Annotated in this window: 49 protein-coding genes and 1 pseudogene (1 of these 50 running past the window's edge); 14 read left to right on the top strand and 36 right to left on the bottom strand. The window is 73.7% G+C overall.

What is annotated here, in order from left to right; all coding sequences use genetic code 11:
• On the bottom strand, window positions 1-3,368 hold the 5' portion of the coding sequence (locus ACFUUZ_RS05995; protein ID WP_378693000.1) for a TIR domain-containing protein. It extends 2,311 nt beyond the left edge of the window; the window shows 3,368 of its 5,679 coding nt (coding positions 1-3,368); its start codon is at window positions 3,366-3,368; the stop codon falls past the left edge of the window.
• A 62-nt stretch (window positions 3,369-3,430) separates the two neighbouring features.
• Between ACFUUZ_RS05995 and ACFUUZ_RS05990 the strand changes: the two genes are divergently transcribed.
• Entirely contained in the window at window positions 3,431-4,648 is a 1,218-nt protein-coding gene (locus ACFUUZ_RS05990) for an SLC13 family permease (protein WP_378692998.1), read from the top strand.
• Between the two features lie 164 nt (window positions 4,649-4,812).
• On the opposite strand, the gene ACFUUZ_RS05985 is transcribed toward ACFUUZ_RS05990, so the two are convergent.
• From ACFUUZ_RS05985 to ACFUUZ_RS05960, 6 genes are all read right to left on the bottom strand, one after another.
• Window positions 4,813-5,709 carry an inositol monophosphatase family protein gene (locus ACFUUZ_RS05985; protein WP_378692996.1) on the bottom strand — a complete coding sequence of 299 codons (897 nt, stop codon included), beginning with the start codon at window positions 5,707-5,709 and terminating at the stop codon, window positions 4,813-4,815.
• A gap of 50 nt (window positions 5,710-5,759) precedes the next feature.
• Window positions 5,760-6,452, bottom strand: a complete 693-nt coding sequence (locus ACFUUZ_RS05980) for a hypothetical protein (RefSeq protein WP_378692994.1) — start codon at window positions 6,450-6,452, stop codon at window positions 5,760-5,762.
• A 34-nt stretch (window positions 6,453-6,486) separates the two neighbouring features.
• Window positions 6,487-7,377: a hypothetical protein gene (locus ACFUUZ_RS05975; RefSeq protein WP_378692993.1), complete on the bottom strand. Its 891-nt coding sequence runs from the start codon at window positions 7,375-7,377 to the stop codon at window positions 6,487-6,489.
• Between the two features lie 228 nt (window positions 7,378-7,605).
• Entirely contained in the window at window positions 7,606-8,115 is a 510-nt protein-coding gene (gene nusB, locus ACFUUZ_RS05970; protein ID WP_378692992.1) for a transcription antitermination factor NusB, read from the bottom strand.
• Window positions 8,116-8,135: 20 nt separating this feature from the next.
• A complete protein-coding gene (efp, locus tag ACFUUZ_RS05965) occupies window positions 8,136-8,699 on the bottom strand; it encodes an elongation factor P (protein ID WP_378692991.1) in 564 nt (187 codons plus the stop codon).
• 50 nt (window positions 8,700-8,749) lie between these two features.
• Window positions 8,750-9,907, bottom strand: coding sequence for a M24 family metallopeptidase (locus ACFUUZ_RS05960; RefSeq protein ID WP_378692989.1), 1,158 nt, complete (start codon window positions 9,905-9,907; stop codon window positions 8,750-8,752).
• Between the two features lie 129 nt (window positions 9,908-10,036).
• On the opposite strand from ACFUUZ_RS05960, the gene ACFUUZ_RS05955 reads away from it, so the two are divergent.
• The 4 genes and pseudogenes from ACFUUZ_RS05955 (at window position 10,037) to aroB (ending at window position 14,239) form a co-directional block, all read left to right on the top strand.
• Window positions 10,037-10,507, top strand: a complete 471-nt coding sequence (locus tag ACFUUZ_RS05955) for a prepilin peptidase (RefSeq protein WP_378692987.1) — start codon at window positions 10,037-10,039, stop codon at window positions 10,505-10,507.
• 59 nt (window positions 10,508-10,566) lie between these two features.
• On the top strand, window positions 10,567-11,775 hold the full coding sequence (aroC, locus tag ACFUUZ_RS05950) for a chorismate synthase (RefSeq protein ID WP_378692985.1): 1,209 nt from the start codon (window positions 10,567-10,569) through the stop codon (window positions 11,773-11,775).
• Window positions 11,772-12,290: pseudogene (locus tag ACFUUZ_RS05945) on the top strand (shikimate kinase); the annotation flags it as partial. The gene aroC and the pseudogene ACFUUZ_RS05945, both read left to right, overlap by 4 nt.
• A gap of 830 nt (window positions 12,291-13,120) precedes the next feature.
• Window positions 13,121-14,239, top strand: a complete 1,119-nt coding sequence (aroB, locus tag ACFUUZ_RS05940; RefSeq protein ID WP_378692983.1) for a 3-dehydroquinate synthase — start codon at window positions 13,121-13,123, stop codon at window positions 14,237-14,239.
• Window positions 14,240-14,299: 60 nt separating this feature from the next.
• Here aroB and ACFUUZ_RS05935 read toward each other — a convergent pair whose 3' ends face one another.
• The 7 genes from ACFUUZ_RS05935 to ACFUUZ_RS05905 form a co-directional block, all read right to left on the bottom strand.
• Window positions 14,300-14,755, bottom strand: coding sequence for a B-4DMT family transporter (locus ACFUUZ_RS05935; protein WP_378692982.1), 456 nt, complete (start codon window positions 14,753-14,755; stop codon window positions 14,300-14,302).
• A gap of 103 nt (window positions 14,756-14,858) precedes the next feature.
• Entirely contained in the window at window positions 14,859-15,695 is an 837-nt protein-coding gene (locus ACFUUZ_RS05930) for a shikimate dehydrogenase (RefSeq protein WP_378693139.1), read from the bottom strand.
• 85 nt (window positions 15,696-15,780) lie between these two features.
• Window positions 15,781-17,337 (bottom strand): endolytic transglycosylase MltG, encoded by a 1,557-nt coding sequence (mltG, locus tag ACFUUZ_RS05925; protein WP_378692980.1) that lies wholly within the window; start codon window positions 17,335-17,337, stop codon window positions 15,781-15,783.
• A gap of 29 nt (window positions 17,338-17,366) precedes the next feature.
• Window positions 17,367-17,942 (bottom strand): Holliday junction resolvase RuvX, encoded by a 576-nt coding sequence (gene ruvX, locus ACFUUZ_RS05920; RefSeq protein WP_378692978.1) that lies wholly within the window; start codon window positions 17,940-17,942, stop codon window positions 17,367-17,369.
• Complete coding sequence (gene alaS / locus ACFUUZ_RS05915; RefSeq protein WP_378692977.1) at window positions 17,942-20,608, bottom strand: alanine--tRNA ligase; 2,667 nt, start codon at window positions 20,606-20,608, stop codon at window positions 17,942-17,944. The genes ruvX and alaS overlap by 1 nt, the downstream gene beginning before the upstream one ends.
• An 11-nt stretch (window positions 20,609-20,619) precedes the next feature.
• The gene (locus ACFUUZ_RS05910) at window positions 20,620-22,011 is read right to left on the bottom strand and encodes a replication-associated recombination protein A (protein WP_378692976.1); all 1,392 of its coding nucleotides are present in this window, start codon (window positions 22,009-22,011) and stop codon (window positions 20,620-20,622) included.
• 40 nt (window positions 22,012-22,051) lie between these two features.
• The gene (locus tag ACFUUZ_RS05905) at window positions 22,052-23,221 is read right to left on the bottom strand and encodes a phosphotransferase family protein (protein ID WP_378692975.1); all 1,170 of its coding nucleotides are present in this window, start codon (window positions 23,219-23,221) and stop codon (window positions 22,052-22,054) included.
• Window positions 23,222-23,637: 416 nt separating this feature from the next.
• Here ACFUUZ_RS05905 and ACFUUZ_RS05900 point away from each other — a divergent pair, with 416 nt between their 5' ends.
• On the top strand, window positions 23,638-24,330 hold the full coding sequence (locus ACFUUZ_RS05900; RefSeq protein WP_378692974.1) for a hypothetical protein: 693 nt from the start codon (window positions 23,638-23,640) through the stop codon (window positions 24,328-24,330).
• A 111-nt stretch (window positions 24,331-24,441) separates the two neighbouring features.
• Here the strand turns inward: ACFUUZ_RS05900 and aspS are convergent, their stop codons facing one another.
• Complete coding sequence (aspS, locus tag ACFUUZ_RS05895; protein ID WP_378692972.1) at window positions 24,442-26,244, bottom strand: aspartate--tRNA ligase; 1,803 nt, start codon at window positions 26,242-26,244, stop codon at window positions 24,442-24,444.
• A 166-nt stretch (window positions 26,245-26,410) separates the two neighbouring features.
• On the opposite strand from aspS, the gene ACFUUZ_RS05890 reads away from it, so the two are divergent.
• Both ACFUUZ_RS05890 and ACFUUZ_RS05885 read left to right on the top strand, forming a co-directional pair.
• The gene (locus ACFUUZ_RS05890) at window positions 26,411-27,328 is read left to right on the top strand and encodes a neutral zinc metallopeptidase (protein ID WP_378692970.1); all 918 of its coding nucleotides are present in this window, start codon (window positions 26,411-26,413) and stop codon (window positions 27,326-27,328) included.
• A gap of 54 nt (window positions 27,329-27,382) precedes the next feature.
• Complete coding sequence (locus tag ACFUUZ_RS05885; RefSeq protein WP_378692968.1) at window positions 27,383-27,910, top strand: hypothetical protein; 528 nt, start codon at window positions 27,383-27,385, stop codon at window positions 27,908-27,910.
• Between the two features lie 33 nt (window positions 27,911-27,943).
• Here ACFUUZ_RS05885 and ACFUUZ_RS05880 read toward each other — a convergent pair whose 3' ends face one another.
• On the bottom strand, window positions 27,944-29,569 hold the full coding sequence (locus tag ACFUUZ_RS05880; protein WP_378692967.1) for a hypothetical protein: 1,626 nt from the start codon (window positions 29,567-29,569) through the stop codon (window positions 27,944-27,946).
• Entirely contained in the window at window positions 29,566-29,874 is a 309-nt protein-coding gene (locus ACFUUZ_RS05875; protein ID WP_378692966.1) for a type VII secretion target, read from the bottom strand. The genes ACFUUZ_RS05880 and ACFUUZ_RS05875 overlap by 4 nt, the downstream gene beginning before the upstream one ends.
• 136 nt (window positions 29,875-30,010) lie before the next feature.
• On the opposite strand from ACFUUZ_RS05875, the gene ACFUUZ_RS05870 reads away from it, so the two are divergent.
• From ACFUUZ_RS05870 to ACFUUZ_RS05855, 4 genes are all read left to right on the top strand, one after another.
• Window positions 30,011-31,024: an NAD-dependent epimerase/dehydratase family protein gene (locus ACFUUZ_RS05870; RefSeq protein ID WP_378692965.1), complete on the top strand. Its 1,014-nt coding sequence runs from the start codon at window positions 30,011-30,013 to the stop codon at window positions 31,022-31,024.
• 21 nt (window positions 31,025-31,045) lie between these two features.
• Window positions 31,046-32,059 (top strand): Rv2578c family radical SAM protein, encoded by a 1,014-nt coding sequence (locus tag ACFUUZ_RS05865; RefSeq protein ID WP_378692964.1) that lies wholly within the window; start codon window positions 31,046-31,048, stop codon window positions 32,057-32,059.
• A gap of 98 nt (window positions 32,060-32,157) precedes the next feature.
• Window positions 32,158-34,095, top strand: coding sequence for a 2-oxoacid:acceptor oxidoreductase subunit alpha (locus ACFUUZ_RS05860; protein ID WP_378692962.1), 1,938 nt, complete (start codon window positions 32,158-32,160; stop codon window positions 34,093-34,095).
• Entirely contained in the window at window positions 34,092-35,150 is a 1,059-nt protein-coding gene (locus ACFUUZ_RS05855) for a 2-oxoacid:ferredoxin oxidoreductase subunit beta (RefSeq protein WP_378692960.1), read from the top strand. The genes ACFUUZ_RS05860 and ACFUUZ_RS05855 overlap by 4 nt, the downstream gene beginning before the upstream one ends.
• Before the next feature lie 82 nt (window positions 35,151-35,232).
• On the opposite strand, the gene ACFUUZ_RS05850 is transcribed toward ACFUUZ_RS05855, so the two are convergent.
• The 3 genes from ACFUUZ_RS05850 to hisS form a co-directional block, all read right to left on the bottom strand.
• On the bottom strand, window positions 35,233-36,243 hold the full coding sequence (locus tag ACFUUZ_RS05850; RefSeq protein ID WP_378692958.1) for a malate dehydrogenase: 1,011 nt from the start codon (window positions 36,241-36,243) through the stop codon (window positions 35,233-35,235).
• 89 nt (window positions 36,244-36,332) lie between these two features.
• Window positions 36,333-37,028, bottom strand: coding sequence for a hypothetical protein (locus tag ACFUUZ_RS05845; protein ID WP_378692956.1), 696 nt, complete (start codon window positions 37,026-37,028; stop codon window positions 36,333-36,335).
• A gap of 18 nt (window positions 37,029-37,046) precedes the next feature.
• A complete protein-coding gene (gene hisS, locus ACFUUZ_RS05840) occupies window positions 37,047-38,315 on the bottom strand; it encodes a histidine--tRNA ligase (protein ID WP_378692954.1) in 1,269 nt (422 codons plus the stop codon).
• Between the two features lie 122 nt (window positions 38,316-38,437).
• On the opposite strand from hisS, the gene ACFUUZ_RS05835 reads away from it, so the two are divergent.
• Together ACFUUZ_RS05835 and ACFUUZ_RS05830 are read left to right on the top strand one after the other, a co-directional pair.
• Complete coding sequence (locus tag ACFUUZ_RS05835) at window positions 38,438-39,310, top strand: peptidylprolyl isomerase (protein WP_378692952.1); 873 nt, start codon at window positions 38,438-38,440, stop codon at window positions 39,308-39,310.
• Window positions 39,311-39,497: 187 nt separating this feature from the next.
• On the top strand, window positions 39,498-40,055 hold the full coding sequence (locus ACFUUZ_RS05830; protein ID WP_378692950.1) for a hypothetical protein: 558 nt from the start codon (window positions 39,498-39,500) through the stop codon (window positions 40,053-40,055).
• A gap of 43 nt (window positions 40,056-40,098) precedes the next feature.
• Here ACFUUZ_RS05830 and ACFUUZ_RS05825 read toward each other — a convergent pair whose 3' ends face one another.
• From ACFUUZ_RS05825 to ACFUUZ_RS05750, 16 genes are all read right to left on the bottom strand, one after another.
• Entirely contained in the window at window positions 40,099-40,488 is a 390-nt protein-coding gene (locus ACFUUZ_RS05825; protein WP_378692948.1) for a DUF4913 domain-containing protein, read from the bottom strand.
• A complete protein-coding gene (locus ACFUUZ_RS05820) occupies window positions 40,485-42,323 on the bottom strand; it encodes a type IV secretory system conjugative DNA transfer family protein (protein ID WP_378692946.1) in 1,839 nt (612 codons plus the stop codon). The genes ACFUUZ_RS05825 and ACFUUZ_RS05820 overlap by 4 nt, the downstream gene beginning before the upstream one ends.
• A 29-nt stretch (window positions 42,324-42,352) precedes the next feature.
• The gene (locus tag ACFUUZ_RS05815; protein WP_378692944.1) at window positions 42,353-42,913 is read right to left on the bottom strand and encodes a hypothetical protein; all 561 of its coding nucleotides are present in this window, start codon (window positions 42,911-42,913) and stop codon (window positions 42,353-42,355) included.
• A 32-nt stretch (window positions 42,914-42,945) separates the two neighbouring features.
• Window positions 42,946-44,631: a peptidoglycan DD-metalloendopeptidase family protein gene (locus ACFUUZ_RS05810; protein ID WP_378692942.1), complete on the bottom strand. Its 1,686-nt coding sequence runs from the start codon at window positions 44,629-44,631 to the stop codon at window positions 42,946-42,948.
• A gap of 7 nt (window positions 44,632-44,638) precedes the next feature.
• Entirely contained in the window at window positions 44,639-44,947 is a 309-nt protein-coding gene (locus ACFUUZ_RS05805; protein WP_378692940.1) for a transposase, read from the bottom strand.
• A gap of 28 nt (window positions 44,948-44,975) precedes the next feature.
• Complete coding sequence (locus tag ACFUUZ_RS05800) at window positions 44,976-47,633, bottom strand: hypothetical protein (protein ID WP_378692938.1); 2,658 nt, start codon at window positions 47,631-47,633, stop codon at window positions 44,976-44,978.
• 7 nt (window positions 47,634-47,640) lie between these two features.
• Window positions 47,641-49,131 (bottom strand): SCO6880 family protein, encoded by a 1,491-nt coding sequence (locus ACFUUZ_RS05795; protein WP_378692936.1) that lies wholly within the window; start codon window positions 49,129-49,131, stop codon window positions 47,641-47,643.
• Window positions 49,128-50,609 (bottom strand): hypothetical protein, encoded by a 1,482-nt coding sequence (locus ACFUUZ_RS05790; RefSeq protein WP_378692934.1) that lies wholly within the window; start codon window positions 50,607-50,609, stop codon window positions 49,128-49,130. The genes ACFUUZ_RS05795 and ACFUUZ_RS05790 overlap by 4 nt, the downstream gene beginning before the upstream one ends.
• Before the next feature lie 28 nt (window positions 50,610-50,637).
• The gene (locus tag ACFUUZ_RS05785; protein WP_378692932.1) at window positions 50,638-51,456 is read right to left on the bottom strand and encodes a hypothetical protein; all 819 of its coding nucleotides are present in this window, start codon (window positions 51,454-51,456) and stop codon (window positions 50,638-50,640) included.
• Between the two features lie 22 nt (window positions 51,457-51,478).
• On the bottom strand, window positions 51,479-52,096 hold the full coding sequence (locus tag ACFUUZ_RS05780) for a hypothetical protein (protein ID WP_378692930.1): 618 nt from the start codon (window positions 52,094-52,096) through the stop codon (window positions 51,479-51,481).
• 29 nt (window positions 52,097-52,125) lie between these two features.
• Window positions 52,126-52,383, bottom strand: coding sequence for a hypothetical protein (locus ACFUUZ_RS05775; RefSeq protein ID WP_378612749.1), 258 nt, complete (start codon window positions 52,381-52,383; stop codon window positions 52,126-52,128).
• Entirely contained in the window at window positions 52,380-52,673 is a 294-nt protein-coding gene (locus ACFUUZ_RS05770; protein WP_378692928.1) for a hypothetical protein, read from the bottom strand. Before ACFUUZ_RS05770 ends, ACFUUZ_RS05775 begins: the two co-directional genes overlap by 4 nt.
• Before the next feature lie 46 nt (window positions 52,674-52,719).
• Complete coding sequence (locus tag ACFUUZ_RS05765) at window positions 52,720-53,193, bottom strand: hypothetical protein (RefSeq protein WP_233019333.1); 474 nt, start codon at window positions 53,191-53,193, stop codon at window positions 52,720-52,722.
• A gap of 179 nt (window positions 53,194-53,372) precedes the next feature.
• A complete protein-coding gene (locus ACFUUZ_RS05760; RefSeq protein ID WP_378692926.1) occupies window positions 53,373-54,146 on the bottom strand; it encodes a hypothetical protein in 774 nt (257 codons plus the stop codon).
• Between the two features lie 15 nt (window positions 54,147-54,161).
• Window positions 54,162-55,571: a hypothetical protein gene (locus ACFUUZ_RS05755; RefSeq protein WP_378692924.1), complete on the bottom strand. Its 1,410-nt coding sequence runs from the start codon at window positions 55,569-55,571 to the stop codon at window positions 54,162-54,164.
• A gap of 58 nt (window positions 55,572-55,629) precedes the next feature.
• A complete protein-coding gene (locus tag ACFUUZ_RS05750) occupies window positions 55,630-57,234 on the bottom strand; it encodes a cutinase family protein (protein ID WP_378692922.1) in 1,605 nt (534 codons plus the stop codon).
• Window positions 57,235-57,671: the final 437 nt, after the last annotated feature.

The raw sequence follows: 57,671 nt of genomic DNA, 5'->3' as shown, positions 1-57,671 counted from the left end.
AGCCGGGCATCCCGCAGCACCGCGCCGCGCAGGTCGGCGCCGACCAGCCGGGCACCGGTCAGGTCGGCGCCGGTGAGGTCGACCTCGCGCAGGTCGCGGTAGGAGAGGTCCTCCCCCGCCAGCACCGCGCCGCGCAGGTCGGCCGAGCGCGCGGTGCGCAGCCGGGTGGTGATCCGGACGGCGTTGGTGCGCAGCACCTCGTCGGCGTCCGGCGCGGCGAGCACCACCTCGGCCCACTCGCGCAGCGAGCGCGCGTCGGTGAGGTCGCAGAGGAAGTCCACCGAGAGCGGGGAGAGCAGCGCCTGCGCCAGCTGCGGCGGGGTGCGGTCGCCGCCGCGGAACCGGTCCGCGATGTGATCGGCCACCAGCCACTCCGCGACCGAGGCGTGGATGAAGCCGAAGAGGTCGTCCTCGGTGCGCACCAGCAGGCTGCCCGAGCCGATGGCGTGCGCGGACTGCGGGATGGAGAGCCGCTGCGGCCCGACCAACTCCACCAGCTCGCGCGCCACGTCGGTGAGCTCGGCGCGGCGCAGGTAGGGCTCGCCGGTCTCCCAGACCCGCAGCGCGAACGCGGTGATCGCCTGCCACATCTCGGCCAGCCGCAGCCCCGGCTGCGCACCCGGCCCGCCGCCCGCCCGCTCGGCCTCGTAGGAGAGCCAGAACTCCAGGATCTCCCGGTACAGCCCGGCCGCGCCGACCGCCTGCCGCGCCCCCGCCGCCGCCCGCAACCGGCGGTCGTCCAGATCGGCGATGAAGCTGAGCATGCGCGGGTTGCGGGCCAGCCCGAGCAGGTCCTCGATGCCGGTGAGCAGCCGCATCCTGGCCTCGGCGCGCGCGGTGTCGCCGCCGTACCGGTTGGCCAGGAAGGCCTGGATCTGCGCCGGGCCGAACTCCTCGATGCCGAGGATGCGCCGCTCGCGCAGCGCCCCGACCCGCTCGCCGAGCGCGGTCAGCACCTGCGCGCGCGAGGCGAAGTGCTGGGTGCGCGCCGCCACCACGATCTTGGCCTTGCCCTCGGCGGCGCGCAGCAGCGTCTCCAGGTGATCGGCGGCGAACTCGTAGCTGATCCGGTTCACCAGCTCGTCGAAGCCGTCGAAGAGCAGCACCACCCGGCCCTCGGCGAGCATGTAGCGCAGCGCCTTCAGGTCGATCCGGTCCTCGCCGTGGTTGGCCAGGTGCGCGGCGACCAGGGCGTCCACCGAGTGCGTCTTGTCCAGGTGTCGCAGCTCGACCAGGATCGGCACCAGCGCGGGCATGGTCTCGGTGATCCGGCGCGCCAGCTCGCGCAGCGCGAAGGTCTTGCCGCGCCCGAAATCGCCGAGGACAAGCACGAACCGTCCCTGGTCCGCGGCGACCACCCGGAGCAGCTCGCCGACCAGGTCGTCCTCGACCCGCTGGTCGCCGTGGTCGAGGACCCGGAAGCGCTGCGGCACGTACAGCTCCGGCGGGTAGCGCTGGTCGGTGCGCAGCCGCGCGGCCTGCCCGGCCAGGTAGTCGTCCAGGTCGAGCAGCCCCTGGAACTCGCTGAAGCTGCGCACCCGCAGCCCGTACCCGGCCGCCGCCTCGCGCAGTGAGCGCGGCGGGGGCGCGCCGCGGTACACCAGCTCCGAGCCGAACCCCGGCTCGTGCGCGAGCACCGCGTCGACCACCTCCCTGGTCACCTCGCCGACGTGCACCGCGACCCGCGACTGCACGGTGACGCCGTCCGCGTCCCTGGTGACGAGCAGGTGCGGCGGCGCCGCGGCCACCCGGCGCACGGTGGCGCCGGGGTACCTGGCCTCGACCACCTCGGCCACCCTGGCCAGCAGCCGGTCGTGCGGGTCGAGCGCCGGGTCGTCGGCGGGCGGCGCGGGCAGCGCGGGGACCTCGGCGGCCGCGGTGAGCGCCGCCGCGGCTCGCGTGAACTCGACCCGGACCAGCGCCGCGGGCTCGGTGGCGCCCGCCGGGTAGCGGGCGACCCCGTCCGCGGTGACGTGCAGGATCTCCGCGGCCCCCGGCGCGGCGGCGGGCAGCACCGGCAGCACGCCGTCCAGCCGGTCGGCGAGCACGCCGCCCGGGCCCGGGCCGTGCAGCAGCAGGTTGAGCCGGTTGCCGAGCAGCCTGCTCAGCACCGGCACGTCGTGCAGCAGCGCGGGGTCGCGCGGGTCGCCGCCGGGGCCGGGCACCGGGTCGTGCCGGAGCAGCCCGATCCGCAGCCAGCCGTCGTTCTCGAAGGCGCGCAGCCGCTCCGCGAACCACGCCGCCTGCACCTCGCCGATCAGCCCGTGGTCGTCCTCGGGCAGGTGGGTGGCGGCCATGGTGGAGTCGAGCCCGGCCACCACCACCCGCAGCGCCGGGACGGGGAACAGCGTCCACGGCTGCCCGACGTCGAACACCAGGTGCTCCAGCCCCTGGTACAGCTCGCCGAAGAGCCGGGTGAACTGCTCCAGCTTCGGGAAGTAGGGCGGCTGCGGGGTGCGGTCGCGGGCCTCGCAGTTCAGGAAGTAGGCGTGGCAGGCGGCCCTGGAGACGTCGTGGTTGCCCGGCACGACGGCGATCCGGTCCGGCTCCAGGCCGAGCAGCACGCGCAGCCCGGTGAGGAAGGCCAGCGCCTCGTCCGCCTCCTTCGGCTTGCCGGACTCGGTGAGGTCGCCGGAGACCACGAGCAGCTCCGGCGCGGGGACACCGGCGTCGACCGCGTGCGTGACGTTCGCCCAGATCCGGGACTGCAGGTCGCGGGCGGTGCCCGGTTCGGCGCCGAGCAGGCCGCGGCCGAAGCGCGGGCCCGCGACGTGCAGCACGCTCACCCCGGGCTGCCGCGGCGCCGCGTCCTTGCCGCCGGGGAACCCCGGCTCGGCGACCGGGACGTGCCGGTTGGCGCGCTCGGCGGCCGCCGCCGCGACCCGCTCCAGCTCGGGGAAGTGCCGGTCGTCGTAGCGGCCGACCGGGAAGCCGGGCGCGGCGGCGGGCTTGTTCCGCCCGGCCAGCACCTGCCGCACCCGGTCGAAGAGCACCGCGCGGGCCCGCTCGGCGTCGGTGACGCCGAGCAGGTCGATCCAGGTGAGCGTGGCGAGCAGCCCCTCCGGCGCGCACTCGCCGATCCGGACCGGGATGAGCTTGCCCGGGTCGGTGCGCATGGCGGCCTGCCACTCCATGGTCCCGTACCGGGAGGCGAGGTAGTTCTCCGAGAGCAGCGCCAGCATCACCGACGAATCCCGCACGCCGCGGTCCATGAAGTCGATGAAGTTGGTGCCCGGCACGAAATCCCAGGCCTGGATGAGCGTGCTGTACCCGGCCGTCTCCAGCTGCCAGGCCAGCCAGGTGGCCCAGCGCTCGTCCGCGGGGGAATAGCTGACGAAGAAGTCCCGTGCCCGCCCCTGATCCGTCACACCCGACAGTATGGCGCAGCCGATGGACATGTCCCGCAGGCGATTACTGCCATGATGGGGTCGTGCCCGAGCCGGTCGACACCCCCGCGCCACGCCGGACCGCCACCCTGGATCGCCTGCGGATCGGGCTGCTGGTGGCGGGTGTGCTCTGCGTCGTCACCGGGCTGCTCCCGCGCGCCGAGGCGGTGGCCAACATGCGCCGGATCGGCCCGCTGCTGCTCTTCCTCGGCAGCGTCATCGTGCTGGCCGAGCTGACCAGGCGGGCCAAGGTCTTCGACGTCATCGCGCACCGGCTCGCCATCGCCGGGCGCGGGCGCTACCCCGCGCTCTTCGCGCTCTGCGTGGTGTTCGCGGCGGGCACCACCATCCTGCTGAACCTGGACACCACCGCGGTGCTGCTCACCCCGGTCATGCTGGCGCTGGCCGGTCCGGCCCGGATTCCGCCGCTGCCGCTGGCCATGACGACGCTCTGGCTGGCCAATACCGCCAGCCTGCTGCTCCCGGTCTCCAACCTGACCAACCTGCTCGCCGCCGAGCGGATCGACCTCAGCGCCGTCGAGTTCGCCGCCGTCATGGCGCTGCCGCAGCTGGTCGCGCTGGCGGCGACGGCGCTCTGCCTGTGGTGGTTCTACTGGCGGCGGCCGCACCGCGGTGCCGACACCTACCTGCCGCCGGAGCCGGTCCGGCTGGACGGCCCGCGGGACCGCGCCCTGCTGCTCGCGACCTCCGCCGCCTGCCTGCTCTTCGTGGCCGCGATCCCGCTGCTCGGCGAGCGGATCGGGATCGCCGCGGTGCTGGCGGCGGCGCTCGCGGTGGCCGCCTTCGCGGTCTGGGACCGCACCGCGCTGCGCTGGTCGCTGCTGCCGTGGCGGCTGCTGGTCTTCGTGGTGGGGCTGTTCCTGGTGGTGCCGACGCTCAGCCGGCTCGGCCTCGGCGAGCTCATGGGCGCGCTGATCGGCACCGATTCCGGTGCGGTCGGCGCCTTCCGGGCCGCGGCGGCGGGCGCCGGGCTGTCCAATATCGCCAACAACCTGCCCGCCTACACCGCGGGCGAGGCGGTGGTGCCGGTGGAGAACCGCACCCAGCTGCTCGCGCTGCTGATCGGCACCAACGTGGCCCCGATCGTGACGCCGTGGGGCTCGCTGGCCACGCTGCTCTGCCTGGAGTACTGCCGGGCGCACGGGGTCGCGGTACCCATGCGCCGCTTCGTGCTCACCGGCCTGGTGCTTGCGCTGCTCGCCACCGGCGGCGCCGTCACCGCCCTCGTGCTGACCACCTGACGGCCCGGTCCTGGTCTCCGTCGCCGCCTGCGTTCAGCCGCTCCTGTCCCGACCGCTCCGGGCCCTGACCGCCACGGTTCCGACCGCTCCCGGCCCCGACCGCCCCGGTCGTCCGATGGGCCCGCCCGGGCGCGGCCGCCGCCATGGTCTCGGCCGCAGGCCGCTCAGCCGGGCAACCCGCTCACCCGCACGGCGGCCGCCGACTCCACGAGTTCGGCCAGCGCGGGCAGCACCTCGGGGCGGGCCGCCACGAAGTCGACGGCGCCCCCGGCGGGAGTGATGTGCTCGGTGAGCGGCGCGCCGTCGAAGCCGACGATCCGCACTCCCGCCTCGCGCGCGATGAGCGTGCCCGCGGGCAGGTCGATCTGGCCCGCGCCGTACCCGACGAAGCCGTCGATGTCGCCGCGGCTCAGCATGATCCAGCAGAGCAGCGGCGACCAGAGCTGGATCAGCCTGCGCGCACCGGCCTCCAGGCTCAGCCGCAGCGCCCGCGCGGCGGGGTCGCTACGCCGGACGGGGTAGCCCTGCAACCAGGCCAGCACCGGGCCCGAGCCCCCCGCGGGCCCCCCGCCGCAGCGCAGCGGGCCGTCCGGGCCGCGCGCTCCGCGCCCCCGGATCGCCGACCAGGTGTGGCCCGCCACCGGCTCGTGCACGACGCCGAGGACCGGGGTGCCGCGGTGGCAGAGCGCGATGCCGACGGTGCAGACCGGGAGCCCGATGGCGATGTTGTTGGTTCCGTCCAGCGGGTCGACCACCCAGGTCCAGTCGGCGTCGAGGCCGTCGAGCAGCCCGGATTCCTCGGCCAGCACCCGGTGGCCGGGGAAGGCGCCGCGGATGCGGTCCAGGATAATCTGCTCGGCGCGCAGGTCGAGCTCGGTCACCAGGTCGCCGCCCGCGTCCTTGACGCTGATGCCGAGCGCGCCGTGCAGCCCGGCGGCGATCACCGCGCCCGCCTCCTCGGCGGCCGCGATCGCGACCGGGGCGGCGGCGAGCGCGACGGTGCTCACCGTCGGCGCGGCGAACCCGCCCGCCCCGACCGGGGCCGCTTCACGTGTGCGCATGGGTGTGCCTCCGCTCGCCCGGCCCGGTCCGGTCGGCCGTCGCACCAGTGTCATTCATCGGGCCTCCGGTCGCTGGTGGCGTCGTCGCGCAGCCGGGCCAGAACGAGTCCGGCCACCCGACGGGTCTCCTCGGGGGTGCACGCGGTCCGGCGCACCCGGTGGTCGTCGACGTGCGGCGGGGCGAGCGACAGGTCCGGCCTGCCCTGCCGATCTCGGCCGAGCGCGACCGTGGCGGCCTCGCCGCCCACCTCCGATACGTGGAATACACCGTGCGGCAGGTCGTACACGTCGCCACGCCGGAAGAACTCCCGTGACCTGCGGCGATACGAAACCATGCGGTCCGTGCCGCGCACCTGGTCACCGTCGCGTCCGCTGTGGATCTCGTAGAGCCGGTGGGTCGGTGCCCCACCGGCCGCCTCGATCTCCACCACTTCGTTCCCCACCTCACCGTAGAGCACCGTGCTCACCAGGTCCCAGCTGTGCGCGTGGATCGCCGAGGTGGTCGAGGAGGAGCGGATCCCCGCGGTCCAGACGTGCAGGCAGACCCCGTGCCCGCCCTCCCGGAACACCGGGAAGCAGACGAAGCCGAGCGGGTGCCGCACCGCGTGCGCCTGCCGGTCGCCGGTCAGCACGGCGGCCAGGTACCCGGCCGCCCAGCTCCGCACGGCCTGCGGGCGCCCGCCCTGCAGCAGCCGCTGCAGCCTGCGGTAGTCGGAATCGGGGTGCGGGGCGATGCTCTCCATGGCGGGACTCACGAACGGGTTCGGGCGGTATCGGTCAGTACGGGTTCCTCGGCTGCAGGGCGCGGCGCACGATGTCGGCGACGTCGCGGTCGGTGAAGGTGGTCGGCAGCGGCAGCGCGAGCGCGTCGAAGAGCCTGCGCACCTGGTCCACCGGCGGCTCGTCGGCCAGCGGAACGGCGTCGGCCCGGCCCAGCTCCAGCTCCCTGGTCTGCTTGAAGCTGGCCACCAGCTCCCGGCTCATGTCCCGGTAGTAGGGCTTCTCCCGCTCGAACATGAGCGCGGGCGAGTTGGTGCTCTCCTGGGTGACGATCACGCAGCTGGAGGAGAGGTCCCAGCGGAAGGTCGTCATCACCTTGGAGAGCCCGACGGTGATGGTGAGGAAGGTGAAGCGCTGCCGGTACCAGCAGGCCGCGAGCACCGTCGCGTAGGCCTCGCGCCGGGTGCGGTCGGTGGTCCATGCCTCGCCGGTGCGGTCCCCCTCCGGCGTCAGCGAGGTGCGGAACTGGGCGTAGGTCTTGCACAGCTGCTCGTCGGCGGGGTCGAGGATCTCCAGCTGCATGCGCAGCGGCCGCTGCTCCCGCCTGGCGTTCTCCACGCAGGAGCGCAGGGTGACGGCGCGGATGTAGGTTCCGGTGCCGCCCTTGAAGATCCACTGCTCGGTCCCGCCGCGGGCGAGCGTGTGCGCGTGCCCGATGGCCGACCCGTACAGCAGCTGCACCGACGAAGCGTCCCGCACGGCCTGCGCGGACAGGTGCCGATCGCGCAGCAGCGTGCCCGCCAGCAGGCCGAGCACAAGCAGCACAACGGCATTGACGCTGTCCACATCGATCAGATCCAGCACCGCCAGCATGCCGACGATGAACGCCAGCACCAATGCCACGAGCCCGTCGATGTTGTTGCGCAGCCACGCCAGCGCGCGCGTCATCGGAACTCCCCTCCACGTGTGCGTCCAGCATACGGGCGGGAATGCGTGGCAGGACCGAACCCGGACCGATTGCCTCACAGCGGGGTTGAGCATCCGAGCCGCCCCACGACCGCGGCTCCGAGCAGGACCGGTCCAGCGGCGAATCGTCGACGCTCGGCTGCGGGCCCGCACCGGGACGGTCCAGCGGGACGCGGGCGCGGCGCCGGAGCCCGGCGCCGCGGCCGGGCGTCAGTTCGTGGCGTCCCCGCGCGGTGCGCGGGTGGCCGCGGCGGCGGCGCGCACCTGCTCGGCGACGAGCACCACCTTGCCGAGCACGCCGTTCACGAAGCCGGGCGAATCGTCGGTGGAGAGCTCCTTGGCCAGCTCGACGGCCTCGTCCACCGCGACGACCGGCGGCACGTCCGGCGCGTGGAACAGCTCCCACACCGCGATCCGCAGGATGGCCCGGTCCACGGCGGGCAGCCGGGAGAGGGTCCAGTCCTGCAGGTAGGACTCGATGGTTCCGTCCACCCGGTCGAGGTCGTCGGCTACGCCGTCGACCAGGGTCCGGGTGTAGGGGTGAACCGGTGCCACCGCCTGATCCCGACCGGCCAGGTCGACCCGCTCGTCGGCGAGCACGGCCGGGTCCACATCGCGGGCCTCGGCCTCGAAGAGCAGGTCCACCGCCCGGCGCCGGGCCTTGTGCCTGGCGCCGAGCTTCTTGTACGCGGGCTTCTTGTCCGCGGGCTGATCCGCCACGTCTCGGGTCGCCGGGGGCGTCAGGCGTTGACCCGGCCGAGGTAGCTGCCGTCGCGCGAGTCGATGCGCAGCTTGTCGCCGGTGTTGATGAACAGGGGCACCTGCACCTCGGCGTCGGTCTCCAGGGTGGCGGGCTTGGTGCCGCCGGTGGAGCGGTCGCCCTGCAGGCCGATGTCGGTGTGCTTCACCACCAGCTCGACGGTGACCGGGAGCTCGACGAAGAGCGCCTCTCCCTCGTGCGTGGCGACCTGCACCTGCATGTTCTCCAGCAGGAAGCGGGCGCCGGGGCCGACGGTGGACTCGCCGATCGAGATCTGGTCGTAGGTCTCGCCGTCCATGAAGATGTAGTCCGAGCCGTCGTGGTACAGGTAGGTCATGTCCCGCCGGTCCACCGTGGCGGTCTCCACCTTGACGCCCGCGTTGAAGGTCTTGTCGACCACCTTGCCGGACAGCACGTTCTTCAGCTTGGTGCGCACGAACGCGGGGCCCTTGCCCGGCTTGACGTGCTGGAACTCGGTGATCTGCTGAAGTTGACCGTCGATCTTCAGCACCAGGCCGTTCTTGAAGTCGCTGGTGTCCGCCACTGTGCTCGGGTCTCCTCGTTGTCTGCGTATGTGGATTCGCGGCGACCGGGTCAGCCGACCTCGGTCAGGTCCTTGCCGGTGCGGGTGAGCAGTTCCGGGCCCCCTTCGCGCACCACGAGCGTGTCCTCGATCCGGACTCCGCCGCGGCCGGGAAAGTACACACCTGGTTCGACGGTCACCGCCACGCCGGACAAGAGTGTACCGGTTGCCGTTTTCGCGATGCCCGGCGCTTCGTGGATGCGCAGCCCCACCCCGTGCCCGAGGCCGTGCACGAACAGCTCACCGTGCCCGGCGGCCTCGATCACCCCGCGCGCGGCGGCGTCGACCGCACTCGCCGAGGCGCCGGGGCGCAGCGCCTCCCGCCCGGCCCGCTGCGACTCGCGGACCAGCTCGTAGACCTCGCGCTGCCAGTCCGCGGCGGAGCCGAGGACGAAGGTCCTGGTCATGTCGGAGTGGTAGCCGTCGACGATCGCGCCGAAGTCGATCTTCACGAAGTCGCCCGCGGCCAGCACCGCGCCGGTGGGCCGGTGGTGCGGCACCGCCGAGTTGACGCCCGCCGCGACGATGGTCTCGAAGGCGACCCCGGCCGCGCCGTGCTCGAACATCGCCCACTCCAGCTCCCTGGCCACCTCGCGCTCGGTGCGGCCGGGGCGCAGCCCGCCGCGCTCCAGCAGCGCGGCGAGCCCGGCGTCGCCCGCGGCGCAGGCGGCGGCGAGCCGATCCACCTCGTACCCGTCCTTCACCATCCGCAGCTGCTCGACCAGCCCCGGCGTCGGCACCAGCTCCAGCCCGGTGCGCTGCTCCGCCAGCGCGCGGTGCTGGTCGACCGTCATCACGTGGCTCTCGTAGCCGATCCGGCCCAGCTGCCACTCCCCCGCCAGCTCCACGACCCGCGGCGCACAGGCGCGGGCGATCTCGGCGCGCAGGTCGGGGACCTGCTCGGCGACCTGGCTGCGGTACCGCCCGTCGGTGCAGAGCACCGTGCGCTCCTCGGCACCCGCGGTGTCCCACGAATGCACGAGCAGCACGCCGTTGGAGCCGGTGAAGCCGCTCAGGTAGCGGATGTTCACCAGGTCGGTGACGAGCAGGGCGTCGACCCCGTTCTCCACCAGCAGGCCGCGCAGCGCGGCGCGCCGCCCGGCGTGATCGGGAACGAGCGGGGCCCCGGCGGGCGACCCCGTTGACTGTGGCGCTGGTTCATCGGGCATGGCGTCGAAACTACTCCGCCCGCGCGCTCCGGCCACCGCCGAAAGCCGGAGTTGTGCACAGCCCCGACGTTGTCCACAGCCACCCGATCGAAGCGGTCGGCGCGGGCCGCGCGGCGGCAGGCTGAGCACATGTCCTCTCCCGTCGCCGTCCCCCTCTTCGCCGCCTGGTGCGCGCTCACCGCCGCCGTCGACCTGCGCACCCTCCGGCTGCCCGACCGGCTCACCGCGGCGGGCGCCGTCGCCGTGCTCGGGTACGCCGCGGGCAGCGGGCAGTTCGCCCGGGCGCTGCTCGGCGCGGTGCTGCTGGCGGGGGTCTACCTCGCGGCGCACCTGGCCGCCCCGGCCGGGATCGGCGCGGGTGACGTGAAGCTCGCGGTCGCGCTCGGCGCGGCGGCGGCCTGCGCGGGCGCGCGGGCCTGGGTCCTCGCGGCCCTGCTGGCGCCGCTCGCCACCGCCGCCGCGGGGCTGGTGCTGCTCGCGCTGCGGCTGCGGCGCGGGCTCCCGGTGCGCGGGCAGCCGGTGCCGCACGGCCCCGCGATGTGCGCCGCGACCCTGTTCGCCGTCGCCGCGCCGACGGTGATCGGCCAGGGCGGGCCGTGATGACCGCGCGCGCCGGACCGTGTGCCCGGGCACCCCGCCCGACATGGGAGGATGAACCCGTGTTGCGCTGGATAACTGCCGGAGAATCCCACGGTCCCGCTCTCGTCGCCCTCCTCGACGGGATGGTGGCCGGCGTCGAGGTGACGTCGGAGGAGATCTCCGCGCAGCTCGCCCGCCGCAGGCTCGGCTACGGCCGCGGCGCCAGGATGAAGTTCGAGGCCGACAAGGTGACGGTGCTCGGCGGCGTGCGGCACGGCCGCACCATGGGCGGCCCGATCGCGATCGAGATCGCCAATACCGAGTGGCCCAAGTGGACGACGGTGATGTCGGCCGACCCGGTCGACGAGGCCGAGCTCGCCGAGCTGGCCCGCAATGCCCCGCTCACCAGGCCGCGCCCCGGCCACGCCGACTTCTCCGGCATGCTCAAGTACGGCTTCGACGACGCGCGCAACGTGCTGGAGCGGGCCAGCGCGCGGGAGACCGCGGCCAGGGTGGCCGCAGGCACCGTCGCCCGCAACTTCCTGCGCCAGGCCTTCGGCGTCGAGGTGATCTCGCACGTGATCTCGATCGGCACCGCCCGCAGCACCGCCGAGCAGCTGCCCGGCCCCGGTGATCTGCCCGCCGTCGACGCCAGCCCGGTGCGCGCCTTCGACGCCGCCGCCGAGGCGGCCATGATCGCCGAGATCGAGGCGGCCAAGAAGGACGGCGACACCCTCGGCGGCGTGGTCGAGGTGATCGTGACCGGGCTGCCGATCGGGCTCGGCTCCTTCACCAGCGGCGAGAACCGGCTGGACGCCCGGCTCGCCGCCGCGCTCATGGGTATCCAGGCGATCAAGGGCGTCGAGGTCGGGGACGGTTTCGAGACCGCGCGCAGGCGCGGCAGCGCGGCGCACGACGAGATGCGGCCAGGGCCGGACGGGGTGCTGCGCTCGACCAACCGGGCCGGTGGGCTGGAGGGCGGCATGACCAACGGCGAGCCGCTGCGCGTGCGCGCCGCCATGAAGCCGATCTCCACGGTGCCGCGCGCGCTCGCCACCGTCGACATGTCGACCGGGGACGAGGCCGTCGCCATCCACCAGCGCTCCGACGTCTGTGCGGTGCCCGCCGCGGGCGTGGTCGCGGAGAGCATGGTGGCGCTGGTGGTCGCGCAGGCGGCGCTGGAGAAGTTCGGCGGGGATTCGCTCGCCGAGACCGTCGACAACATCGCTCGCTACCTGGAGCGGTTGGAGGCCCGGCCGCACGTGCCCGCGGGCAGCCGGTCGCGATGACCGCGCCGACCGGCCCGCACGCTCCCCGCGTGGTGCTGGTCGGGCCGCCCGGCGCGGGCAAGTCGACCATCGGCCGGAAGCTGGCCAGGGAGCTCGGCGTCCCGCTGTACGACACCGACGCCGGGATCGAGGAGGAGACCGGGCGCACCATCCCGGAGATCTTCGCCGCCGACGGCGAGCCGGAGTTCCGCCGGATCGAGGAGCGGGTGGTGCGCCGCGCCGTCCTCGACGAGCTCGGCGTCGTCTCGCTCGGCGGCGGTGCCGTGCTCTCCGAGCAGACCAGGGCGCTGCTGCGCGGGCGCACGGTGGTGTACCTGGAGATCAGCGTCGCCGAGGGGCTGCGCCGGACCGGGGCGAGCACCGGGCGGCCGCTGCTCAACGGCGCCGACCCCGGCGCCAAGTACCGGGAGCTCATGCGCATCCGGCGTCCGCTCTACCGCGAGGTGTCGAGCATCCGGGTGCGCACCGACGGGCGCAGCCCCGGCCGCGTGGTGCGGGCCATCCTCGCCGAGCTCGGCGTCGAGGTCGACGCGCCGGAGGTCGCCGCACCCGCTGTCGCGGCGGTGCCGCCCACCCCCGGCGGCCGGTCCAGGGCGCGCCGCAGGGCGCGGGCCCGCGCCGCCGCGCGGCGGGGTCAGGAGCAGGCCGTCCGCGGCGATGCCGACCGCGCCGCCAAGGCGGGCGGGAGTACCCGCGGCGCGCCCGAGCGCACCCCCACCGAACGCATCTCCGGCGACCGGGTCGCCGCGGAGGGCACCGCGGCCCGCGCACCCCGGCGGCGCCGCCGCAAACGCCGGGTCACCGCCACCGGGCGCCGCCCCGAGGCGATCACCGACAGCGGTACCGCGACCGGAGCCGGGCAGGTTTCGACCGGGCGGTCCGGGGCCGGGCAGGACACGGTCAGCGCGACCGGGCGGTCCGATGCCAGGCAGGACACGGTCAGCGCGACCGGGCGGTCCGGAGCCAGGCAGGACACGGCCAGCGCGACCGGGCGGTCCGGAGCCGCGGAGGGCTCCGGCGCACCCGGACGGGCCGACCCCGACGAGCGTCCCGGTGTTTCCGGGCAGTCCGGAACCACGGGACGCTCCGGCGCGACCGGCGACGGCGGGCGTCCCGGCCGTGCCGCCCAACGCGGAGGCACAATCCAACCGGGTGTGAGCGGCACCCGGACTCGCGCCGCGGGAGATCCGGGCGCTGCCCGGTCCGGCAACGCCGGAAGTTCGGGATCCACTACCGACCCCGGTACCCCGACCGCCGAGGACGGGGGCCGGGCGCGGCGCGCACGGGCCAGGCGCGCCCGCGGGCGCAACCGCCTCCAGACCACACGCACAGATACGGAGCACACGTGACAGAGCCGACCCGTCTCCAGGTGAAGACCGCCGACCCGTACGAGGTGATCGTCGGCCGCGGCCTGCTCGGTGAACTCGTCGAGTCCGTCACCGCGGGCGGCGGGGTCCGCACGGTGGCGATCTTCCACCAGCCGCCGCTGGCCGAGACCGCGGAGGCGGTGCGCGCCGCGATCGCCGAGACCGGGGTGGACGCGCACCGCGTCGAGATCCCGGACGCCGAGGCGGGCAAGGACCTCGCGGTGGCCGGGTTCTGCTGGGAGGTGCTCGGCCGGATCGGGCTGACCCGCAACGACGTCGTGGTCAGCCTCGGCGGCGGCGCCGCCACCGACCTGGCGGGCTTCGTCGCCGCCACCTGGATGCGCGGGGTGCGCATCGTGCACGTGCCGACCACGCTGCTCGCCATGGTGGACGCCGCGGTCGGCGGGAAGACCGGCATCAACACCGAGGCGGGCAAGAACCTGGTCGGCAGCTTCCACGAGCCCGCCGCCGTCCTGGTCGACCTGGTGACGCTGGAGACGGTGCCGCGCAACGAGATCGTGGCGGGCATGGCCGAGATCGTGAAGGCCGGGTTCATCGCCGACCCGGTGATCCTCGACCTCATCGAGGCCGACCCGCAGGCCGCGCTCGACCCCACCGGCGACGTGCTGCCGGAGCTGATCCGCCGCTCCATCCAGGTGAAGGCGGACGTGGTCGGCACCGACCTCAAGGAGGCCGGGCTGCGCGAGATCCTGAACTACGGCCACACCCTCGGGCACGCCATCGAGCGCCGCGAGCGCTACCGCTGGCGGCACGGCGCCGCCGTCTCGGTCGGGCTGGTCTTCGCCGCCGAACTGGGGCGGCTGGCCGGGCGGCTGGACGACGCCACCGCCGACCGGCACCGCAGCGTGCTGTCCGCGCTCGGGCTGCCCACCGGCTACGACGCCGACGCGCTGCCGCAGCTGCTGGAGGGGATGCAGACCGACAAGAAGACCCGCTCCGGGGTGCTGCGCTTCGTGGTGCTGGACGGGCTGGCCAAGCCGGGCCGCCTGGAGGGGCCGGACCCGGCGCTGCTCGCCGCCGCCTATTCCGTGGTGGCCAAGCAGCCCACGCCGGACAACGGCGCCGTCCTGCTCTGACGAAGAAGGGGCGGTCCCCGTCGGGACCGCCCCCTCGCTCGACGACGTCGACCGGGGGAGTTACGCAGGCGCGGCCTGCGGCTGCGTGCCCGCCTTGCGGCCACCGCCCGCCCGCCTGCCGATGGCGGCGCCGATCAGCGCGGGCACGAAGATCAGCAGCACGATGAAGGCGGCGCCCGCGGTCAGCTCGAAGAGCAGCCCGTTGTCCCCGAGGTCGAAGCGGGGCAGGAAGTCCAGGATCCAGGCCACCAGCCCGCTGCCGATCCCGCCCGCCAGCCCGGCCCGCAGCCAGCGCATGGTCAGGTCGGCGCCCTGGCCGCCGCGCTCGATCCGCGCCCGGTCGGCCCTGCCGTCCAGCACACCCCAGGCGACGACCGCCGCCACCAGCACCAGCAGGCACAGCAGCCGCAGCACCGCGCCGTGCGTGGGCCAGTTCACCATCGCGAAGCCGAGCGCGGCCCGCAGGAACACCACCAGCGCGCCGAGAACCACCGCGCGCAGCACCCATGTGTTCATGTCCACCTACCGTTCATGCCCATCACCATAACCACAGCACCGTACCGCTCCCGCGGAAATGCCCGGCTCGGCCGAGCGGAGCTGTCCGGGACGGCGGAACCGGTCAGCTTTGCAGCGTCGCCGCCAGCGCCGCGCGCATGGCCGCCCGCGGCGCCTGCCCGCCGGTGAACTGCTCGACCTGCCCGAAGGCCTGGTTCAGCAGCATCTCCAACCCGCTCACCACGGTGTGCCCGGCCACCGCGACGGCGCTCGCCAGCGGAGTCGGCCACGGATGGTAGAGCGCGTCCAGCACGACCGGTGCCGCGGCGACGGCAGCCGCAACGGCCCCGGCGGCCGCCGCGGGCACGGTGCTGATCACGACGTCGGCGGCGGCACAGCGCTCGCCCAGCGGACCCACAGCGAAGTCGGTGTGGTCGGCCCGCAGCCCGAGCCGCTCCGCCAGCTCGAGCGCGCCCGCGGCCCGGCCCCGGTCCCGCGCCACCACCGTGACCTCGGTGGCGCCGAGGTCACGCAGCGCCAGCAGCGCGGGGCGGGCGGTGCCGCCCGCGCCGAGCACGACGGCCCGCTCGACCCGCCGCACCCCGGCATCGCGCAGCGCACCGGCGACCCCGTCGACATCGGTGCAGTCGGCGTGCCACCCCACCCCGGTGCGCACCAGGGTGTTGGCGGAGCCGACCAGCACGGCCCGGTCGGTGCGCGAGTCGGCGACGGCGAGCGCGGCCTCCTTGCCCGGCATGGTGACCGAGAGCCCGACCCACTCCGGCCCGAGCCCGGCGACCAGCCCGGGCAGCCCGGCGGCGTCGCACTCGATCCGCTCGTAGCTCCAGTCCAGCCCGAGCTCGCGGTAGGCCGCGAGGTGCAGCTGCGGCGACCGGGAGTGCCCGATCGGACTGCCGAGCACCGCGGCGCGCCGCGCCGGCCGGGCCGCGTTGCCGCTCAGCGCGCCGTCCGCCGCGGGACGGCCATCGGCACCTACCGCGACGCCGCCGCCCGCCCCGGCGTCGGAATTCGCAGCGGAACCGCCGTCAGCGCCCACTGTCGAGGATCCCGCTCTCCAGCGCGCGGTCGATATTGCGCAGGTGTTCGGCGTAGGACTCGGTGAAGAGCGTGGTGCCCTGCATGTCGATGGTCACGAAGTACAGCCACACCCCCGGCGTCGGCTTCTCCATGGCCTTCAGCGCGTCCAGCGACGGCGAGGAGATCGGGGTGGCGGGCAGCCCGGCCATGGCGTAGGTGTTCCACGGCGTCTTCGTGGCGCGGTCCGCGTCGGTGGTGGCCACCTCGGTCTTGTCCAGCGCGTAGTTCACCGTGGAGTCGAACTGCAGCGGCTGGCCCACCTCGAGCCGGTTCACGATCACCCTGGCGACCTTGCCCATGTCCTGCGGCAGCGCCTCGCGCTCCACCAGCGAGGCCGCGATCAGCGTCTCGTACGGGGTGAGGCCGTTGGTGCTGCCGGACTCCAGCAGCCCGGCGGCCTCGTAGCTGCGCGCGCTGGTGCTCACCAGCTGCGCCAGGATCTGCTGCGGGGTGCCGCTGGGGTCGAAGTCCAGCGAGCCCGCCATGATCAGCCCCTCCAGCTGCCGCTGCCGGTCCGGGACCTCGCTCACCGCCGCCCGCGCCCACTCCGGCACGCCGAGCGCGGCCAGGTCGGCGGAGGCGCCCGCGGCGTCCAGCTCCTGGTAGGTCACGCACTTCGGGGTGGTCCCGATGCAGCTGGCCGCGGCGATCTTGGTGTAGATGCCCTCCTTGCGGGAGCCGGTGTTCACGTCGTGCTGGTCGTGCAGCTGCCTGCCCTCGGAGATCACCACGTTGCCCACCCTGGCCTCGCCGCCGACCAGTTCGGCGACGGCCGCCTTGGCCGGGCTGCGGCTGGCGATGGCGTAGAAGCCGGGCTGCACCCCGCTCATGGCGGAGTTCTGCACGGCGGCCTCGTAGAACGCGGCGCTGCTGGCGACCGCGCCGCTCTCGTACATGGCGGCGGCGATCTGGGTCGCGGTGTCGCCGGACTTCACCTCGACCACCACCGGCTCCCCGCCGGGGCCCGCGAAGTCCTCGGCCGGGGTGATGCCGCCGAACAGCTTGCTCCCGACGTAGCCGACCGCGGCGACCACGAGCACCGTGAAGACCGCGCCGATCACCCAGAAGTTGCGCCTGCGGCGCTTGCGCTCCTCGGCCTTGCGGGAGGCGATCCTGGACGACTTGCGGCCGGAGCGCCCCGGCCCGCGGCGCCCGCGCGCGGGCGGCTCGTCGTCGTCCCGGCGCCGCGGCTCGCCGCCGCGCTCGGTCGCGGGCCGCGGCCTGCGGGCGGGCCTGCGCGGTGGCTGCTCGTCCGGGTAGTGCTCCGGGTCGGCGTGGCCGGGCTCCTCGTCCGGGTAGACCCCGTCCCCCGGGTAGGCGCCCGCGCGGTACGGCTCCTCGGCGTAGCCGCCGGGCAGCTCGTCGTCGTAGCGCGGGATGACCCTGGTCTCGTCGTCGTAGCCGTCCCAGTCGGGCTCGGTGGGTGCGGGGGCCCTGCGCTTGTAGCGGCGCTCGGCCTCCTTCTGGCGGTAGCGCTCCTCGGCCCGCGCCCAGCGCTCAGACATGCCGGGGTGCCTCCCGCCTGCTCGGCCGGTCAGACATGCGGCGACACCTCTCCCTCGGGTCCCACCGTGCGTTCGACCGACTTCACCACCGAGCTCCGTTCGTCCAACCAACCCTGCAGGATCGCCACCGCCGCCGCCTGGTCGATCACCTGTCGGCTACCGCGCGCGCGAACCCCGCTGTCCCGCAATGCACGTGCAGCTGACACGGTAGTCAACCGTTCGTCGGAGAGTCGGACGGGAACCGGTTGGACCGCTTCCCGCAACCGATCCGCGAACGCGATGGCCACGGCGGCCGATGCGCCGTTCTCCCCCCGCAATGTCCTGGGCAGCCCGACGATCACCTCGACCGCCTCATACTCCCGCACAATCTCGGCTAATCGTGCGATATCCGGTGCCGTGGCGGAATCCGCACCCCGCCCCTTCGCCCGCGCCACCGTCTCCACCGGGGTCGCGAGGATGCCGTCGGGGTCGCTGGACGCCACGCCGACGCGCACGCTGCCGACATCGATACCGATCCGCCTGCCGCGACCGGGGTCGCGCGCCGGATCCGGCCGGTCGGCGGGGCGGGCGCCCGCCGACGGCCGCTGCCGCTCGGAATCAGCCATCAGCCGGCGAGTTCACCCACCCGGCCGCGCACGGCGGCCAACCCGGCCTCGATCCCCGACGGGTCGGAGCCCGAGCCCTGCGCCATCTCCGGCTTGCCGCCGCCGCGGCCCGCGATTCCCGGCCCGAAGCTGCTCACCAGGTCACCGGCCTTGAAGCCGAGCTCCTGGGCGGGCTTGTTCACCGCGACCACGAACGGCACCTTGCCGTCGGCATTGCCGAGCAGCACCACGACGCCGGGCTCGCCGCCGAGCCTGCCCTTGATGTCGGTGGCCAGGGTGCGCAGGTCGCCGCCGCCGATGCCCGCAGGCGCCGCGGCCGCGACCAGCAGCACCGAGCCGATCCGCTCGGCCCGCTCGGCGAAGGTGGCCGCGCTCGCCAGCACCGCGGCGGTGCGGTTGCGCTCCAGCTCCTTCTCCGCGACCCGGAGCCGCTCCACGAGCTGCTCGACCCGGGCGGGCACCTCCTCCGACGGCACCTTGAGCGAGGAGGCGACACCGGCCAGCAGTGCCCGCTCCTTGGCCAGGTAGCGGTAGGAGTCCAGCCCGACGAAGGCCTCGACGCGGCGCACGCCGGAGCCCACCGAGGCCTCGCCGAGCAGCGTGATCGGGCCGATCTGCGAGGAGTGCTGCACGTGCGTGCCGCCGCAGAGCTCCATCGAGAACGGGCCGCCGATCTCGACGACGCGCACCTCGGAGCCGTAGTTCTCGCCGAAGAGCGCGAGCGCGCCCATCCGCTTGGCCTCGGTCAGGTCGGTGACGAAGGTGTTCACCGGGAAGTCGGCGCCGACGCCGTCGTTGGAGACCGCCTCGATGTCGGCGCGCTGCTGCTCGGAGAGCTGCCCCTGCCAGTTGAAGTCGAAGCGCAGGTAGCCGGGCTTGTTCAGCGAGCCTGCCTGCACCGCGTTCGGGCCGAGCACCTGGCGCAGCGCGGCGTGCACCATGTGCGTGCCGGAGTGGCCCTGGGTGGCGCCGCGCCGCCAGGCCGGGTCGGCCTGGGCCAGCACCACGTCGCCCTCGGTGACGGCGCCCTGCTCGACCGTTCCCCGGTGCACCCACAGCTTCTTGGCGATCTTCTGCACGTCGTCGACGCGCAGCTTCAGCCCGGTGGCGGTGATGCTGCCGCGGTCGGCGATCTGCCCGCCGGACTCGGCGTAGAGCGGGCTGCGGTCCAGGATCACCTCGACCCGCTGCCCCTCGGAGGCGACCGGGATCCGGACCCCGTCGGCCAGCAGCGCGAGCACGGTGGCCTCGGAGGTCAGCTCGTCGAAGCCGGTGAACTCGGTGGCGCCGCGGTCGATCAGCTCCTTGTAGACGCTGAGGTCGGCGTGCGCGTGCTTGCGCGCGGCGGCGTCGTCCTTGGCGCGCTGCCGCTGCTCGGCCATGAGCGCGCGGAAGCCCGCCTCGTCCACGGTGAGCCCGGCCTCGGCGGCCATCTCCAGGGTGAGGTCGATCGGGAAGCCGTAGGTGTCGTGCAGGGTGAACGCCTCGGCGCCCGGAATCGTGCTGCCGCCCTGCGCCTTCACCTCGCCCGCCGCGGTGTCGAAGCGGGTGGAGCCGGTGCTCAGGGTCTTGAGGAAGGCGGTCTCCTCACCGACGGCGACGGTCTCGATCCGGCGGAAGTCGGTGCCGAGCTCCGGGTACGAGGGCGCCATGAGCTCGGAGACGACCTTGATCAGCTCGGCCAGCACCGGCTGCTCCGCGCCGAGCAGCCGGGCCGAGCGCACGATCCGGCGCAGCAGCCTGCGCAGCACGTAGCCGCGGCCGTCGTTGCCCGGGTTCACCCCGTCCGAGATGAGCATGGCGGAGCTGCGCGCGTGGTCGGCGATCACCCGGAAGCGCACGTCGTCGCCCGCGTCGGCGCCGTACTTCCGGCCGGTCAGCTCCTCGGCCCTCGCGATGATCGGGCGCAGCAGGTCGGTCTCGTAGACGTTCTCCACGCCCTGCAGCAGCATGGCGATCCGCTCGACGCCCATGCCGGTGTCGATGTTCTTCTTCGGCAGCGTGCCGACCGGCGGGTGGCCCTGCTTGGGGCTCAGGTCGCCGCGGATGTCCTGCATGAAGACGAGGTTCCAGATCTCGATGTAGCGGTCCTCGTCGGCGACCGGGCCGCCCTCGCGGCCGTAGGCGGGGCCGCGGTCGTAGTAGATCTCCGAGCACGGGCCGCCGGGTCCTGGCACGCCCATGTCCCAGTAGTTGTCCTTGCCGTCGCGGAACTGGATCCGCTCGGCCGGCATGCCCGCGACGCGCTGCCAGAGCTCGGCGGCCTCCGGGTCGGACTCGTAGGCGGTGACCCAGATCCGCTCCGGGTCGAAGCCGTAGCCGCCCTGGTCCTGCGGCTTGGTGATCAGCTCCCAGGCGAAGCCGATGGCCTGCTCCTTGAAGTAGTCACCGAAGGAGAAGTTGCCCGCCATCTGGAAGAAGGTGTTGTGCCTCGTGGTGATGCCGACCTCGTCGATATCGCCGGTGCGCACGCACTTCTGGACACTGGTCGCGCGCGGGTAGGGCGGCTCCTCCTGCCCCAGGAAGTACGGCTTGAACTGCACCATCCCCGCGTTCACGAACAGCAGGTTGGGGTCCGCCAGGATCAGCGAGGCGCTCGGCACCTCGGTGTGTCCGGCACGGACGAAATGGTCCAGGAAGCGCCGTCGGATGTCGTGGGTCTGCACGGAAGTCCAGCCTACCGGCCCGGTTCATCCGATTTTCCGCTGCCCGGCCCTGCCCGCAGCCCGCGCACGATCCGGCGCAGTTTTCCGACCCTGGCGGCGACCTCGCGCTCGGCGCCGTGCTCGGTCGGGGCGTAGTAGTCGACGCCGACCAGTTCGTCCGGCGGGTACTGCTGCGCGAGCACTCCGCCCTGGTGGTCGTGCGGGTAGCGGTACCCCTGCGCGTTGCCGAGCCCGGCGGCGCCCGCGTAGTGGCCGTCGCGCAGGTGCGGCGGCACCGAGCCCGCCTTGCCCGCGCTCACGTCGGAGAGCGCCGCGCCGATCGCCGCCACCACCGCACCGGATTTCGGCGCGGTCGCCAGGTGGATGGTGGCCTGGGTCAGCGCCAGTTTGGCCTCGGGCATGCCGATCAGCTGCACCGCCTGCGCGGCGGCGACCGCGGTCTGCAGCGCCATCGGGTCGGCCATGCCGATGTCCTCGCTGGCGTGCACCACCAGCCTGCGCGCGATGAACCGCGGGTCCTCGCCCGCGCTGATCATCCTGGCCAGGTAGTGCAGCGCGGCATCCACGTCGGAGCCGCGGATGGACTTGATGAACGCGCTGATCACGTCGTAGTGCTGGTCGCCCGCGCGGTCGTAGCGCACGGCGGCCTCGTCCACGCTGGCCTCGACCAGCGCCAGGTCGACGGCGCCGCCGGTGGCCGAAGAGGTGGCCGCCTCCAGCGCGGTGAGCGCGCGCCGCGCGTCGCCCGCCGCGATCCGGACCAGGTGCTCGAGCGCCTCGTCGGTGACGGTGTAGGCGCCGCCGAGGCCGCGCGGGTCGGCGAGCGCGCGGCGCAGCACCGCGCGGATGTCGTCCGGGGTGAGCGGGCGCAGCTGCAGCACCAGCGAGCGCGAGAGCAGCGGCGAGACCACGGAGAAGGACGGGTTCTCGGTGGTGGCGCCGACCAGCAGCACGATCCGGTTCTCCACCGCGGCGAGCAGCGCGTCCTGCTGGGTCCGGGAGAAGCGGTGCACCTCGTCGATGAAGAGCACGGTCTGCTCGCCCGCGGTGAGCCTGCGCCGGGCCAGCTCGATGACGCCGCGCACCTCCTTGACCCCGGCGGAGAGCGCGGAGAGCGCCTCGAAGCGGCGCCCGGTGGCGGTGGAGACCAGCGAGGCGAGCGTGGTCTTCCCGGTCCCGGGCGGGCCGTAGAGCAGCACCGACGCCGCGCCGGAGCCCTCGACCAGCCTGCGCAGCGGCGAGCCGGGGCCGAGCAGGTGCTGCTGGCCGACCACCTCGTCCAGGGTCTCCGGCCGCATCCGGACGGCGAGCGGAACGAGTTCGCCAGCGCCCCGGAATTCGACGGACGCGAATTCCGGCTCGGCCGACGCCGATCCGGGCACGTCGAACAGCCCTTCGCTCATGGGTTCGACCGTACCGGGCCTGCTCACCCGCGCCGAGCGGTCAGACCGACCAGCGCTCCTCCAGCGTCGCGGAGACCCGCTCGGCGAAGTCGCCGACGTGGTCGTCGCCGATGCAGCGGGCGTCCTCGGCGAGCGCGGCCCACCGGTTGATCAGCGCCTCGGAGCGCGGCACCGAGAGGCCGTGCTCGCGGGCGGCGGCGATCCGCAGGTGGTCGACGGGCAGGAACCAGTAGGTGCTCAGCCACACCCAGATGAGCCTGGCCTCCAGGATCCGCTCGGCCAGCAGCTCGTCGTCGGCGAGCGCGGGCCAGACCCCGACCACCTCGGAGCGCCACGCCTCGATCATCTGCTGCGCCCGGTGCCGGGGCAGCTCGACGTCGCAGAGGCAGCCGGGGAAGGAGACCAGCGCGTACGCGACATCCAGCGAGGCGTCCCGGAAACCGCCCCACTCGTAGTCGAGGAACCGCGCGCCCTCGTCGTTCAGGATCACGTTGTCCGGGCACAGGTCCGAGGGGCTGAAGGCGCGGAAGCGACCCGCGGTGAACAACCGGTTGCCGCGCACGATGCGCTCGGCGATCTCGCCGGGCACGTCGACGCCGAGTTCGCGCTCCAGCATGCCCGGCACCTCGGAGACCGCGGCCTGCGCCTGCTGGGCGATGCCGTCCATCCGGTGCACCACGTCGACCCGGCGCAGCAGCGCGACGAAATCGGCCTCCCGGCCGACGGTCGCGGCGTGCATCCGGCCGAGCGCCTGCGCGTACGCCATCAGGCTGTTGTGCGTGGCGGTCTGGGTGCCCGCGCGCAGCACGTGCGTCATCTTGGCGTTCTCGCCGAGGTCGCTGAGGATCAGCAGCCGGGCGGGCAGGTCGTAGGCGACCAGGTAGGCGCCGGGGCGGTGCTCTCGGCTCAGCGCGGTGGTGAACTGGTAGGAGACGGCTTCGCGCAGGAAGGCGGAGTCGCTGCCCGCGACCCCCGGCACCACACTGCCGGGCACACCGGGCACGCCGGAGCCGTTCACCTGCTTGACGATCAGCGTGCGGGGTAGCGAGAAGGCGTTCTCCGCGACGCGGACCCGCAGAACCGTGGTTCTGCCACTCCCGCCGAGTTCGGTCGGGTCACTCAGCTTCACCGGAGCGCCCATCCGCTTTGTGAGCAAATGTTGCGCTGCGGCCACGACTTCGGCGGCGCGTTCGGCCAATAGTGCGGTCATCGTCTCTCAAAGTACTCGCATCGGGTCACTTTCAGCGAGCGGTTCGACAACCTTTCCGCGTCGCCCGGCGTGTCCCGCACGGCGCCGGCGCAACCCGCGCCGACGTGCTCGGCCCCGCCCGTGCGACCCGGCCCGCCCGGATCTCGACCGCGGTGTGGCACACCATGATCCGACCTTCGGCGGGGGGACACCGTCCCGCGTAGGCTTGGCCTCCTGCCGCCCCGCCTCCGCGTCGAAAGGGTCAACGGACGATGACCGAAAGCCACAACCGGCCCGGCTCGCAGCCTCAGGGTACCGGCCCGAAGCACGCGGCGCCGCAACCCGCGCCGCCGGAACCCCATCCCGGACCGGACGGTTCGGGATATGGGGGTCCGGCATACGGCCCGCAAGGCACCGGCCCCACCCCCACCGAGCAGATGTACAGCGGCTCGGGGGCGAGCGCGTACCCGGACGACCAGCCGCACTACGGCTACGAGAACCGGGCGCCCGAGGCGCTCGACGTCGGGCAGGCCATCAGCTACGGCTGGGAGAAGTTCCGGGCCGATCCGCTGACCTGGATCGCGGTCTCGGCGCTCGGCGTCCTGCTCTACCTGGTCTTCGTGCTCGTGGTCCGGGTCTTCGAGCCGACCTCGCTGTTCACCGTGCTGCTGCTGTTCCTGGTGCTGCTCGTCGCCGTCTGGGTGCTGCAGGCGGCCATGATCCGCGGCGCGCTCTACGAGGCGGACGGGCACCGACCGACGTTCGGCGCCTTCTTCCAGTACCTGAACGCGGGCAACGTGGTGCTCACCGCGCTGCTCGCCTTCACCCTCACCCTGCTGGCCGCGGCGTTCTGCCTGCTGCCCGGCATCGCGGTCGGCGTGCTGTGCATGTTCGCGCTGCACTTCGTGATCGACCAGGACCTCGGGCCGTTCGCGGCGCTGAAGGCCAGCGCGGGGCTGGTGGTCGGCAACCTCTGGCCGGTCGTGCTGCTGACGCTGGCCGTCGTGGTGATCACGCTGCTCGGGTTCCTGGTGTGCGGGCTCGGGCTGCTGGTGGCGTTCCCGATCGCCACCCTCGCGGTGACCTACGCCTTCCGCACCCTGACCGGCGGCGCGCTCTCCCCGGTGTGACCCGATCGCTCGCCGCGGAACGGACCGCGCTTTGCGCGCGCACCGGCGGCGCGACCGCCCGGCGTGCCGCCGAGGTGGGCGGCGGTCCGGCCGGACCGCCGCCCCCGAGGCTCAGCTCTGCGGCGCGGCCACCGCGACACCATTGGCTTTCGCCTGCGCCGGCTTGGCGTCCAGCCCGGCCTCCCGGCGCTGCTGCGCGGTGATCGGGGCAGGCGCGTCGGTGAGCGGGTCGACGCCGTTGCCGGTCTTCGGGAAGGCGATGACCTCGCGGATCGAGTCCAGCCCGGCCAGCAGCGCGACGATCCGGTCCCAGCCGAACGCGATGCCGCCGTGCGGCGGGGCGCCGAAGGCGAACGCGTCGAGCAGGAAGCCGAACTTCTCCCGCGCCTCCTCCGGCTCGATCCCCATCACCGCGAAGACCCGCTCCTGCACGTCGCGGCGGTGGATGCGGATGCTGCCGCCGCCGATCTCGTTGCCGTTGCAGACGATGTCGTAGGCGTAGGCCAGCGCCGCGCCCGGGTCGGTGTCGAAGGTCTCCAGCGACTCCGGCTTGGGCGAGGTGAAGGCGTGGTGCACGGCGGTCCAGGCCGAGTGCCCGAGCGCGACGTCGCCGCCCGCGGTGGCGTCGGCGGCGGGCTCGAAGAGCGGCGCATCCACGATCCAGACGAAGGACCAGGCGTTCTCGTCGATAAGCCCGACCTTGCGCGCGATCTCGCCACGGGCGGCGCCGAGCAGCCCGCGCTGCGCCTTGGCGGGCCCGGCCGCGAAGAAGACGCAGTCGCCGGGCTGCGCGCCGACGTGCGCGGCCAGCCCGGCCCGCTCGTCCTCGCTCAGGTTCTTGGCCACCGGCCCGCCGAGCTCGCCGTCCTCCCCGATCAGCACGTAGGCCAGCCCCTTGGCGCCGCGCTGCTTGGCCCACTCCTGCCAGGCGTCGAGCTGGCGCCGCGGCTGGCTCGCGCCGCCGGGCATGACGACCGCGCCGACGTACGGCGCCTGGAACACCCGGAACGGGGTGTTCGCGAAGTACTCGGTGCACTCGGTGATCTCGACGCCGAAGCGCAGGTCCGGCTTGTCCGAGCCGTAGCGCCGCATGGCCTCGGCGTAGGTCATGTGCGGAATGGGAGTGGGGATCTCGTGGCCGATCAGCTTCCACAGCGCGGCCAGGATCTCCTCGGCCAGCAGGATCACGTCCTCCTGCCGGACGAAGCTCATCTCCAGGTCCAGCTGGGTGAACTCGGGCTGCCGGTCGGCGCGGAAGTCCTCGTCCCGGTAGCAGCGCGCGATCTGGTAGTACCGCTCGATGCCGCCGACCATGAGCAGCTGCTTGAACAGCTGCGGGCTCTGCGGCAGCGCGTAGAAGCTGCCCGGCTGCAGCCGCGCGGGCACCAGGAAGTCGCGCGCGCCCTCGGGGGTGGAGCGGGTCAGCGTCGGCGTCTCGACCTCGACGAACTCGTGCCCGGCCAGCACCGCGCGGGCCGCCGCGTTGGCCTTGGAGCGCAGCCGGATCGCGTGCGCCGGGGTGTCCCGCCGCAGGTCCAGGTAGCGGTGCTTGAGCCTGGCCTCCTCGCCGGGCTGCTCGTCCAGCTGGAACGGCAGCGGGGCGCTCTCGTTCAGCACCTCCAGCTCGGTCACGTCGATCTCGATCGCGCCGGTCGGCAGCTCCGGGTTCTCGTTCCCGTCCGGGCGCCGCTCCACCGTGCCGGTGATCAGCACGCAGTACTCGGCGCGCAGCCGGTGCGCCTGGTTCGCGGCGTCACCCTGCCGGAACACCGCCTGCACCACCCCGGAGGCATCGCGCAGATCGATGAAGATCACGCCACCGTGGTCTCGCCGCCTGGCCACCCATCCGGTGAGGGTGACGGTCTGGCCGGCGTGCTCGCTTCGCAGCGAGCCGGCCAAGTGGGTGCGCAGCACGGGGATCCTTTCGACGTGGTTCGAGCACCGGTAGGGCGTGACCAGTGCGGTTGCCATCGTAGTGAGACCCGCCGAGCGAGGGGAAACCGATATCCGTCCACCCCGACCGGGTATAGCCGTGCCAAGCTGTACCGGCGCGCGGGCAGTTCGAACAGAAAGCGACGACATGACCTTCAACGAGGGCCTGCAGATCGACCCGAATCGGGCCTCCGGCGGCGGGCCGGGGCGGGGCGGCAAGATCGCGCTCGGCGGCGGCGCCGGCGGAATCATCCTGGTGGTGCTGGCGCTGCTGCTCGGCGGCGACCCCGGCTCCATCCTGGGCCAGTTCACCGGCGCGGGCGGCACCGAGGGGTCGAGCAGCGAGGGCACGCCGGAGCACTGCAAGACCGGCGCCGACGCGAACCGCTACGTGGACTGTCGGGTGGTGCTCACCGCGGAGAGCCTGGACGCGGTCTGGACCGAGCAGCTGCCCGCGCAGGCGCGGGTGCAGTACCAGGAGCCGAAGCTGGTGCTCTTCACCGGCGCGGTCAGCACCGGCTGCGGCAATGCCACCAGCGAGGTCGGCCCGTTCTACTGCCCGGCCGACAACTCCGCCTACTTCGACACCTCGTTCTTCCAGGACCTGGTCGACCGCTTCGGCGCCAGCGGTGGGCCGCTGGCCCAGGAGTACGTCGTCGCGCACGAGGTCGGGCACCACATCCAGACCCAGCTCGGCGATATCGCCAGGGCGCAGAACGACCCGCAGGGCCCGGAGTCCGGGGCGGTCCGCACCGAGCTGCAGGCCGACTGCTACGCCGGGCTGTGGGCGCACTACGCCGACAAGACGCCCGCGCCGGGCAGCGACGTCCCGTTCCTGCAGCCGCTCACCGAGACCGACATCAAGGACGCGCTGTCGGCCGCGGCGGCGGTCGGCGACGACCGGATCCAGCGGGCCTCGCAGGGCCGGGTGAACCCGGAGGCGTGGACGCACGGTTCGTCGGATCAGCGGCAGAAGTGGTTCCTGGCGGGGTATCGAACCGGGCAGTTGGCTGCCTGCGACACCTATTCGGCGCGAAACCTGGACAACCCGCCCGCCCTGCGCTGACCATCGTCTGCGGCCGGGAACCCGCCCGCCGCCGTTTCCAGAGAAGGACACTCGATGCGACGAGCACTGCTGCTGCCGGTGCTGCTGATCTCCACCCTGCTGGCAGGCACCGGGGCGGCGCAGGCCGAGCCGGGGACGCCGAGCGCGCAGCCGCCCGCGGCCGCCGTCCCGCTGCTCACCCTGACCGCCATCCCGAACGGCTGGCAGACCAGGGTGGACCTCCGCCCCGAGCTGCAGGTGTACGCCGACGGCCGCGCGGTGCGGGTGCCGGACGCCGTCGCCGCCGACCGCGGGCCGGACGCCGAGCCGCGCGAGGTCGAGGGGACGGTTCCGGGTGACGTCGTCAAGGCGGCGGTGAGCGAGACGGCGGAGCTGGCGAAGCTGGACCTCGGCATGCCGTCCGTCTCCGACCAGGGCTCGCACATCATCGACGTCATGCCGGAGCGGGACGCCGACGCGGTGCACGCCATCGTCTACGCCCCCGGGTTCACCGACGGGCTGAACGACGACCAGAAGCAGGCGCGCGAGCGCTTCGACCAGCTCTACCGCAAGCTCCTCGACGCCTTCGAGGAGAAGCGCTGAGCTGATCCGGGGCGGGCGCGCGCCCGCCCCGGATCAGAACTGGTCCTGGTCGTAGTCGGTGCCGAACAGCTCGTCGGTGTGCGTCGCCCCGATCACCTCGGGCGTCGACTCCCCCAGCGGACCGGTGAGATCGTCGTTGCCGGTGCGGCTCTGGTACGGCTGGACGTTCCGCCCGTGCTCGTCGTCGCCGCGCTGGCCCGCGCCCGCCGCACCCGGCGCGCCGCCCATGAAGCCGGACGAGCCGGAGGTGGTGGTCGCCGCCGTGCTGCTCGGCGCGCCCGTGAGCGGGGTCCCCGTCATGCCTGGCATGCCGCGCAGCGGCGCGACCACCGCGTTCGGCGTCGGCACCGCCTTCGGCGTGCCGGTGCCGGTCGGCGTGCCCGGGGTGTAGCCGGGGTTGCCGGTGCGGGTGGGCGAGCCGGGCACGATGCCGGGCGTGCCGGGGGTGCCGCTCGGCGACCCGCTGGGCGTGACCGAGGCGGGGGTGGTCGAGGACGGAGTGCCCGAGGTCGGGGTGTCCAGCCCGGCGGCCGTGGTGGCCGATTCCACCTCGTCCTTGGCCTGCGACATGATCGGCTCGGCGATGTTCTGCATGACCGCCTGCGCCACCTCCTGCGGCGCGGGTCCGCCGCCGGGCGCGATCAGCTGGTTGACCGCCGCCGTCAACTCGGCCGTCTTCCCCGCCAGGTCGCCGCGGGTAGTGTTGGCGACCGTGACAGCCCGGCCCAGATGCTCGGTGGCCGTTGCCATCAGCGTCGCCTGCGCGGGCGGGGTGACGATCACCGGCGCCAGCGCGACCGCCTGGGTCGCGAGCGAGGAGGCGATGCCGAGCAGCTGGGCATTGCCCTGCTGCACCACGGCCGCGGCGCGCTGGGTGATCTCGGCGATGTCGACCCCGCGGGTGCTGGTCTCGGTGCCCTGGTTCTGCGCCTGCTGCCCCGCCACCTGCGCGTTGCGCGCCGCCTGGCCCTGCCACAGCTGGTCGACCGTGGTCAGGCTGCCCTTGGCCACCTGCATCGCGGTCTCGATGGCCTGGGAGGAGGCGCTGAGGATGGCGGTCGGGTCGAACGCGCCGAGCACGCCGGTGCCGAAGCTGCCGAGCAGCTCCAGGATCGGCTTCATGAGCAGGTCGACCCCGGGCAGCGCGGGCAGCGCGAGCCCGTTCAGCAGCGCGCCGACCGGGTCGGCGGGGAGCGCGGGCAGCGGCGCCGCGGCGGCGTCGGTCGCGCCGCTGCCGAGCAGCCCGCTGTCCCGCGCGGCCTGCTGCGCGCCGCTCGCGGCCGCGGTGAGCGCCGAGCCCGCCTGCTGCGCCAGCTGGTGCACGCCGTCCAGCGCGCCGGCGGCGGTGCCGAGCAGGGCATCGGCCCCGCTCGCGACCTCGGGCGGCAACCCGGCGAGGACATCCTGTTCGGCGCCGGGGCCCGCGAGCCCCGGCAGCCCGGCGGGCACCGTTGACGTGCTGCCCGGCTCGTCGGTGATCCGCTGCGACAGCACGAATTCGGGTGCATCGACCGGCTCCGCGTCGGCGGGCAGCTGCGGCAGCACCACGTCCTGGATCGCGTACCGCGACGGGTCGGCGGTCGCGGTGAGCACCTCGTACGCGAGCGGCTCCGGCTCCGCGGGCGGGGCGATCACGCCGCCCGCGTCCAGCGGCCTCACTGCATGCCCCCGAACACGGCGCCGCTCGCGGCCTCCTGGCCGTCGTAGGCGGCGGCCGCGTTGAAGGCGGAGTTGGAGAGATCGCCGACCTTGGCCGAGAGGTCGTTGATGTCGCGCGCCTGCAGCACCTGCGCGGCCGCGAACATGGCCAGGTAGTCGGCCCCGATCAGGCCGAAGACCGGCGTCAGCGCGGACACATTGGCCACCGCGTCGAAATTCCCCGCCCCGGCGATCTGCCCCGCCACCCCGGCATTCGTCGCGGCGAAATCCCGCACCCCGTCGGTGTCCACCGAGAGATCGGTCATCCGAGTTGCCCCCCCAACATCGTCGTACACGTTCGTGGGGTCAATATAACGCAGAGCCCTGGACCGATTCAGCTGCCGAATGTCCGGAAAAGTAGAACGTGTTGCAATCTAGAACAAGTTCTATATTGTCGTCGCCATGAAGGTCGCAGTGACCGGCGCCGCGGGGTACCTCGGCTCCAACCTCCTCCCCCTGCTCACCGACCGCGGTCACCAGGTGATCGCCGTCGACCGCGCCGCGCCCGCGGGCCCCGCCGCGGACGGCGTCACCTGGGTGAGCGCCGACGTGCTCGACCCGGACGCCGTGCGCGCCGCGATCGACGGCGCCGAGATCGTCTACCACCTGGTCGCGGTGATCACCCTGGCGGACCGGAACGACCTGGCCTGGCGGGTGAACACCAGGGGTGTGCGGGTGGTGGCCGAGGCCGCGCTCGCGGGCGGCGCCCGGCGCATGGTGCACGCCAGCTCCATCCACGCCTACGACCAGTACGCGTGCGGCGGCCGGATCGACGAGCGCTCCGGGCGCTCCACCGACGCCGGGCTGCCGGTCTACGACCGCTCCAAGTGGGCGGGCGAGCAGGAGCTGCGCGCGGTGATCGAGCAGGGGCTGGACGCGGTGCTCTGCAACCCGACCGGCGTCTACGGCCCCGCCGACCACGGCACGCCGCTCTCCCGGATCAACCGGACGCTGCGCGACGCCGCCCGCGGCCGGATCCCCGCCATGATCGACGGCGCCTTCGACCTGGTCGACGTGCGCGATGTCGCGCAGGGGCTGATCCTCGCGGGCGAGCGCGGCCGCACCGGGGAGAACTACCTGCTCGGCGGGGAGATGGTCCGGATGCCGGAGCTGTGCCGGGAGGCGGCGCGCGCGGGCGGCACCCGGGGGCCGCGCTTCACCATCCCGGCCCGCCCGATCGAGCGCGCCATCCCGCTGCTCGCCCCGGTCGGCAAGCTGTTCAAGACCGACATCGTCTCCAAGGCCGCGCTCGGCGCGCTGGTCTCCGCGCCGGAGGTCGATCACGGCAAGGCGAGCACCGAACTCGGATACGCCCCGCGCCCGATGCGAGAAACCGTCGGTGACCTGGTCCGGTTCTTCGCCGACGGCACCCTGCCGCCGCGCCAGGCGCCCGCGGACACGCTTGACACCGCCTAGAACGGGTGTTCGACTGATGGGGTGCGATGGCAGGGGCAGTCCCTCGACGCGGACGACGGCGCGCTACCCGGGCTGAGCCGGGCCGACTTCGTCCGCACCGTCCGCACGCCGGAGTTCGACGGCGTCACCTTCCACGAGGTGCTCTGCAAGAGCGCGCTGAACGAGGTGCCGGACGGCGCCAACCTGCCGTTCCGCTGGACGGTGAACCCGATCCGCGGCTGCTCGCACGCCTGCCGCTACTGCTTCGCCCGCCCGACCCACGAGTACCTCGAGCTGGACGCGGGCGCGGACTTCGACTCCCAGCTGGTGGTCAAGACCAACGTCGCGGCGGTGCTCCGGCGTGAGCTGCGCCGCAAGTCCTGGCGCCGCGAGCCGGTCGCGCTCGGCACCAACACCGACCCCTACCAGCGGGCCGAGGGCCGGTACCGGTTGATGCCCGGCATCATCCGGGCGCTCGCCGCCTCCGGCACGCCGTTCTCGGTGCTCACCAAGGGCACGCTGCTGCGCCGGGATCTGCCGCTGCTCGCCTCGGCCGCGAGCGAGGTCCCGGTGCGGCTCGCGGTCTCGCTCTCCATGCTCGACCCGGAGCTGCACCGCGGCCTGGAGCCGGGCACGCCCGCGCCAAGGGCCCGGCTGGAGCTGATCGCCGCGCTGGCCGACGCGGGCTTCGCGGTGAACGTCATGGTCGCGCCGGTGATCCCGTACCTCACCGACGGCAGCGAGCAGCTCGACGCGCTCTTCGGCGCGCTGGCAAGGGCCGGGGCGGAGTCGGCGACCGCCTTCCCCATGCACCTGCGCGGCAGCACCAAGGGGTGGTTCCTGGGCTGGCTCGCCGAGCACCACCCGGCGCTGCTGCGCCGCTACCGGCAGCTGTACGGCCGCGGCGCCCAGGTCTCCCCCGAGTACGCGGCCTGGCTGCGCGGGCGGATCGACCCGCTGCGCGAACGGCACGGGCTGGTGCGCGACAGCGCGGTCAGCGCACCGGCCCCGCGGCCGGAGCCGGGGCCCGCCCCGCAGCTCGCGCTCTTCGGCTGAGCCGATACCCGCGAGTACGCCGGACGGCGCGGGCCCGCGCGGGTACCTTGGCGGATGCGCCCCGAGCACCACTCGACGACGAGGACGGTGAGGCAGCGATGTCTGTGCCCCCCGAGCATCCGGCACCGGCCCGAGGGCCCACCCCGCTGGACCGCGTGGTGATCCGCTTCGCCGGCGATTCCGGCGACGGCATGCAGCTCACCGGGGACCGGTTCACGCACGAGGCGGCCGCCTTCGGCAACGACCTCGCCACCCAGCCCAGCTTCCCCGCCGAGATCAGGGCACCGCAGGGCACGCTGCCCGGGGTCTCCTCGTTCCAGATCCAGATCGCCGACCACGACATCCTCAGCGCGGGCGACCAGCCCGACGTGCTGGTCGCCATGAACCCGGCCGCGCTCGCCGCCAACCTGGCCGAGCTGCCGCGCGGCGCCACCGTCATCGTGGACACCGACGAGTTCACCCGGCGCAACCTGACCAAGGCCGGGTACGCCGGAAACCCCCTGGACGACGGCGCTCTCGGCGACATCGTGCTGCACCGGGTGCCGATGACCACGCTCACCGCGGGCGCGACCGAGGCGGCGGGAGCGGGAAAGAAGGACGGCAAGCGGGCGCGGAACATGTTCGCGCTCGGGCTGCTCTCCTGGATGTACGGCCGCCCGATCGGCGGCACCGAGCGCTTCCTGCGGGAGAAGTTCGCGCGGCGGCCGGAGATCGCGGAGGCGAACCTGCTCGCCTTCCGCGCCGGATTCGCCTACGGCGAGACCACGGAGAGCTTCGCCACCACCTACCACGTCGCCCCGGCCGCGCTGCCGCCGGGCACCTACCGGCAGGTCACCGGGAACACCGCGCTCGCCTACGGCGTGCTGACCGCGGGCAGGCTGGCCGGGATCCCGGTCTTCCTCGGCAGCTACCCGATCACCCCGGCCTCGGACATCCTGCACGAACTGAGCAGACACAAGGCCTTCGGCGTCACCACCTTCCAGGCCGAGGACGAGATCGCGGGCATCGGCGCGGCGCTCGGGGCCGCGCTGGGCGGCGCGCTCGGGGTGACCAGCACCTCGGGGCCCGGGCTCGCGCTGAAGAGCGAGACGATCGGGCTGGCGGTGATGACCGAGGTGCCGCTGGTCGTGATCGACGTGCAGCGCGGCGGCCCCTCCACCGGGCTGCCCACCAAGACCGAGCAGGCCGACCTGCTGCAGGCGCTGCACGGCCGGAACGGGGAGTCGCCGGTGCCGGTGCTGGCCCCGCGCTCCCCCGCGGACTGCTTCGCCACCGCCGTCGAGGCGGCCAGGATCGCGCTGGTGCACCGCACGCCGGTGCTGCTGCTCTCCGACGGCGCCATCGCGAACGGGTCGGAGCCGTGGGCGATTCCGCGGGTGGCCGAGCTGGCGCCGATCGACCCCGGCTTCGCCGCGCCCGACCCCGAGCACGAGTTCCTGCCCTACGCCCGCGACCCGGAGACGCTGGCCCGCCCCTACGCGGTGCCGGGCACGCCGGGGCTGGCGCACCGGATCGGCGGGCTGGAGAAGGCCGACGGCACCGGCGACATCTCCTACGACCCGGCCAACCACGACCTCATGGTCCGGCTGCGCCGCGCCAAGATCGACGGCATCGGCGTACCCGACCTCGAGGTGGACGACCCGGACGGCGCCGCCGAGGTGCTGCTGATCGGCTGGGGCAGCTCGTACGGCCCGATCGGCGAGGCCTGCCGCCGAGCCCGCCGCGGCGGCCGAGCGGTGGCGCACGCGCAGCTGCGCCACCTCAACCCCTTCCCGGCGAATCTCGGCGCGGTGCTCGGCCGGTACCGCACGGTGGTGGCGCCGGAGCTGAACGGCGGCCAGCTCGCGCTGCTGCTGCGCGCCCGCTACCTGGTCGACGTGGTGCCGTGGACCAGGACCACCGGCACCGCCTTCCCGACCGCCGAGCTGGTCGGGGTGATCGACGCGGCGCTGGACGGCTCGATCCGGGACCTGGAGCGGGACAAGGACTCCGCCGCCCGCGCGCGGGCGACCTACCGGACCGGGGGCACCCGATGACGATCACCGACGACCAGGCGCACTCCGGGCTCGCCCACGTGCCGCTGGCGTTGACTCCGCAGCAGGCCAGGGACTACACCACCGACCAGGAGGTGCGCTGGTGCCCCGGGTGCGGCGACTACGTCATCCTGGCCACGGTGCGCGGCTTCCTCGCCGAGCTCGGGCTGCGCCGGGAGAACCTGATGTTCGTCTCCGGGATCGGCTGCTCCAGCCGCTTCCCGTACTACCTGGACGCCTACGGCATCCACTCCATCCACGGCCGGGCGCCCGCCATCGCGACCGGGATCGCGGTGACCAGGCCGGACCTCTCGGTGTGGGTGGTGACCGGCGACGGCGACGCGCTCTCGATCGGCGGCAACCACCTGATCCACGCGCTGCGGCGCAATGTGAACCTGACCATCCTGCTCTTCAACAATCGGATCTACGGCCTCACCAAGGGGCAGTACTCGCCGACCTCGGAGCCGGGCAAGGTCACCAAGTCGACGCCGCTCGGCTCGGTCGACCACCCCTTCGACACGCTCGCGCTCGCGCTCGGCGCGGACGCGAGCTTCGCCGGGCGGGCACTGGACTCCGATCGAGCCGGGCTCTCCGAGGTGCTGCGCGCGGCGGTCGCGCACCGCGGCGCGGCCTTCGTGGAGATCCTGCAGGACTGCCCGATCTTCAACGACGGCGCCTTCGACGCGCTGCGCCGCGCGGAGGCGCCGCGGCACCTGATCCCGCTCCGGCACGGGGAGCCGCTGCGCTTCGGCGCCGAGCGCGAGTTCGCCGTCGTGCGTGCGGGGTTCGGGCTGGCGGTGGCGCGGGCGGACGAGGTCGACGCGGCGAAGGTCGTCGTGCACGACGCGCACAGCGCCGACCCCGGGTACGCGCACGCCCTGGCCCGGCTCGGCGACCAGGGGCTGGACCACGTGGTCACCGGCATTCTCCGCGACGTCCCGCGGCCGACCTACGACGACGGGGTGCGCGCCCAGCTCGCCGCCGCCGGAGCGCCGGGCGATCTCCAGGCGCTGTTGGACGGCCCCGAGACCTGGACCGTCCGCCCGGCCGAGCGCTGACCGCACCCGGCGCCCCACCACCCTGCGCCGCAGGCCCGGCCACGCGGCGTCGGACGACCGCGTTCCGGCCCGGGAGCGGGGCTCAGGCGTTCTTGGCGAAGCCGAGGTCGACCACGGCGGCGCGCTCCTGCTCGAGTTCGGCCACGCTCAGATCGATCCTGGCCCGGGAGAAGTCGTCGATCTCCAGGTCGGGCACGATCCGGTAGGCACCGTCGGCGCAGGTCACCGGGAACGAACTGATCAGCCCCTCGGGCACGCCGTAGGAGCCGTCGGAGGGCACCGCCATGGAGGTCCAGTCGCCCGGCGCGGTGCCGAGCACCCAGTCGTGGATGTGGTCGATGGCCGCGCTCGCGGCGCTGGCCGCGGAGGAGGCGCCGCGCGCCTCGATGATCGCGGTCCCGCGCTGCTGCACGGTCGGGATGAAGTCGCGCTCCACCCAGATCGGGTCGGCGAGCACCGCGCGGGCGTCCCGGCCGCCGATGGTGGCGTGCGTGATGTCCGGGTACTGGGTGGCGGAGTGGTTGCCCCAGACCGCGACGCGCGCGATCTCGGCGGCGGGCACCCCGGTCTTGCGGGCCAGCTGGGCGAGCGCGCGGTTGTGGTCCAGCCGGGTCATGGCGGTGAAGCGCTCGGCGGGGACGTCGGGGGCGTTGCTCGCGGCGATGAAGGCATTGGTGTTGGCGGGGTTGCCGACCACGAGCACCTTGACGTCGTCGGCGGCGACCGCGTTGAGCGCGGCGCCCTGCTCGGTGAAGATCGGGCCGTTGGCGGCCAGCAGGTCGGCGCGCTCCATCCCCGCGGTGCGCGGCCTGGCGCCGACCAGCAGCGCCACATTCGCCCCGGCGAAACCGGTCCACGGGTCGTCGCTGATGTCCACCGACTCCAGCAGCGGGAAGGCGCCGTCCTCCAGCTCCATCGCCACGCCCGCCAGCGAGGCGACCGCGGCCGGGATCTCCAGCAGCCGCAGCCGCACCGGGGTCCGGGCGCCGAGCATGGCGCCGGAGGCGATCCGGAAGAGCAGCCCGTAGGCGATCTGGCCCGCGCCGCCGGTCACGGCGACGGTGACGGGAGCGGGGCGCTCGGTGCTGGTCACGACGGACTCCTGTTCACCAGGGTGGACGGTCACCCCAACCCTACTGAGCCGCACCGCCGCGGGCCGCCGATGGTGAGCGAGCAGACAGCTCAGGCCAGGTCCGCGATCTCCCGGTCGCTGAGCACCACCGCGCGCCGGTGCCCGGCGTCCAGCGCGGCGCGCACCGCGCGGTAGAGCGGGCGCTGCTCCAGCGGGGCGTCGCGGGCCTCGGCGCGCAGCTGCGCCACCAGCACCGAGGAGAGCGCCAGCGCCGCCGCCAGCGGAGTGGCGGCCAGCGCGTCGGCCAGGCCGCGCAGCCCGAGCAGCGGCAGCTCCCTGCCCCTGGCCGCGCCCGCCTCGGCATCGGCGCCGCCGGTGTAGAGCGCGAGCGGGACGGTGATCGCCGGACCGCCCGCGGTGATCCGCAGCGCGACCCGGCTGATCCGGCCGGGCAGCACCAGCACCGCGACCTCGGTGGCCGCCGCGGCGTCCACCCGGCGCTCGCCGAAGGCGGTGCGGGCGTGGATCACGCCGCCGGCCAGCCACATCCGGCGGCGGCGCAGCGCCGCCACGGTGAGCACGGTCGGCGCCGCGATCACCAGGAACACCGCGAGCGCGGGCGCCGGGCCGAGCAGCGCCGCGGCCACCAGCGCCGCGACCAGCCCCGCCCCCGCCGCGATCAGCGCGAGCCTGCGCAGCATCGGGGCGTAGACCTCGGGCTCGACCAGGTCAAGCCCGACCGGCGGCCGCTCCGGGGCAGGCGCGGGCTTCGGGGCGGCGTCCTCGTGCGCGGCGTCCTCGTTCATCCTGCGCTCCTCTCCGGCTCAGCCGAGCTGATCGCGCAGCACGCCCGCGACCTCGGCCAGCGGCACCTGCCGCTGCTCCCCGTCGGCCAGGTTCTTCACCCCGATCGTGCCATCGGCGAGGTCACGGTCGCCGAGGACCAGCGCGAAGCGCGCGCCGGAGCGGTCGGCGGCCTTCATGGCGCCCTTCACCCCGCGCCCGCCGTAGGCCAGGTCGACCCGCAGCCCGGCGCCGCGCAGCTCCCCGGCCAGCACGACGAGCCGCTGCTTGGCGGCATCGCCGAGCGGCACCCCGTAGACGTCGCAGCGGGCCGGGTTGCCCGCCTCCCTGCCCTCCGCCCGCAGCGCGAGCACGGTGCGGTCGACCCCGAGGCCGAAGCCGATCCCGGAGAGCTCGAGGCCGCCGAGCTGCCCCATCAGCCCGTCGTAGCGGCCGCCGCCGCCGATCCCGGACTGGGCGCCGAGGCCGTCGTGCACGAACTCGAAGGTGGTCTTGGTGTAGTAGTCCAGGCCGCGGACCATGCGCGGGTTCACCACGTACGGCACGCCGAGCGCGTCCAGGTACCCGAGCACCTGCTCGAAGTGCGCCTTGGCCGATTCGGACAGGTGGTCGAGCATGAGCGGGGCGTTCGCGGTCAGCGCGCGGACCTCGGGGCGCTTGTCGTCCAGCACGCGCAGCGGGTTGAGCTGGGCGCGGCGCCTGGTCTCCTCGTCCAACGGCAGCCCGAGCAGGAACTCCTGCAGCAGCTCGCGGTACTGCGGGCGGCAGGTGTCGTCACCGAGCGAGGTGAGCTCCAGTCGGAAGTCGGTGAGCCCGAGCCCGCGGAACCCGGCGTCGGCGACGGCGATCACCTCGGCGTCCAGCGCCGGGTCGTCCACCCCGATCGCCTCGACGCCGACCTGCTGCAGCTGCCGGTACCGCCCGGCCTGCGGCTGCTCGTAACGGAAGAAGGGGCCCGCGTAGCAGAGCTTGACCGGGAGCTGGCCGCGGTCGAGGCCGTGCTCGATCACCGCCCGCATGACCCCCGCGGTGCCCTCGGGGCGCAGCGTGACGCTGCGCTCGCCGCGGTCGGCGAAGGTGTACATCTCCTTGCTGACCACGTCGGTGGACTCCCCGACGCCGCGCGCGAAGAGCCCGGTGTCCTCGAAGATCGGCAGCTCCACGTGCCCGTATCCGGCCAGCCGGGCGGCGCCGACCAGCCCGTCGCGCACGGCGACGAACTCGGCCGAAGCGGGGGGCAGGTAGTCCGGGACTCCCTTGGGCGCGGAGAAGCTGCTGGTCTTGGTCACGGTGGTCCAGTTTCCTCCACCGGGTGGCGCGGAGTCCAACCGGTTCCGCACAGGCGCGAGCCGCCTCCGGGCGAGATGGCACACTCGTCTACCGGAAGTCACGGAAACGGGAGGATCTGCCAGTGCCGAGCAACGAACAGCGACGGGCCGCGGCGAAGCGGAAGCTGGAGCGCCAGCTGGCCAACCGGGCGGAGCGGGCGCGCAAGCGCAGGCAGCTGACGATCGCGGGGTCGGTACTCGGGGTCGTGCTGGTCGCCGCGGCGGGCGTCGGCGTGTACTTCCTCACCAGGGGCGAGGACAGCACCGCCGACCAGGCCGAGGCCTCGCTCTCCAGCACCCCGGTCCCGGGCGAGCTGCCCGCCGTCGCGCCCAAGCCCGCGACCGTCGACTGCACCTACCGGGACGGGCAGAAGCCCGCGGACAAGCCGGTGCAGAAGCCGACCAAGACCACCGGCATCCCGACCACCGGCGCCGACGCCACGCTGAGCATCAGCGTCGACACCAGCCAGGGCCCGCTCGGCATCACCCTGGACAACGCGGCATCGCCGTGCACCGTCAACAGCTTCGCCAGCCTGGCCAGCCAGGGCTTCTACGACGGCACCAACTGCCACCGCCTCACCGCGAGCGAGGGGCTGAAGGTGCTGCAGTGCGGCGACCCCACCGGCACCGGAAGCGGCGGCCCCGGTTACGAGTACGACAACGAGTACCCGACCGACCAGTACGACCCGATGGATCCCGCCGCCGGCGAACCGGTTCCCTACCAGCGCGGCGTGCTCGCCATGGCGAACGCGGGGCCCGGCACCAACGGCAGCCAGTTCTTCCTGGTCTACGCCGATTCCCAGCTCCCGCCGCAGTACACGATCTTCGGCCGGGTGGACGACGCGAGCATGGCCACCCTGGACCGGATCGCCGCGGTCGGCACGGACAACGCGGGCGGCCCCGGGGACGGCGCGCCGAACCAGCCCATCACGCTGAACACCGTCCAGATCGACTGAACGACACGCAGATGACCACGCACATTCGTCGGCACATCCTGTAATCTCGACTGAGGAGCATTCTCGGTCGCGGGGCCTGAAGGGAGTTCCGCCGGTAGCCATTTCCCTACCGAGTGGTCCCTGGAGGTCCCGCGACGTTCGTCTGGTGCACCACCACATCAGATAACTGCGGCATCGGGGAGCAGCCATGGCCGAGGAATTGGACGACATCGGCAAAGAGACCGCCGCGGTGATGCGGACCATGTTGCAGATCGCGACCCTGGTCGCGCTCCGCACCAGGGAACGCGGTCAGAAGGAAGCCGAGGCCCGCGTCAAGGTCACCGAGGCCAGGATGAAGGAAGCCAGGGAGCTGCAGGTTCGCGAGGCCAGGGAATCCAAGTCCAAGGACCCGCGCAATGTCGAGCTGAGCAGGCTGATGGACCGCGCGCCGACGCCGTCGAAGGGGCTGTCGCTGGAGAAGGACAAGCTCGCGGCCGAGCGCGACTCCATCGGCATGGCGGCGGCCGAGTCCGCCGTCGCGGCGACGCCGACGATCCGCTACGACTCCGCGGAGCGCCGCACCGCCATCGCGCAGCACCTCGAAAGGCTCGGCGTGGCACCGGAACTCGCGGCCGTGCGGATGCTCGTCGAGGCGGGCCACGGCAGGCCGCCGGAGGAGGCGGTCCGCACCAGGCCGGACGCGCCGTCGGTGCAGCGCGGCGGCCGCGAGCAGGACCCGCGCGGCCTGCAGCGCACCCGGAACTGAGACCGCGGCCCGCGGGCGGTCTGCCACCGCCCGCGGACCGGGATCAGATCCGGTACTCCCCCATCGAGGGATCGGCGAACATACCCTGCTGCGGCGACTTCACCGGCAGCGGGTTGAGCATGTCCTTGTGCCCGTTGCGCACGCTGCAGTACTTGAACGGCCCGCGCGGGTCGAACAGCTTCGCCATGTGCGGGTCGGCGTGGTCGAGGAACCACACGCTCATGCCGGTCGCGCTGTCCAGCCGGTAGTGCTCCCAGGCGCGCCACAGCGCGTCCAGCCGGGCCGCCGCCTCGGCGTGCTTGTACCACTCCGGGCACCAGACGGTGTCCCCCAGGTCGGTGACCTGGCGCTGGTACACCACGCTCAGGTAGTTCTCCACGAACTCCACCACGGTCGCGTAGACCATGGGTTGCTGCTGCTGCGGTTCCGTCACAGCGGCCGCACCTCCTCGATCTGCCCCTGATCCTCGCCGGCGATCTTCTTGTCGAGCGACGGCGACCCGTAGAGGTCGGTGATCTCCGTCTTGCGCTGCGGATCGTGCTGCGAGATGGAGTTCTTCACTTCGGCAGCGTACTCGCCTTCCCACCACGGCACCGTCCGAACGAGTACCGGCGGCGCGCCGGAGGCGAACACGACGATCCGGCCGCGCGGCAGCTGGGCCAGGGCCTGCACGCTGAGCGTGGTGGACGAGCCGAGCGAGCGCGAATAGCTCTTGCCGCCCGAGGATTCCGAGACCGACTGCGAGATGGCGTCGTGCGAGCCGATCGCCTCGGAGCGCTCGCGCAGGAAGTTGGTGTCGTCAACCCCGCTTCCCAGCACCTTGATGTTCGCGGCGGCCCAGAGCGCGTTCATCCCGGCCTGCCCCCAGCAGCGCACGCCCTGCGCCCAGGACTGCAGCACCGTCATGACCACGATGCCGCGCGAGCCGAAGTGGCTGTACTGCTTGGGCAGGTCCTTCCAGCGCACCACGTTCGCGGCCTCGTCGAGCACCGCGAGCAGCGGGATCGGCAGCCTGCCGCCGCGCGACCTCGACGCCTTGCGCATCGCCACGTCGATCACCGCCTCGGTGAGCGCGCTCACCAGCGGCGACGCCGAGCCGCGGCCCTCGAGCGAGAGGCTGTAGAGGGTGCCGTTGCGCTCCAGGAACTCCAGCTCGTCGAATTCGCGGCGGTCGTCGCCGCGGGAGACCCACGGGTGCACGTTGGAGAGCTTGAGGCAGCGCACCATCTTCTTGGCGGTGCCGAAGATGCCGCTCTTCGTGCGCGGGTCGGCGTTGTACTGGGAGGACAGGCCGGAGGCGGTGAAGTGGTGCCTGGCCTGGCGCAGCAGCTCGATCGGCTCGGTGTCGAGCGGGTTGGTGACCCACTCCCAGATCTGGGTGATCGGGCGCGGATTCCCCGGCCCGTCGCCGACCGCGGCGGCCAGGAAGAGCCCGGCCAGCAGATCCTCGGCCTCGGGGTCGAAGAAGGCGTCGCCCTTGGCGTCCTCGCCGTCGTCGCCGTCGGCGAAGTGCCCGGCCAGCCGGGCGGCGCGCATCTCGCAGCCCTCGTGCGCGGCATCCACCCATTTGAGCGGGTCCCAGAACCAGGTGGGCTCCTCGCCCGCCACGTTCTGCGGGTCGAAGACGAAGGTCGGGCTGCCCTTGAGCTGCCTGACGTCCCGGGTGGCGTCCACCACGTCGCGCTTGTTCGAGGTGGCGAGGACCGGGCCGATGGCGGTGAGGATGGCCGGGATCACCCTGGACGTGGACTTGCCCTGCCGCGGACCCCAGATGTCCAGGTGCAGGTCCTCGTACGAGCCGTAGAGCATGACGCCGTCGGCGACGCCGATGCCGATCGGAACGCCCGGGCTGTCGTCGGCGCCGAGCCGCATGCCGAGCTGCTCGGCCTTGCTCCGCACCCCGGCCTCGGTGAGCGCGGCGATGGCGCCGCCGTTGCCCATCTTGTCGGCCCGGTCGTCCACGCCGAGCCTGCCGACCGCCGCCTTCTTGGCCCGGCGCTTGCGGAGCCAGACGAAGGCGACGACGGCGGCGATGACGAGCAGGATCAGCGCCGTGGTCGCGGGCGGCCAGCGGATCTCGCCCTTGACCAGCTGGATCACGATGTCGACCGGGTTGAACGGCATCGTCTGCGCGGGCGTCACGAAGCGGTTGCCCAGGTGCAGCGCGACGTACAGCGTGCCGAAGACCGCGAAGCCCGCGTAGACGGCGTACAAACCGAGGTCGGGACCCACCGCCGCGGGATCCTTGACCACGTTCTTCTTAGCCATGCGCTCCTCCGGACTCTGAGATGGGACGATCAGCGGAAACCGTCGAGCCGCCAGCCGTCGCCGGTCCGCACCACCGTGGCGATGACGGTGGCGGGCGGCAGCGGCTCCTGCCGACCGTTCGGGTACTCGACGGTCTGCTCGATTCCGATCTTGAACTGTTGCACGTTCGGGTCGGCCGCGGCGGGCGGCCGCTCCCCGGACGCGAAGGTGAAGGCGCGCACCGTCGCCCCCGCGGCGGCCCACTCCCCCCACTGCAGCGTCGGCTTCGCCGCCTCCCCGGCGGGCGCCTCCGCGGTGCGGATCAGGCTGGGGCCGAGGAACTTCCGGGCCCTGGCGAGGGAGTCACCCGGCACCTCGGCGGCCGGGTTCCAGGTGTAGATCTCGCGCAGCGCCGCCACCGCGACCCCGTCCGGGGTCACCGGGTCCGGCGCCGGGACGGCCTCGAGCAGCCGGGTGGTGGTGGCGGCCCCGTTCGACCCGCCGGGCGCGGCCGGGTCCGGATCCCGGCCGCCGCAGGCGGCGAGCAGCACCGCGATGCCCGCCATCAGCACCACCACCAGCGTCGCGCGTGATTTCCCCTTACCGCTCAAGGTTAACCCGTCCGCGCACGTCGACCGAGCATTCACAGCACCCTCCTCACCCTGGCGTCGCCGGGCACCGGCACCTCGGTGACGCCGCCGCCCTGACCGTTCGCGCCCGGCACCGCCTGAATCATGCCGCCGTTCCCGGCGAACACCCCGACCTGCGCCGGGCCGCGCGTGCCGAAATCGCTGAAGACCAGGTCGCCGGGGGCGGCCTGGGCCAGCGGCACCTCGGCGCCCGCCTCCCACTGCTGCTCGGCGGTGCGCGGCAGCGTGACCGTGCCGGACGAGGCCGCGAAGACCGCCGCGGCGGTGAGGCCGGGCCCGTCCAGGCCACCGCTGCTCGGGCCCTGCGGCCCGCCGCCGCCCCAGACGTACGGGGTGCCGACCCACTCCTGCGCGGCGGCGAGCACCTGGGCGGTGCCGCCGCCCTCCTCCGGGGTGAAGCGCCCGTTCGAGCCCGGATCGCGGTACTCCGGCTCCATGGCGAGGATATTGCGCACGTAGGGCGCGGTTTCGGAGAGGTGCGCGGCGTACTGGTTCGGCATGCCGCCGGAGGCGAGCACCGCGCCCTCGCCCGCGTTGTAGGCGGCCAGCGTGAGCGGGACCAGGTCGCCGCGGACCCGGCCGTCCGCGATCCAGCCCCTGATCTTGCCCGCGATGGCGCACATGTAGCGGCCCTGGCCGATGATGGCGTCGCCGTCGTCCCACACGCTGGCGGTGCCGTTGCCGTCGGCGTCGATGACGTAGGGCTGGCCGTCGTCCGGGTTGGTGGAGGCCGCGGTGCCGGGCAGGAACTGGGCCAGCCCCTGCGCGCCCGCGGGCGAGGTCAGCCCGCGCCGGAAGCCGGACTCCTGCCTGGCCTGCGCGGCCAGCAGCGAGGGGGTAATCTCCGGGCACAGCGAGCCCGCCCTGCGGTACCAGATCTCCAGCTCCGCCGGGACCTTGCCGCCCGCCAGCGCGCCGCCCGCGCTGCCGAAGCCGCGGCTGCACCGCGGGTCGGCCGAGTAGGCTTGCGCACCACCGACGTCCGGGGTCGGCGCGCCGTCCAGCCACGGCATCGGGTCGATCTGCCTGCCCCCGGTGAAGCGGCCGCCGGGGACGACCTCGAAGTGCAGGTGCGGGCCGCTGGACTCGCCCGCCGAGCCGACCTCGCCGATGGGCTGGCCCGCGCGCACGGTCTCGCCGACCGCGACCCCGACGCCGCTGTCCCACATGTGGCCGTACACCGCGGAGTAGGCGCGGCCGTTGGTGTCCACCGAGTCGATGACGATCCAATTGCCGAAGCCGGAGGCGGGGCCTGCGGCGACCACCCTGCCGTCGGCGACCGAGTAGATCGGGGTGCCGTCGGCGGCGGCGAAGTCGACGCCGCGGTGCGCGCCGCCGCGGGTGCCGAAGGAGTCGGAGACCGAGTAGGTGCCGGTGGCCAGCGGCAGCGTGCGGCGCAGCGGGCCCGCGCCCGCGGCGAGCGACGGGGTGTCGGTGACCGATGGACTCGCCGACGCGGAGGGCGCGTTCAGCCAGCCGGAGCCCTCCGGCGCCGCGGTGGCGCCCGCGCGCGGGTCGCCGGGGGCGTACCCACCGAGCGGCGGCAGCACCGAGCCGGAGCCGAGCACGCTCGCGTCCTCGCACGGGTCCTCGACCGCGGGCAGCACGATCACCAGGACCACGGCGATGAGCCCGATGACGGAGCCGAGTGCGAGGTAGAGGACGGAGCGCGCGTTCACCGAGGGCTCACGTGCGGCGCCGGGTCTCGTTCAGGGTGTCGGCGAGGGTCCGGTTCATCTCGGCGGCGGCGGCGAGCTGCTGCTGCAGCAGCGCCACCTTGCGGCGCAGCGCCGCCGCGTCCATCCGCTCCAGGCTCGGCCCCTCGGCGGCGCGCACCCAGTTGCGCACCGAGTTGGTGTGCACGCCGATCTGGTCGGCCACCACCCGGCACGCCTCGGACTCGCTGCTCAGCGTGCTCGCCAGCGCGAGCACCTGCTGCACCGCCGCCTGCCGCACCTCCGGGGAGACCCGGCGGTACGACCGGTGCGGCATCATCGGACGCGCCTCTCGCCCGCCGGGCCGCTCACGCCGCGCTCCCCGAATCACCGCGCCGAGTGGACTCGGTGAACTCGCTGAAGCGCTGGTTGGTCTCGTGGATCCCGCTCTCCTTCTCGGAGAGCGTGAACTCCATGTGGAACGGAATGCCCGGCCTGCGGTCCTCGCCGATCTTGAGCAGGAACTTGCCGGTGCCGGGCGGCGACGGCCGCTGCTGCCCCGGCTTCAGCGCTTCGCCGGTGAGCGCCTGCGGCGCCGACCAGCTGGTCACCATCTCCTGCTCGGCGGCGGTGAACGGCACCGTGCTGTCCAGCCGGTTGAGCTCCTCGGCGGGCAGCGCGCCGAAGATCTTGGCGCGCGCGCGTTCCAGGAAGCCGAGCGCCTTGGCGATCGCCGCCTCGGAGCCGAGCGCCTGCAGGTCCTTGATGGTGTGGCTGATCATGATCAGCGCGGTCGCGATGGTGCGCTGCAACCGGGTCAGCTCGTCCACCCGGTCGACCATGAAGTCGCCGAGGCCGAGCACCTGCCACAGCTCGTCCATCACCACCTGGAAGTAGCGCTGCGGGCCGAGCCCGGCGTCGGCGAGCACGTGCGCCGCCTCGACCGAGGCGAAGCCATCCGCCCAGCAGGCCAGCATGACCGCGGCCTTGAGCTTCTTGTCGCCGGTGGGGATGTGCGAGACGTCGATCGCCACCGCCACCGCGGAGGTGTCGATCGGCACCGAGGTCTGGCCGTTGAAGACCGCGCCGAACGGGCCCTGGGTGAGCGCGCGCAGCGAGCGCCGCAGGTTCTTGATGGCGACCTGGTACTCGGCCTCGTCGTCGGCGCCCGCGTCGAGCATGAGCTCCTCGCCGCCGTCCACGATCACCTCGAGGAGGTTCTCCATGATCGGCGGGCTCTCCGGGGTGTAGCCGCTGCCCGGCCGGTACAGGATGCGCAGCGCGGTGGAGATCAGCGTCTCCTCGTAGTCGCGCACCCTGGCGCCGCGGACCAGCTCGACCAGCCCGGCGATCAGCGTGACCTGCCTGGCGCGCAGGTCCTGCAGCACCTGCAGCTGCAGCTCCGGCAGCTCGTCCAGCAGCGGGACCACCGCGCCGAGCACCCCCGCGGCCAGCGGGTTCAGCTGGCCGTGGCCGTAGCCGAGGTCGATGACCTGGCCGCCGACCATCTCCACCATCTTGCGGTAGTCCGGCTTGACGTCGGCCAGGATCAGCGGGGTGATGCCCTGGGCGATGCCGCCGAGCACGATCCGGCGCACCAGGGAGGACTTGCCGAAGCCGTTCAGCCCGAGCACGAACAGGCTGGGCGCGGTGATGAAGCTGCCGCGCAGAAACCAGTTCATCGGGTCGAAGCAGACCGGGGCGCCGGTGTGCAGGTGCGAGCCGAGCGGGGTGCCGATCAGCGGCGCGCCCGCGCCGACCGACCACGGCCAGAGCCCGGCCACCTGCGCCGTGGTGGCGCGGTACTCGACGGGTCGGCCGACCACGTTCATCCGGCCGCCGCCGGGGCCCGCGTAGCCGCGGTCGGTGAGCTGCGCGGTGGCGCGGTCGAAGCCGTCCTCGTGCGCCTGCTCGGTGCGGGCGGCGGCATTGCGGCGGCGGGCGTCGTCGGTGGTGATCCGGAACTGCGCCCAGACCGCGCGCAGGCCGTTCTGCTCGCGGGCGATCGCCTCCAGCTGGGCGCGGGTGGCGTCGTCCAGGATCGCCGGGCCCTGCTGCTTGCGCTTGTCCGCCTTGGCCTTGGCGCGGCGGGCGGCCGGGTCGGCGGCATTGCCCATGGCGCGGTCGGCGGTGTAGTCCGGCTTCTGGTCGCGGCGGTCGCGGGGCTGCCGGTCCTTGCGCAGGTTCGCCGGGCGGCGCGTCCGGCGCGGAGCCGGCGGCTCCGGCTGCCTGCGCGGGGCGACGTCGTCCGGGGAGCGGCGGGCGATCTCCGCGTCGCCGCGGCGCGGCGCGGTGCCGCGGCGGGCCTCGGCGGCGGCGCGCGCCGATTCCGCGGCGCGGCGGCCGTTCTCGATCGAATCGTGCCCGGAATCCCGGCGTCCGCCCTCGGCCGCGGGCCTGCGCACGGTGTCCCCGTCGATCGATGCGCGACGGCTCTCCGCCGCCCGCCGCTCGGCGGCCGGTCGCCGCCCGGTATCCCCGTCGATCGCCGCACGCCGCGCCTCGGCCGACGGGCGCCCCGGCTCGGGCGCGCGCCGCTCGACGGCGGGCCTGCGGCCGGTGTCGGCCTCGCTCGGGCCGCGCCGCGCCTCGGTGGGCGGGCGACCGGATTCCGGCGCACGCCGCGCGCTCTCGGCCGCGGTCCTGCGCTCGACGTCGTGGTCGACGGGCGCACGCCGCGCCTCGGGCGCGGGCGGGCCGGATTCGGGTGCGCGGCGAGCACTCTCGGGCGGGCGGCGCCGCTCGGGTGCGCGCCGGGGTTCGCCCTCCGGGTCGGCGGGCGCGCGGCGCGCGGCGTCGTCGCGCTGCCGCGGCGGGGCGTCCGGCGCGCGACGTCCGCGCGGGCGCCCCTCGCTGTCCGGCGGCTCCAGCGTCGGCGGCGCGGGCCGACGCCGGGGCGGCTCGGTCAGCGCCGGGTCGGCCCACTGTTCGTGGTCACCCCGGTTCTCCCGCGCGTCGCGCCGGGAGCCGCGGCGGGCCGGGGCGCTCCCCCGGTCCCGGACCGGTGGTTCGTAGTCACGTGCCATGGTTCGCTCACCCCGCCAATGCCTTCGGAATGGTCGCGTGCTCCGGCAGGATGACACCGCACCCGAGGGAGGCCGCGAAGGCCGCCGCCTGGTACCGGTAGCACCGCCGGATCTTCAACCGCGCCTGTGTGGACAGGTCGCGGGTAATCGCCTCGATGCGCGGCAGGTCGCCGCGCATCGGTTCGGTGATGGTCACGAGCGCGCCGAACCGCGTGACGCCGTGACCACGTGCCTGTTCCTCTCTCGCCTGCTGGGTGGCGCCCACCCGCAGGGTCGCCGCGGCCGACACGACGCCGCGTTCGCTCTGCTGCGCCACCAGCGCGTTCTTGAAGTCGTCGTCGACGATCTCGGCGGCGTCCGCGGCCGAGTGCGGCCGGTACACGATGGCGATCCGCTTGCGCGGCACCTCCGGGTTCGGCGCCAGCAGGCGCTGCAGCACCCGCTCGTCGACGGCGCCCTCGGGGGCGGCGTCCATCTCCCAGGTGACCGAGCGCCCGCCGTCGTGCAGCAGGTGGTCCCACTTCTCGTCGTGCGAGACCGGCCCGGCGTCGGCCCAGTCCAGGCCGTGCCCGCCGGGCTCGCCCGCGGCGACCTCGAGGTCGGCCTGCGCGGCCGGGTCGTAGCTGCGCCGGATGAAGGCGATGACCTCCTCGGCCGCCATCGGCTGCGCCCGCACGCCCGCCTCGGCCAGCGCGGCGCAGATGCCGGGCAGCCTGCGCCCGATCTCCACCGCCTCCTCGGCCGGGTTCTTGCGCCGCTCGGCGGTGGTGGCCTTGAAGGTGATCGCGACCCGGGGCAGCAGCTGCACCCGCTCCTGCGGCAGCTCGGTGGCGAGCTCGTACATCACCTGCTGCGCCAGGTCCGGCGCCTCCGGGCGGGTGATCGTGGAGACCTCGGTGAGCAGCCGGTTGCCGGTCTCCGGCACGGTGTCGATCACCGGGACGACGGCGATGATGTCGCTGGTCTGGCCGACCGAGGCGAGGAACGTGCCCCAGGCCGAGACCCAGCGGTCGATGACCGGCTGGTCCACCGCCTCGTGCCCCTGCGGCCAGGCCCGCAGCACCACCGTGTACTGCGCGAACTGCGGCAGGTGGATCATGCCGAAGCTGTAGCCGCCCGCGTCGATGCCCTCGTAGAGCTTGGAGGGCGCGAGCAGCCCCGGCAGCCGGGTGACGCCACCGGGGATCCGGGAGAACCGGCCGCCGCGGTACACGTGCTCGCCGCGATTCCGCGACCGCATCCAGTTGAACATCATGATTCCCGTCTCGTACCCGGAGCGACCCCCGGTCCGCCACACCAGTGGCACCATCACGACGACGCCGACGCCGCCGACGATCACCCCCCATTGGAAGCCGCCGACCATCGCGCAGATCAGCGCGGTGATCACGACGACGAAACCGATGACGGTCTCCTCCCAGCGCAGGCCGAACAGCCCTGCGCTGCGGGGTTTCTGCCAGAGGCCGTAGGACCGGCGCTCGTAGGTCTCGGTACTCGTCATCGCGGAATGGTGCTCCTCCCGAGATCGGGCGACCGGTTGGTCCAGCGGTCACCCGCCATGTCGCCCATGGCCTGATCCGCCCGGTTCATCCCCGAGGTGGCGGCGCGCGCGGACGCGACCCGGCCTGCCACCCTGGACGCCCCGGACGCTACCCCGCCCGCGCCCGCGGGCCCGGAGGCGCGCGCAGGCGGCGGGGCGGCGGCATTGCCCGCCCCACCTCCCCCGCCGCGCGGCGGGGTCGGCCGCGGCGACGGCCGCATCCCGCCCGCGCCGCCGGGGGGCCGCGGCCCGGTGCCGCTGCCGCTGACGTAGCCGGCCCGGCCGGGCGCCGCGGCGGTGCGGGTGCCGACCGCCTTGGTGCCCATGGCGCCGAGGGCAGCCGCCGCCACCAGCGTGCCGCCGGTCGCGGTGAGGCCGGAGCCGCCGCTGCCGACGATGGCGACCGCCGGGGTGACCAGCCGCATGAGCGCGGGCAGCACGAACGCGACCGAGCAGAGCAGCACGATGGCGACCAGCATGCGCTGCGCCTCCTCGCCCTCCGGCAGCCCGCCGGTCGGGGTCATGCCGTCCACGTGCCCGGCGGTGGTGAAGGCGATCATGTAGACGATGGCGGCCACCGGTTTGTAGAGCATGAAGGCGATGATCCAGCCGACCAGCTTCTGGTACGAGGACTTGCCGATGTCCATCCCGGACGAGGCCGCGGCCAGCGGCAGCACCCCCGCCGCGATGATCAGCAGCCCCTGCCTGACGATGGCGAGCACGATCTGCGCCAGCGCGCCGAGCAGCCCGACGATCGCGATGATCAGCACCAGGCCGGGCGAGAACGCCTGCAGCTTGCTGGTCTTCACCATCAGCTCGGCCATGTCCTTGGCATTGCCGTTGGTGGCGTCCTGGATCAGCCAGTCCGCGAAGCGATCCGAGGCCTGGGTGCCCGCCACGATCACCGCGCCGAGCATCCAGGAGCTGAACACCACCCGGGCGAACATCCGGAAGGACTCGGCCGCCTCGCTCACCGCGGCCCCGCGCCTGGCCGCGGCGAGCCGCGCGCCGGAGAGGATCACCGAGGCTATGAGCAGCATGATCTGGATCTGGTACGTGTACTCGTTGATCTTGGTGAAGAGCGACCCGGAGTCGCTGGCCGCCTCGTTCGGCACCCGCATCCAGAAGGTCAGCGCCAGCGAGATGGCCTCGCCGAGGCCGTTCATCAGCGAGTCGACCACATTGCCGAAGGTCGAGTCCCACGCCTTGTCCTTGACCGCGGTCGCGGCCTCGCCCGGATGCGAGGCGGCATTGCCCGCCTTGCACACCGCCGAGGCGGCATCGCCCAGCGAGACACCGGGAATGCCGACGCCGTCGAGGGTGTCGTGCAGCTCGTTGCACGCCTCGTCGAAGCCGTAGGTCTGGCCGTAGGCGATCATGGGCGTCGCCATCATCACCGTGAAGACGACCGCGAGAATCGTGATTATCCGCCGCATCATGGCGTCCACCCCTCGATGTAGTGCCTGATCACCATCGGGTCCACCCCTCGAGCGTCTCGAGGTATTCGGTCTGCGCGTTGGTCGACGTGGTCGGCTTGAGCCGCCAGTCGCCCGCGTCCCACACCACCACCAGCCGGACGGCGGCCCACAGCTGCTTGCCGTCGACGACCGGGCCGCGCGCGGCGAGCCGCACGATGGCCAGGTCGTCCGCGTAGTCGTCGATCTTGAAGGCGTCCGGGGCCACCAGGTAGCGGGTGACCTTCTCCGGCTGCTGCTCCGGCAGCTTGTCCGCGGCCAGCGCGGTCTCGTACGCGGCCAGCTGCTGCGGCGAGACCCGCACCTGGGTGACGTACAGGTCGCGGTTGGCCGGGCGCGCGTTCAGCCGGTAGGTGATCTGCGCGGCGGCCAGCGCGGCGCCCTGCGGGGTGTGCGCGTAGCCGACGGCGAGGCCGTTCTCGATCCGGGCCGGGCCGTCCGAGGTGGAGAACGGCACCGAGGCGCCGTACACCCGCTGCCAGCCCTGCGGCGCCGTCGTCCCGATCGGGGCGGCGGTGAGCCAGGCCGGGTCGCTCGGCTTGCGCTGCTTGCTCGCGTCCTGCGGCAGCGGCTGCCCGGCCGAGTTGTTCGGGATGTCCACCCGGCGGCCGAGGAAATCCGCCTCGGGCGCGGCGAAGCCGGTTCCCTCCGCGGTGCTCCCCGCGGGCGGCAGCGCCGCGGAGGCGCTGTTCTCGTCCCGGCTCAGGTACACGACGACCCCGACGATCAGGATGAGCGCGAGCACCGCGGCGGAGGCCACCGCGCCGAACGACACCCGCTCGCGCGGTGCCGCGGAATCCTTGCCGCTCACGGCACCTCCCCCGGCCGCGGGCTCACTGCGGGGCCTCCAGCTGCACGATCTCCGGCGGCACCTGGTCCACCGCGTCCACCGGGCGCACGGTCGAGTCCGGGTCGGGCAGCCGCAGCCGCCAGTCCTCGCCGTACCACTCGACGGTGGTGTGCGTGACGGCGCGCGAGGAGTCCGAGTACTCGGTGTAGACGTCGACGGTGGAGCGCTCGTCGGTGTACCCGGTCACCCGGTACCCGAGCACCCGCGGCGCGTACTCCGCGGCGGCCGGGCCGGTGATCGAGAGCTGCACCCGGTTGATCGCCCACTCGTCGCGCGCGGGGCCCGGCACGACCTCCCGGTTCACCACCTGCGACCACTGCCCGTCCGGGGCGATGGAGAGCCGGACGGTGTGCACGATGGCGGCCACCGCCGCGCCGGGCGGCGAGTGCTCGAAGCCGGTCGCGGCGCCGTCCGCGCTCGACCGCGGCCCCTGGTCCGACTGCGGCAGGGCGACCCCCTGGAAGGGCTGCCAGCGCACGTTGGTCGGCGCGGCGTTCAGGTCGGGGCCGGACTCGCCCGCATCGCCGCCGCCGCACGCGGTGGCCGCGAGCAGCAGCGCCACGCCGACGGCACCGGCGCCGCTCGCCTGGATTCTGTTCATGATGTCGGAACTCCCCCTGACCGTCGGCGTCACGCAGGCAGGAACGCGAGTGCGATGCCGGAGGCGGTGCTGGCCACGATCGCGCCGAGCAGGCTCATGAGCACGCCGAAGGACGCGTCGTTGACGGCCAGATCGGACTTGAAGGCCATCCACAGCCGCCCGGCGGACAGGATCATCCAGGCCAGGCAGACCAGCAGGACGAACCAGAGCAGCCAGTTCAGCAGCTGCATGAGCGGCTCGAGCACGTCCGCGGGCATCTGTTTGTAGGCGAGCACGGCGGACCTCACGTCCCGATGACGGCGTTCATGATGGTGCCCGCGCTGGTCGCGACGACGCCGCCGATCATGGCGCCCGCCACCATCTTCGGCGACTCCAGCCCGCCGCCGGTCCACCGCTCCCAGGCGAACTTGCCGCCCGCGTAGATGATCGCGACGATCCCGGCGAGCAGCACGAACCAGGTGAGGTAGCGGACCAGCTGGAGGATCTTCTCCGAGCCGGGCGGTGCCTCCGGGGTCGGGTTGCCGACCTGGGCGAGCACCGCGCCCGCGTCCTGTACGGCCAGCAGCAGCGCGCTCATCCGGATACCTTTCTGAAAGCGGAGATGACGTGGTTCGGCACGGCGATCACTCCTCGAACATCCGCTCGTCGGCGTCGTAGCTGGATTCGCGCAGCGCCGAGCGGGCCGCCGCGACGATCTCGGAGCCGAGCCGGTGGATCTCCGGCGGCACCTCGTCGAGCGGATCGATCCGGCGCTTGCGCGGCAGCTGCACGTCCCCCGGGGTCCACACCGGCAGCTTCTCCGGCTCCACCAGGGTCCACTCCTCGACCCACGGCACCTGCCAGAGCTGGCCGGCCAGCGAGCCGACCACGTCGCGGTAGCGGCGGATCTCGGCGGGCAGCCTGCCGGGGCGGGCGGCGACGGTGACCAGGCCGAGCACGTCGGCGCGGCCCGCGTAGCCGGAGAGGTGCTGGCGGAGCAGATCGTGCGCGCGCGTCAACCCGGGGATGGTCTCCCTGGCGACGAGGACGACGAACGGCGATTCACGCTCGAAGACGCCGGGCCAGCGGCGGCTCGAATCCGCCACTGGCGCAAGCACATGCGCGAGCGTACTGGCTCCGGCGCCGCCGTGCACACCCAGCACCCAGACCAGCGGCGCCCGCCCGATTCCCGGCACCGGACGCTGCCAGATGGGAGCACGTCGGGACTCCGGCGGAGCGATGACGCCCGCCGTCCTCGGCTCCGGTTCGGAGCGGCGCGGAAGTTTCATGGCCGCCGTCATGATGCCACTCCGCGCAGTAGCTCGTCGTAGGCTGCCCTGGTCGCCTCGGCCAGTTCGCCGTGCTGGACCAGCTCGCCGCGGGCCAGGTGCGGGTCGTACGGGATCTCCCGGATCTCGTGCACCCAGCCCGCCAAGTGCTCGCGCAGGTGGTCGGCGACGCGCGAGTCGGAGTCCGGGAGCTGGTGCGAGACCACGATGGTGGTGTCGCCGACGATGCCGCCGCCCTGCCCCTCGTCGGCCGCGCCGAACTGGTCGTCCAGCCACTCCAGCGTCACCCGCAGCCGGTTGGCGGCGTCGGTGCGCGACGGGATCGCCAGCACCAGCGCGATCTCCGCGTCGTCCAGCAGCGGGCGCAGCTGCCGCGCGGCGATCGGGCTCCCGCCGTCGTAGACCGCGGTGAACCCCGCTTGCGAAACCGCCCGTGCCACGGTCAGATACGTCGCGCGGCGGCGCAGCGGGGCCTCGTCCCGCCAGAGCAGCCCGATGCCGGAGGAGGCCCGGGAGAGGCACTCCTTGAGCGGGGCGGGCTCGTCGTCGCCGCGGCCGTAGAGCCACGACTGCAGGCTGATCGGGTGCAGGTGTTCGTCCGCGCCGCGCAGCGCCAGGTCGCCGCCTGCCGCGGTGGCGTCGACCGCCACCGTCGGGGTGCCGCCCGCGGCCCGCGCACCCGCGAGCCCGAGCACCGTCGTCGTCGTGCCCGCGCCGCCACAGCCCCCGACCACCAGGATCGGTCGCTGCCGGTCGGCCCGGGAACTCCAGTCCTCTCCCATCGCTACTGCTCTCCTCTATCCGGCCGCGATGCCCGTGATCAGGGTGCGGCCGCCGATCTCCGCGGTGGTGACCGTCTGCCTGCTGTACGACGCGGGGACTCCACCGGGCCGATGTTCGGTGACCTCGACCGAGTATCGATTGTCGCCCACCCCGGTGATCCGCACGCAGTGCGTGGTTCCGGCCGGGATGGAGTCGATTCCGCGCTGGATCACCGGGGCGGGCGAGACCGCGGCGTCCGGCGCCACCAGCTGCCTGGCCGAGCTGCCGCTGCGGTCCACGTAGTACGCGTACTGGAAGGCGAGGATGGCGTCCGGCCCCGACATCGCGCCGCCCCGGCCCGCGCCGCGCACCTCGGTCGGGGTGCGGCCGGTCGGGCAGTCGGCGCCGCCCGCGCCGCCGATCTGCATGGCGGAGGGGACGATCGGCTCCGAGCCGGTGCGCTCGGTGCCGGAGCCGAGCAGGTAGACCACGCCGAAGGCGGCGAGCACGAGCAGCAGCACCGCGACGCCGAGCACGACGAAGGCGCGGCGGCGCTTGCCGTCGGCGGGCGGGTCCTGCTCGCGCACGGCGCGCGGGCCGGGCAGCGTGCGCACCGCGCCGTCGTCGTCCCAGCCGGGCCGGGTCGGGGCGGCGGACCGCCCGGAGCCGACCCAGTCGGACCAGCCGCCGACGAATTCGCTGCGCTGCGCGGGCACGTCGCTCGGCACGTAGGTGTCGAAGCGGTCGTCGTTCTCCCACTGCTCCCGCTCGCCGCGGTGCCCGGTGAGCGGGGTGACGGTGTCGGCGGCGAGGTCGGCATCGCCGAACAGGTCGGTGTCGTCCAGGGGTTCGGCCGGGCGCAGCCGGGAGACGTCGGCCCGGTCCGCCTCCTCGGCGGCCGCGGCCGCTTCGGCCTCGCGCTCCCAGGGGAACTTGAGTTCGTCGTCGATCTCGGCGGGCGGGATGGTCACCGCGGTGCCGGTGTCGACCTGGACCACCTCGGCGTCGATCACCGGGGGCGGCGGGGTGTCGTCCGCGGTGTCCGCGGTCGCGGGCTCGCTGCCCGCGGGCGCGATGACGACCGGCTCGACCGGGGGCTCGACGACCACGGGCTCGACCACCTCGGCGGCGACCGACGGTTCCCGATCAGCGGCGGTTTCCCGCCCGGCGGCGGGCTCGCCCCCCGCCCCCCGCTCCGCGTCGGCCTCGACCCGCGTCACGCGCTCTGCGTCGGGCACGGTCTCGCGGTCCGCGGCGGTCTCCGGCTCCCCCTCCTTCCGACGCCCCTCGACGGCGTCGGCCGGGTCGACCGAGAGCAGCGGGGCGCCCGGCGGCGCGGGATCCGCCTCCGGGTCGGGGTCGGCTCGGCGCTCCGGCTCGGCGGCCGGGGTCGCCGGCTCCAGCGCCCCGTACCATCGCGACAGCTCTTTGTACGACTTCAACATTCCCCCATTCCCGCTGATCGGGGCGCGTGGTGCAGCATGAATCGGCCCTTCTCGGCGTTCAGTTCGTGGAGAACGGATAGGCGTTGCCTGCGGAATCGGGTCGGTCGGCGGGGGGCGCCGACGGCACCGCGCCACCGGCGGAGGCGCCGTCGACTCCACTCCCGAAGGGGAATTGTCCCGTACCCGACGGAGCCGGTGTCGGAGACGCGCCGGAGCTGCCGTCGAAGAATCCGGTCGGTACCTTCGGCGCCGCGCCGGACGGCTTTCCCCCGCTGCCGACGGTCGCGTGGATGTCGTGCGCCGTCGCCGCCAGCCAGTCCGCCACGAACTGCGTCGGCGCGTCCCCGTCGGCCGAGACGGCGGCGCTGCCGTAGGCCCCGTGCCGCTGCACCGTGTCCCAGTAGCGGACCCAGGTGGTGGTGTTCAGCAGCTCGCTGTTGTCGGTGATGTTCTGCACCACCGCGTCGAAGGCCTGGGTGACCAGGCGGGAGACCGTGGTGGGCGGGATCAGCTGCGGGATCGCGCCGAGCAGCTTGGTCCCGAGCATGAGCAGCGCGGCGGGCGGGTTGCTCAGCGCGGCCGTGGCGAGCTCGGCGATGGCGGTCGGGTTCAGCACCGTCTTCACCACCGTGACCACGGCGTTCAGCCCGATCATGCCGACCTTGAGCATGGCCTTGAAGGCGCCGTTCAGGTCGAGCGGGGTGCGCGGGTCGGAGGCCTCGGCCAGCCGCTGCGAGATCGACTGCTTCGGCGCCAGCGAGAGATTCGCCAGCGAGGTGCCGGAGATGTCCTCGTTCACCACCTTGGTGGCGGTCTTGATCGAGGTGAAGGCCAGCGCCTGCGAGATCGAGACCAGCGAGGCGATCGGGTCGCCGCCGCTCAGCTTGGCCTGGCCCGCGATATTGGCAACGGCCCGCAGGATCGGGGCGCCCTCGGGGGCGTCGCAGGCGAGATCGCCCGCGGCGCAGAAGCTCGCGACCCGACCGGTGAGCGAGCCGAAGTTGGCCGCCCGGTCCCGCTCCGGGCCGATGCCGCCGCCGGTGGCGGGCGCCTGCGGCAGGGCGGCGATGTTCGCGATCTCGGCGCCCTCGACGCCGGGCGCGGCGTCCGGCGCGGCCTTGCCCGGCGCGCCGGGGAACAGCGGGGCGCCCGGATTGCGGGTGGGATCACCGAACAGCGCGACGGCGGCGACCTTCTCGGCGGCCAGCACCCCGTGCCCCTGCCCGACCTCCTGGGCGAACATGGAGGCGACGTGCGCGCCCTGCGAGTACCCGACGATCGCGAAGCGGGTGTCGCCGCAGCGGTCGGCGACCTGCTTGGCCATGGTGCGGAGCCGGATCAGCCCGCCGGAGATGGATTCCGAGTACGGCGCCTGCTGCCCGCCGACGGCGCCGCCGAAGCCCGCCTCGTACGGCACGTACGCGCGGTCGACCAGCCCCGGCTCGCTCGCCTTCGCGAGCAACGGCCGGAAGACGGTGGAGAGCATCCCGGTGTCGGTGCTCGGCGCGGCGTCCGGCGAGGACTCGCCGGTGCCCTGGATACCCAGCGCGTAGAGCGCGGGACACGACGCGATCTCCAGCTCCGTGGACGGACCCGCGGGCGGCTGGGCTGCGGCTGTCCCCGCGGTCGCGGTCGCCACAGCGACGGCGAACGCGACCAGCATTCCCGAGATTCTTCCCGTGTACGTTGCCATAGCGGTTCGCAATCAGTCCGTATCGCCGAGCCAACAGGACGCTTCGAAACGCAATAGACCGTAACAGATTCCGGCTATGACTGCGGGCACGGCGGAAACATTCCGCGGGACACCGTGGTGTCCGTGACACATCGACGGCGATCGCTCGGCGGCACACCGCAACTTTCCGAATTCCCCGCGCGGCGCCCGGTGCGCCCCGCGGCCCGGAACGGCCGCGGAAAGCAAGTTACCACCGCAACCACCCCTCCGGGGCGAATTGCGGGCAAACGGAGACATGTTCGTGTCGCGACGCAAGATCACGACACTGCCCCCGCACTGCCAGTGTTGGTTTGGCGCGCCTGTGGCGCGCGGGTTCGCGGCCCGGGGAGGTTCGCGTCCGAGCGCGCGAGGCTTGCGCCTTCGGCACC

Origin of the sequence: Nocardia sp. NPDC057353 (assembly GCF_042667085.1) — a bacterium.
In the GTDB taxonomy this organism is placed as follows: domain Bacteria; phylum Actinomycetota; class Actinomycetes; order Mycobacteriales; family Mycobacteriaceae; genus Nocardia.
Note: the sequence above shows the minus strand (reverse complement) of the source record. Positions and strands in the feature narration are given on the sequence as shown.

Coding starts and splice junctions, on each gene's coding strand:
- ACFUUZ_RS05980 (WP_378692994.1), bottom strand. CDS start 6,452: ATGGAGAGCATCGCCCCGCACCCCGATTCCGACTACCGCAGGCTGCAG.
- ACFUUZ_RS05855 (WP_378692960.1), top strand. CDS start 34,092: ATGACGATCACCGACGACCAGGCGCACTCCGGGCTCGCCCACGTGCCG.
- ACFUUZ_RS05875 (WP_378692966.1), bottom strand. CDS start 29,874: ATGACCGATCTCTCGGTGGACACCGACGGGGTGCGGGATTTCGCCGCG.
- ACFUUZ_RS05830 (WP_378692950.1), top strand. CDS start 39,498: ATGGCCGAGGAATTGGACGACATCGGCAAAGAGACCGCCGCGGTGATG.
- ACFUUZ_RS05790 (WP_378692934.1), bottom strand. CDS start 50,609: ATGATGCGGCGGATAATCACGATTCTCGCGGTCGTCTTCACGGTGATG.
- mltG (WP_378692980.1), bottom strand. CDS start 17,337: ATGTCTGAGCGCTGGGCGCGGGCCGAGGAGCGCTACCGCCAGAAGGAG.
- ACFUUZ_RS05955 (WP_378692987.1), top strand. CDS start 10,037: ATGTCCTCTCCCGTCGCCGTCCCCCTCTTCGCCGCCTGGTGCGCGCTC.
- ACFUUZ_RS05820 (WP_378692946.1), bottom strand. CDS start 42,323: ATGGCTAAGAAGAACGTGGTCAAGGATCCCGCGGCGGTGGGTCCCGAC.
- ACFUUZ_RS05885 (WP_378692968.1), top strand. CDS start 27,383: ATGCGACGAGCACTGCTGCTGCCGGTGCTGCTGATCTCCACCCTGCTG.
- ACFUUZ_RS05750 (WP_378692922.1), bottom strand. CDS start 57,234: ATGCTGGTCGCGTTCGCCGTCGCTGTGGCGACCGCGACCGCGGGGACA.
- ACFUUZ_RS05960 (WP_378692989.1), bottom strand. CDS start 9,907: ATGCCCGATGAACCAGCGCCACAGTCAACGGGGTCGCCCGCCGGGGCC.
- ACFUUZ_RS05780 (WP_378692930.1), bottom strand. CDS start 52,096: ATGAACAGAATCCAGGCGAGCGGCGCCGGTGCCGTCGGCGTGGCGCTG.
- ACFUUZ_RS05755 (WP_378692924.1), bottom strand. CDS start 55,571: ATGTTGAAGTCGTACAAAGAGCTGTCGCGATGGTACGGGGCGCTGGAG.
- ACFUUZ_RS05845 (WP_378692956.1), bottom strand. CDS start 37,028: ATGAACGAGGACGCCGCGCACGAGGACGCCGCCCCGAAGCCCGCGCCT.
- ACFUUZ_RS05760 (WP_378692926.1), bottom strand. CDS start 54,146: ATGGGAGAGGACTGGAGTTCCCGGGCCGACCGGCAGCGACCGATCCTG.
- ACFUUZ_RS05985 (WP_378692996.1), bottom strand. CDS start 5,709: ATGCGCACACGTGAAGCGGCCCCGGTCGGGGCGGGCGGGTTCGCCGCG.
- ACFUUZ_RS05770 (WP_378692928.1), bottom strand. CDS start 52,673: ATGAGCGCGCTGCTGCTGGCCGTACAGGACGCGGGCGCGGTGCTCGCC.
- ACFUUZ_RS05860 (WP_378692962.1), top strand. CDS start 32,158: ATGTCTGTGCCCCCCGAGCATCCGGCACCGGCCCGAGGGCCCACCCCG.
- ACFUUZ_RS05805 (WP_378692940.1), bottom strand. CDS start 44,947: ATGATGCCGCACCGGTCGTACCGCCGGGTCTCCCCGGAGGTGCGGCAG.
- ACFUUZ_RS05800 (WP_378692938.1), bottom strand. CDS start 47,633: ATGGCACGTGACTACGAACCACCGGTCCGGGACCGGGGGAGCGCCCCG.
- ACFUUZ_RS05870 (WP_378692965.1), top strand. CDS start 30,011: ATGAAGGTCGCAGTGACCGGCGCCGCGGGGTACCTCGGCTCCAACCTC.
- ACFUUZ_RS05890 (WP_378692970.1), top strand. CDS start 26,411: ATGACCTTCAACGAGGGCCTGCAGATCGACCCGAATCGGGCCTCCGGC.
- ACFUUZ_RS05935 (WP_378692982.1), bottom strand. CDS start 14,755: ATGAACACATGGGTGCTGCGCGCGGTGGTTCTCGGCGCGCTGGTGGTG.
- ACFUUZ_RS05795 (WP_378692936.1), bottom strand. CDS start 49,131: ATGACGAGTACCGAGACCTACGAGCGCCGGTCCTACGGCCTCTGGCAG.
- ACFUUZ_RS05905 (WP_378692975.1), bottom strand. CDS start 23,221: ATGACCGCACTATTGGCCGAACGCGCCGCCGAAGTCGTGGCCGCAGCG.
- ACFUUZ_RS05910 (WP_378692976.1), bottom strand. CDS start 22,011: ATGAGCGAAGGGCTGTTCGACGTGCCCGGATCGGCGTCGGCCGAGCCG.
- ruvX (WP_378692978.1), bottom strand. CDS start 17,942: ATGGCTGATTCCGAGCGGCAGCGGCCGTCGGCGGGCGCCCGCCCCGCC.
- ACFUUZ_RS05900 (WP_378692974.1), top strand. CDS start 23,638: ATGTACAGCGGCTCGGGGGCGAGCGCGTACCCGGACGACCAGCCGCAC.
- ACFUUZ_RS05975 (WP_378692993.1), bottom strand. CDS start 7,377: ATGACGCGCGCGCTGGCGTGGCTGCGCAACAACATCGACGGGCTCGTG.